We start from the raw sequence: 57,671 nt of genomic DNA on the forward strand, positions 1-57,671 counted from the left end.
CACCGGTCGCGATGAGGGCGGTCCGGCCCCGGCGCGTCAGTCGGATCGTTCTCCGTGGCGGAGTGGGCGGAGTGTAGTTCTGCATGCGGGCACGTTAACCCGCATATCGTCCTAAACTCGACATATCTTCATCTTGTTGGCTCCAGTTGGGCGTCCCTGCGGACCAGGGCGGCGTAACGCCCGTCTCGTGCCAACAGCTCCTCGTGCGTGCCCCGTTCGGCCGTGTGCCCACGGTCGAGGACCACGATCTGGTCGGCGCCCCTAATGGTGGACAGCCGGTGCGCGATGGTGATGGTCGTCCGGTTGGCCGACAGCGCGTCGATGGCCTCCTGGACGGCTCGCTCGGTGCGGGTGTCCAGGGCGCTGGTCGCTTCGTCGAGGATCAGGACCGGCGGGTCCCGGAGGATGGTGCGGGCGATGGCGAGGCGCTGCTTCTCACCGCCGGAGAACCGGTGTCCGCGCTCCCCCACCACCGTGTCGTACCCGTCGGGCAGGGCCGTGATGTGGTCGTCGATCTGCGCGGCCTTCGCGGCGGCGCGCAGTTCGTCGTCGGTGGCGTCCGGCTTGGCGAACCGCAGGTTGTCGGCGACCGTGGCGTGGAAGAGGTACGTCTCCTGGGAGACGACGCCGATCGCGCGCGCGAGGGTGTCGAAGTCGAGGTCGCGCACATCCACCCCGTCGAGGGTGACACGGCCGCCCGTGACGTCGTACAGACGCGGGACGAGGTGGCTGAGCGTGGATTTCCCGGCGCCGGTCCGGCCGACGACGGCGAGGCTGCTGCCGGCGGGCACGGTGACGTCGATGCCGTCGAGGATCGGGCCGCTCTTGTCGTCGTACCGGAATTCGACGCCCTCGAAGCGCACTTCGCCCTTGACCCGGTCCAGGTGGACCGGACGCTCGGGCTCGGTGATGTCGATGGGCAGGTCGAGGTACTCGAAGATGCGCTGGAACAGGGCGAGCGAGGCCTGGATCTGGACGCCGGTGGACAGCAGGCTGACGGCCGGGCGGAACAGGCCCTGCTGGAGTGAGACGAACGCCACCAGGGTGCCGATGGAGACCGAGGGGCCGCCGAGCTGCAGGGCCATTCCCGCGGCCCAGTAGATGACGGCCGGCATGGCGGACATGACGATGCCGATGACGGCCATCCGCCAGCGTCCGGCCATGTTCGACCGGACCTCCAGGTCGACGAGGCTCTCGGACTCCTCCGCGAAGGAGCGGGTGAGGGATTCGGAGCGGCCCATCGTGCGGCCGAGCACGATGCCGCTCACGGAGAGCGACTCGGTGACGGTGGCGGCCATGACCGCCATCTGCTTCTGGCGCTGGGTGGTGATCTTCTTGCGTTCGTTGCCGACGCGACGGCTGATCCACACGAACACCGGCAGCAGGAGCAGCGAGACGACGGTCAGCCGCCAGTCGAGGGCGACCATCGCGACGATCGTGGCGACGACGCTGGTGAGGTTGGAGACCAGGGAGGTGGCGGTCGAGGTGACCGTCGCCTGCATCCCGCCGATGTCGTTCGCGATGCGCGACTGGACCTCGCCGGTACGCGTCCTGGTGAAGAAGGCGAGCGACATGCGCTGCAGCCGGTCGTAGACGGCCGTGCGCAGGTCGTGCATGACGCGCTGGCCGACCGTGGTGGAGATCAGGGTCTGCAGGACACCGAAGACACCGCCCAGCACGGCGCTGAGGATCATGCCCAGCGCGAGCAGGCCCAGCAGGCCGGTGCGGCCCTGCGGGATCGCGGTGTCCAGGATCTCCTTGAGCAGGAAGGGCGTGGCGACCGAGACCAGGGACGCGGCGCCGACCAGCAGGCCGACGACGGCCAGCCGGCCGCGATAAGGACGGAAGAGTGCGAGGATGCGGCGCACCTGCCGGGGCTGTCCTGCCTCGACAAGTGGCGGCGTCCAGTCGATGTCGTCGCGGGGCATGGGCTCCTACGGGATGTGAGAGGACTGAGGACGGTTCGAAGACTGCCGGAGCATAGCTCATTGTTACCTATACTCACAATGAACATAGTCCTGATATTGTTCCCGCCATGGACACCCCCGACGCCGACGGCCTGCTCGCCGAGCAGCTGCTGCGGTTGACCCGCCGTGTGCACCGCATCCAGAAGCGCCGTCTTCAGTCGCGGGGGCTCGGCATCACCCCGGCCCAGTCCCGGCTGCTGCGCACCCTCGCCCACTACGGCTCGCCGCCGCGCATGGCCGATCTGGCCGAACGGCTTGAGGTGGTGCCGCGGGCCGTGACCACCCTGGTCGACGGCCTGGAGGCGAGCGGCAAGGTACGACGCGTGCCGGACCCCACCAACCGGCGGGTCATCCGCATCGAGCTGACGGAGGACGGGGGGCGGGTGCTGCGGGAGCTGCACGGCGCACGCCGGGAGGCCGCGGAGGACATCCTGGCGCCCCTCACGGGCCAACAGCGCGCGGTGCTGGGCGGACTGCTGGACACGCTGGTCGACGGTACCTCCGCCCCTCCCGACGGGGTCGAGCCGGCCGACGGTACCTCCGCCCCGCCCCACGGGGTCGACATCGTCCGGGGACCGGGGCGCGCCTGCTGAGAGCCCGTCGCCCCGCGTGTCCCCCACTGCTAGCCACTGCGAGCCACTGCGAGCCACTGCGAGAAGGCGTCCTGACGACGTCGGTCCGGACGTGCACGGAAGTCCAAAGGTCCGGTGCCGGAAGTCCAACCACCTGGCCACTTCCGCCCCTTGTCCCCCGGTCCGCCTCCTAGGAGGGTGACAGCGCGGCGAACCCGCGCCCCCACCGAGGAGGTCCGATGCACGACGAGAACGCGACACCGGAACCCGACGAGAAGGACCCCGAAAGCCACTCCCGACGCTCGGTCCTGCGCACCGCGGGCGTCACGGGTACGGGCCTGGGGCTGGGGCTGGGGCTCGGTGCGTTCGCGGGTGGCGGCGGCACGGCGCACGCCGCCGGATCCGCCGCGCCGGCGGAAGCCACCGCGGACAGCGAACCGGCCGCACCCGCCGCGCAGGGCAGAACCATGATCGGCGTGCCGTTCGAGCGGCGCGGGACCGCGCGGGTCGGGATCATCGGGCTCGGCAACCGCGGCGGCGGCATGATCGACCTGTTCCTCGCCCTCGACGGCGTCCGGGTCGTCGCACTGTGCGATCCGGTCAAGGACAAGACCGCGAGAGCCGCGGCCAAGGTGGTGGCCGCGGGACAGCCCGCCCCGGCGACGTACACGAAGGGCGAGCACGACTTCGTCGCTCTCTGCGCACGCGGTGACCTCGACTTCGTGTACGTGGCGACGCCCTGGGACCTGCATTTCGAGATGGCGCGCACGGCGATGCTGAGCGGCAAGCACGTCGGTGTGGAGTGTCCGATCGCGATGCGGCTCGACGAGCTCTGGGAACTGGTCGACCTCTCCGAACGCACCCGCAGACACTGCATGCAGCTGGAGAACTGCTGCTACGGCCGCAACGAGATGCGGGTCCTGCGCATGGCGCACGCGGGGAAGTTCGGCCGGCTGCTGCACGGCGCCGGGGCCTACAACCACGATCTGCGCGGCCTGATGTTCGACCCGGACTACTACGAAGGTCCCTGGCGGCGGCTGTGGCACACCCGGCTGCGCGGCGACCTCTACCCGAATCACGGTTTCGGCCCCGTCGCCAACTACATGGACGTCAACCGCGGTGACCGCGTCACCCACATCTCCAGCTTCGGCACACCCTCGCTGGGCCTCGCCGAGTACCGCGCGGAACACATGCCGCCGGGCGACCCGAGCTGGAAGGAGACGTACATCGAGAGCGACCGGACCATCAGCCTCGTACAGACCGCCAAGGGGCGGGTGATCCGGCTCGAACACGATGTGTCGACGCCACACCCGTACTCGCGCATCAACAGCCTCGGCGGCACGAAGGGGGTCTTCGAGGACTATCCGGAGCGGATCTATATAGAGCCCGACCACACAGACGACGTCTGGGGCGACTTCTCGGCGTACGCGGAGTGGGACCACTGGCTGTGGAAGGAGCACTCCGACCCGCCCGGCGGACACGGCGGGATGGACTACATCATGCTGTTCCGTCTGATGCAGTCCATCCGGCTCGGGCTCGTACCGGACTTCGATGTCTACGACGCCGCCACCTGGACCGCTCCAGTGCCGCTGAGTCACGCCTCGATCAAGGCGCACGGGGCACCGCAGGCGATCCCGGACTTCACCCGCGGTCTGTGGAGGAAGGAGCGGCCGGGCATCGACTCGCCGGAGCCGCAGGACGACTGACGGCAGGACGGGCAGCCGCAGGACGGTCAGCGGCAGGACGGTCAGCGGTAGGACGGGTGCGGCCTGTGCGGCTGGTGAGCACGCCCTGCACGGTCGTCAGGCGTCGGTCGTCGCACCCGTCCGAGCCGTACAGCCGGTAGCGCTCGCTCGTGGCGGCAACGGCGTGCCGCTGGTCGCGCGGCACGTTCGCGGTGCAGGTCGCGTCGCCCGTGTAGTCGTCGTCGAGCCGGGACCACGCGGTGCGCCGGCCACCGCGGGCCTCCACGACGGACGCCCGGTCGCCCGGCCGCTCAGCCGCCCAGGGAGAGCACGGTCCGCAGCCGTTCACCGGCACCGAGCGTCGTGGTGCGGTCCGTGCGGTCCGTGCGGTCCGTGCGGTCCGTGCGGGTCGTCACGGCGGGCCCGCGCCCGTCCACGGTGACCTTCTCGTCGTCGGTCCAGGTCCCAGGAGCTACGCCGACTGAGGTCCGCCGCCCGACTCGATGGACGGACCGGTGCTCGCCCTCCGGTAGCAGGACGCGGACGGTACGGAGCGGTACTTCACCGACTGCCGAACTGAGGCCAGCGGTGCTGAGGCCGGTGGTGAGGGGCCGGTGGTGAGGGGCCGGTGGTGGTGGGCCGGCGGTGAGGGCCGGTGGTGAGGGGCAGTCAGGCCTTGAGGTCCGCCTTGTCGCCCATCACCACGACCGGGTGCCGGTCCGGGTCGAGGGTGCGCAGCAAGTATTTCATGCCCGACTCGGACAGGCTCACGCAGGCCGACGTGCCGCTGCCGTGGTCCATGTGCAGCCAGATGCTGCCGCCCTTGGACTGGCCCTGGGGGCGGGTCGGGTCGTTCGGCGAGGTGCCCTTGACGCGGTTGTAGTCGATGGCGATGACGTAGTCGAAGTCGTTCCAGTGCGACTTGGCCCAGTAATGCGGGGCCTGGAAGCCTGAGGACTGCGTGTACGGGAGCTTGGCGCCGGGGTCGGCGAGGACACCGCCCGAGTCGCTGAGTGTGAACACCCCTACGGGGCTGCGCTTGTCGCCCTCGTTGTGATCGGTCGTCCAGCCTTTCTTGCCGTTGTGCCCTTCCCAGCTGCGGGTCTTTTCCCAGGTGGAGCCGGACTTGGTGTAGAGGACGATCGTGGAGTCCGCCGAGTCCTTGCCCTGTCCGTAGACCGCGACGACCTGCCGGGAGTTCGCGGGGATCTGCTTCTGCAGCTTGTTCCCCACGTCGGGGATGCGCTTGAGGTCGACCGTGCGCGCCTGCTCGGGCCGGGACCCTTCGCCCGCTTGCCCGTTGCTCTTCTTCCCGCTTCCGCCGTCCGAACCGCCGCAGGCCGCCAGTGGCATGACCAGGGCGCCCAGGACCGCGGCCACGGCCGTCGTGCGCATCCCTCCGCGTATGTGCATACCGTCCATCGTCGCACCACGAGCGGACGACCGTGCCCACCCCCTCGGCTTACCGGTCATATCCGGGCGGTCCGGGCCGAATCTTTGCCTCACGACGGAAAAGCGTTTGCCTGCGGACGCACTGCGACGCGAACCTTGCACGGTTTGTTGTCTCTCCACCTCCGTACTACGAGCTTTTTTGGGACGTCATGCAGATTCAAGACCTTCCGTATCCCGACCCGGGTGTGCCGGACGCGCGCTCGGGGCCCCGATTCCTGGTATGGCTCGGCCGGAATCAGCTCGGTGGACAGATGAAGGCCCTGGTCTGGGGGCTGCTGCACTTCCTGTCCGTGTCCGCACTGCCCTTCTGCGTCGGCTTCGCCGTCCAGGCCGTCGTGGACCACTCCGGTGCGCGACTGGGCCTCGCGGGCGGGCTGCTCGCCGTGTGCGGCTTCGGTATCGCGCTGGGCGACACCATGCTGCACCGGGCCGCGGTCACCAACTGGATCACCGCGGCCGCGCGCGTCCAGCAGCTGCTGGCCCGCAGGACCGCTCTGCTTGGCTCCGCGCTGACCCGACGCGTCGCGGCCGGTGAGATCGTGTCGGTTTCCACGGGTGACGTCGAGAAGATCGGCTGGTTCGTGGAAGCCGTGTCGCGGTTCACCGCGGCCGCGGTGACCGTCGTGCTCGTCTGCGTCGCCCTCGTCGTCTACCAGCCGGCACTCGGCGTCGTCGTCGCCGTGGGCCTGCCCGTCCTGGCGCTGTCGGTGCTGCCGCTGCTGCCCCGGGCCACCCGCCGCGCCGACTTCCAGCGCGAGAAGGCGGGACGCGCCACCGAGCTGGCCTCGGACACCGTCGCCGGCCTGCGCGTGCTGCGCGGGATCGGCGGCGAGGAACTGTTCCTGGACCGCTACCGCCGTGCCTCGCAGGAGGTCCGGCACGCCGCCGTGCGCAGCGCCCGCATGTGGGCGCTGATCCACGCGATCCAGGTCTTCCTGCCCGGCCTGCTGCTGATCGTCGTCGTCTGGCACGGCGTGAACCTGGCCCGCGAGGGCCGGATCACCGTCGGTGAGATGGTCACCGTCTACAGCGCGGTCATGATCCTCACCTATCCGCTGCGGCACTTCACCGAGATCGCGATGGCGTACTCCTTCTCCCGGCCGTCCGCGAGGCGCGCGGCGCGGGTGCTGTCGCTCGAACGGGCCACGGACGGCGAGGGATCGCGCGAGGCCGTCGTGCCGACCGGGGACCTGTACGACCCCGCGACCGGTCTGCTCGCGCCCGCGGGACGGCTCACCGCCGTGGTGTGCGGTGACCCGGACGCCGCGGGTGAACTGGCCGAACGGCTCGGCGGTCATACGGCGGAGTCCTCGGATCTGCCGTCGGCGCTGGTAGGAGGGGTACCGCTCGACGAACTGCCCCTCGGCTCCGCCCGCAGTGCCGTCCTCGTGCAGGACAAGGATCCGGTCCTGCTCTCCGGAACGCTGCGCGAACTGCTCGATGTGCCCTCGTCGGGGGACGTCCGCCCGGAGGAGGCACTGTCCGCGGCCCAGTGCGGCGACGTCCTCGACGCGCTCGCCCAGGGGTCGCTGGACGCCGCTGATCCGATGGACGCCCGGATCACCGAACGCGGCCGGTCCCTGTCCGGCGGCCAGCGCCAGCGTCTCGCACTGGCCCGGTCGCTGGTCACGGCTCCGGGCGTACTGGTCCTTGACGAACCGACGTCCGCGGTCGACTCGCACACCGAGGCGCGGATCGCCGACGGTATCCGCTCCCTCCGGGAGGGACGCACGACCGTGGTCTTCACCTCGTCGCCACTGCTCCTGGACCACGCGGACCGGGTCGTGCTCGTCCACGAGGGCGAAGTGGCGGCCGTCGGCGTGCACCGCGAACTGCTGCACAGCGACGCGCGATACCGCGCCGTGGTGACCCGTGAGACCGACGACGAGGCCGCCGAACAGGAACTGAACCAGCTGCAGGAACTGGAAGAGATCGAGGAGACGGCATGATCGGCGTAGCGCCACCGGCCTACGATCCGGCGGCCCCGACGACCGCGGAGACCCTTCCCGTCGGCGCCCCCGCGACCGTACGCGCCTACGTGGCCGAACTGTTCCAACGACATCGCCGGACCTTCCTGGTGCTCGTCACCGTCAACACGGTCGCCGTCGTCTCCTCGATGGTGGGCCCTTATCTGCTGGGCTCCCTGGTCCAGCACGTCTCCGAAGGCGCGACCGCCGCGCGCGAACTGCACCTGGAGCGCACCGTCGCGCTGTTCGCCCTCGCCCTGGTCGTCCAGGCCGTGTTTGTGCACCAGGTACAACTGCGGGGGGCCATGCTCGGCGAGCGGATGCTGGCCGACCTGCGCGAGGACTTCCTCGTACGGGCCGTAGGGCTGCCGCCCGGCGTCCTGGAGCGGGCCGGTACGGGCGATCTGCTCTCCCGGATCACCACCGACATCGACCGGCTGGCCAACGCCATGCGTGAGGCCGTGCCCCAGCTGGCCATCGCCGTGGTGTGGGTGGCGCTGCTGCTCGGCGGCCTGGTCGTGACCGCGCCGCCACTCGCGCCCGCGGTGCTGGTCGCCGTCCCGATCCTGCTGGTCGGCTGCCGCTGGTACTTCAAGCGCGCGGCGTCCGGCTACCGCTCCGAGGCCGCCGGCTACGCGGCCGTGGCCGCCGTGCTCGCCGAGACCGTGGACGCCGGGCGCACCGTCGAGGCGCACCGCCTGGGCGAGCGCCGTATCGACCTGTCGGACCAGCGGGTCAAGGAGTGGACCGCCTGGGAGCGGTACACCCTCTGGCTGCGGTCGGTGCTCTTCCCGGTCATCAACGCCACCCACACCACGGTCCTCAGCTCGGTCCTGATGATCGGCGGGTACTTCGTCCTGCAGGGCTGGATCGACGTCGGCCAACTGACGACGGGCGCCCTGATCGCACAGATGCTCGTCGACCCGGTGGGCCTGATCCTGCGCTGGTACGACGAGCTGCAGGTGGCCCATGTGTCGCTGGCACGGCTGGTGGGCGTCCGGGAGATCGAGCCGGACGCGGGCGACGGGACCCTGGCCCCCGACGGACGTGACGTGCACGCGGACAAGGTGCGCTTCGGCTACCGGGCGGGCGTCGACGTGCTGCGCGAGGTCTCGCTGGAGGTCGCGCCCGGCACCCGGCTGGCCCTGGTCGGCCCGTCCGGCGCGGGCAAGTCCACGCTGGGCAGGCTGCTCGCCGGGATCTACGCGCCCCGCACGGGCCAGGTCACACTGGGCGGCGCCGAACTGTCCCGGATGTCCGCGGAACAGGTCCGCTCCCATGTGGCCCTCGTCAACCAGGAGCACCACGTGTTCGTGGGCGCCCTGCGCGACAACCTGCTGCTCGCCCGCACGGGTGCCACCGACGCCGAGTTGTGGGCCGCCCTCGGCGCGGTCGACGCCGACGGGTGGGCGCGGGCGCTTGACGACGGTCTCGACACCGAGGTCGGCTCGGGCGGTGTCGCGCTCACACCGGCCCAGGCCCAGCAGATCGCGCTCGCACGCCTGGTGCTCGCGGACCCGCACACGCTGGTCCTGGACGAGGCCACCTCGCTCCTCGACCCGCGGGCGGCCCGGCACCTGGAGCGCTCCCTGGCCCGGGTCCTCGACGGCCGCACCGTGGTCGCCATCGCCCACCGGCTGCACACCGCCCACGACGCGGACGTCATCGCCGTCGTCGAGAACGGGCGCATCAGCGAACTCGGCAGTCACGACCAGCTGGTCGCCGCGGACGGCGCGTACGCGGCGCTGTGGCGGTCCTGGCACGGGTGAACGACCGCCCGGGCGGGCTTCCCGGGGGCGGTCCGTCCGTGGGCGGGCCACCCCGGCTTGCGGGCCGACGTCGGCCGGGCCCGGCCGACGGCCGGACACCGCCGGCCCGGATCCGAGCGGACCAAGATCGGGCGGGCCGAAATCGGGCGACCCGAGCCCGGTGTGAGGCCCGCTCGTGGCGGGGCCCGGCCCTCGCGGCGTGGCGCCCGTCGCCCGGCCATCCCCCGCACTGCCATGAAAGGGCCGACGCGCCCGGCTGGGCTCCGTGCCGTTGCGCGGTGTCGCGGGTGGGTGGAAGTGTGGAGGTCGGCACCGGCTCGGGGAGCGCCCGGGAACCGCCTGGTTCCACGTGTTCCGTACGGGCGAGGCCTGGGCCGAGCGGTCCGCGTACCCGCCGCCGAACGCGGTGACAGCAGGCCGGCCCGCACCACCTGGAGGTACCCGTGGACAGCGCCGACGGTTGGGGAGACGATGTCTACCAGCCCGACGGATCCGAGGTTCAGGACGACGCCGGACTGCTCGACGCCGAGGACACACTCGAAACCGACGGGGTGAGCGACCCTCTGGACCGCGGCTGGTCACCTCCGGAACGCCCCTGGGCGGTGGAACGCAAAGACGTGACAGCGGCCGAGCGCCACCGCGGCGAAACCCTCGACGAACGTCTCGCGGAAGAGCTTCCGGACATAGCGGCACCCGAAGGCGACGGCATCGGAGACTGCCCCGACTCGGACGGCGAACCCCTGGACAACGAAGTGGGCGCCGTCCGCTCCGGACGTCTCGTGGCCCCTGGAGAAGGAGCGCACGAGGACGGGGAGAGCGGGCTGATCGCCACCGACGTGGGCATGGACGGAGCGGCTGCCTCCGCGGAGGAGGCAGCCATGCACATCGTCGACGAGGACTCCCTGTCCGGCTGACCGCGTCTCCGCCGCCGCCCTGTCCGCGCACCCCTCCCCCAAGCAAGGAGCACTCATGCAGCAGGACAAGCACCCCGACTACCACTCCGTCGTCTTCCGTGACCGCGCTGCCGGGTACGCCTTCCTGACCCGGTCCACCGCCGCCAGCGACCGGACCATCGAGTGGGACGACGGCCGGACGTACCCCGTAGTGGATGTGGAGATCTCCTCGGAGAGCCACCCCTTCTACACGGGCACGGCCAGGACCGTGGACACCGAGGGACGGATCGCCCGCTTCGAGAAGCGGTACGGCGGCGGCCAGGACAAGGCCCCGGGCGGGGGCGACGCGTCCTGACCGGGCCGGAGAGGGTGCCTCCCGGCGGCGGGTGACAGCCGCACCCTGTCCACAGACCGCGCCACTCGTCCCAGTGGCGCGGTCGACCGGATGCGTCGGCTTCAGATGAAGTTGAGCGCGGCCGCGCCGCCCACTCCGCCCAGCACCATGAACGCCGGCATCAGCACCTTCAGCTCCACCCAGCTGCCCGCCCTGAACCGCAGCACCTTGGGCGGCCCGATCGGGTACCAGCGCTTGCGGCCGATCGGGATCGGCCACAGGATCGGGCAGCCCGACACCGTCAGCGCGTCCCCGATGTCGTGCACCAGCGCACCCAGAACGATCGGCAGTCCGAGCCACAGGTACTCCTGGCCCGGCGCGGTGAAGAGCCAGTCGGCTCCGTTGCCCGGCTTGTCCAGCACTCCCGCGACGATCCACGCACTCGTCGCGGCCAGCAGCCAGACCAGGACGTCGGCGCTCGAACCACGCGTCGCCCGCCAGAGCAGCCCCTCGATGGCAAGCACCATGTGCACGAACAGAAGAGCCAGCACCGCCCAGCGGCCTCCCGTGATCGCGGCGACCGACGCCCCGGCACCGATCAGCACCGCCCACAGCCAGGTGTGTGTCAGCGTCCGGTGCCCACCCGAGCGCCGCGGGTCGCCGGCCTTCCTCGTCCCCTTGTAGACGGCGTACGAGAGCTTGTCGACGATCTCGCACAGGCCTCGTGAGACCGGTCCGAAGGCCCGCGAGATGGTGGCGGCCTTGTGGTCCAGATCCGGGGCGAGGGCGGCGCCCGCGCAGATCAGCGCCCCGGTCAGGAGCACCGGCCAAGGCATCGTGTGGCCGGCGGCGGCCGCCGCCGCTCCGACGCCCAGCCAGGCCGCCGCCCCGGACAGTGAGTGTGCTGGTCCCATCATGGCCGTGCCCCGCCCCATTCCTCTTGTGCTGACCGCCAGTTGTCCCAGTGAACTGACATCCGGTCGGCGACACAGCGTAGCGTTCGTGATCTTCGGCCTCGCATCCGATTCCCTCATCGGGTGGGATGACAGGCAAGATGGGTGTGTGACCCTTATCGATCAGCTGCCGCAGTCCGCAGATCCCGACGCCCTCTACGAAGCCTTCGAGTCGTGGGCCAAGGAACGCGGTCTCACGCTCTATCCCCACCAGGAGGAGGCGCTGATCGAGGTGGTCTCGGGTGCGAACGTGATCGTGTCGACCCCCACCGGGTCCGGCAAGAGCATGATCGCGGCAGGTGCGCACTTCGCGGCACTCGCCCGTGACGAGGTCACCTTCTACACCGCGCCGATCAAGGCGCTCGTCTCGGAGAAGTTCTTCGAGCTGTGCAAGATGTTCGGCACCGAGAACGTCGGCATGCTGACCGGCGACGCGTCCGTGAACTCCGACGCCCCGGTCATCTGCTGCACCGCCGAGGTTCTTGCCTCGATCGCGCTGCGCGACGGCAAGCGTGCCGACGTCGGCCAGGTCGTGATGGACGAGTTCCACTTCTACGCCGAGGCCGACCGCGGCTGGGCCTGGCAGATCCCGATCCTCGAACTGCCGCAGGCCCAGTTCATCCTGATGTCGGCGACGCTCGGCGACGTCGCCATGTTCGAAGAGGATCTGACCCGGCGGACCGGCCGTCCCACCTCGGTGGTCCGCTCGGCGACCCGTCCCGTTCCTCTCTCCTACGAGTACAAGCTGACTCCGCTCACCGAGACGCTCACCGAGCTCCTGGAGACGCGGCAGGCGCCCGTCTACATCGTGCACTTCACCCAGGCGCAGGCCGTGGAGCGGGCACAGGCGCTGATGAGCATCAACATGTGCACGCGCGATGAGAAGGACCAGATCGCCGCACTGATCGGCAACTTCCGGTTCACCACCAAGTTCGGCCGCAACCTCTCCCGCTACGTACGGCACGGCATCGGCGTGCACCACGCCGGCATGCTGCCCAAGTACCGCCGCCTGGTCGAGAAGCTGGCGCAGGCCGGTCTTCTGAAGGTCATCTGCGGCACGGACACCCTCGGTGTCGGCGTCAACGTACCCATCCGCACCGTGCTGTTCACCGCTCTGGCGAAGTACGACGGCACGCGCGTACGGACCCTGCGCGCGCGGGAGTTCCACCAGATCGCGGGCCGGGCCGGGCGGGCCGGCTTCGACACGGCGGGCTTCGTCGTGGCGCAGGCCCCCGAGCACGTCGTGGAGAACGAGAAGGCCCTTGCCAAGGCCGGCGACGACCCGAAGAAGCGTCGCAAGGTGGTGCGCAAGAAGGCCCCGGAAGGATTTGTGGGCTGGACGGACAGCACGTTCGAGAAGCTGATCTCGTCCGATCCGGAGCCTCTGACCTCGCGTTTCCGCGTCACTCACACGATGCTGCTGTCCGTGATCGCACGGCCCGGCAACGCCTTCGCCGCGATGCGTCATCTGCTGGAGGACAACCACGAGCCGCGCAAGCAGCAACTGCGGCACATCAGGCGGGCGATCGCCATCTACCGGTCGCTCCTCGACGGCGGAGTCGTGGAGAAACTCGACACACCGGACGCAGAAGGGCGCATCGTGCGCCTCACCGTCGACCTGCAGCAGAACTTCGCTCTCAACCAGCCGCTGTCGACCTTCGCTCTTGCCGCGTTCGACCTCCTGGACCCGGAATCGCCGTCGTACGCCCTGGACATGGTGTCCGTCGTGGAGTCCACGCTGGACGACCCGCGGCAGATTCTCGCCGCTCAGCAGAACAAGGCCCGCGGAGAGGCCGTGGGGGCGATGAAGGCGGACGGTGTCGAGTACGAGGAGCGCATGGAGCGGCTTCAGGACGTGTCGTACCCCAAGCCGCTGGAAGAGTTGCTCTTCCACGGGTACGACACCTACCGCAAGAGCCACCCGTGGGTGGGCGACCATCCGCTCTCCCCGAAGTCCGTCATCCGCGACATGTACGAACGGGCCATGACTTTCACCGAGTTCGTGTCCCACTACGAGCTCGCCCGGACCGAGGGCATTGTGCTCCGCTACCTGGCGAGCGCCTACAAGGCCCTTGACCACACCGTCCCGGACGACCTGAAGTCGGAGGACCTGGAGGACCTGATCGCCTGGCTCGGCGAGATGGTGCGTCAGGTCGACTCCAGCCTCCTCGACGAGTGGGAGCAACTCGCCAACCCCGAGGTGATGACGGCCGAGGAGGCCCAGGAGAGGGCCGACCAGGTCAAGCCGGTCACCGCCAACGGGCGCGCCTTCCGGGTCCTCGTCCGCAACGCCATGTTCCGCCGTGTCGAACTCGCGGCCCTCGACAACGTCGCCGCACTCGGAGAGCTCGACTCCGAGGCGGGCTGGGACGCCGATGCCTGGGGCGAAGCCATGGACGACTACTGGGACGAGTACGACGACCTCGGCACCGGCCCCGACGCACGCGGTCCCAAGCTCCTGCTCATCGACGAGCAGCCGGAGAACGGTCTGTGGCGGGTCCGGCAGACGTTCGCCGACCCGAACGGCGATCACGACTGGGGCATCAGCGCGGAGATCGACCTCGTGGCCTCTGATGCCGAGGGGCGTGCCATCGTCAAGGTCACCGCCGTCGGCCAGCTGTGAGCACAGGAGAACGCGACACATGACGAACCCAGCGGAACGACTCGTCGATCTGCTCGACCTGGAGCAGATCGAGGTCAACATCTTCCGTGGCCGCAGCCCGCAGGAATCCCTGCAGCGCGTCTTCGGCGGGCAGGTGGCGGGCCAGGCCCTCGTCGCCGCCGGCCGCACCACGGACTCGGAACGGCCCGTGCACTCACTGCACGCGTACTTCCTGCGTCCGGGCCGGCCGGGCGTGCCCATCGTGTACCAGGTGGAGCGGGTACGGGACGGGCGGTCGTTCACCACGCGCCGCGTCACCGCTGTGCAGCAGGGCCGCACGATCTTCAATCTGACCGCCTCCTTTCACAAGCCTGAAGAAGGGAGCTTCGAGCACCAGCTGCCGCCGGCCCGCGAGGTCCCGGACCCCGAGTCGCTCCCGAGCGTCACTCAGGAGATCAAGGAACATCTGGGCGCGCTCCCCGAGACGCTGGAGCGCATGGCCCGGCGCCAGCCCTTCGACATCCGCTACGCGGACCGGTTGCGCTGGACACCCGAGGAGATCGAGCACGCCGAGCCGCGCAGCGCCGTATGGATGCGCGCCGTCGGACCCCTGGGTGACGATCCGTTGGTCCACACCTGCGCGCTCACCTATGCGAGCGACATGACTCTCCTGGACGCCGTCCGTATCCCGGTGGAACCGCTCTGGGGCCGGCGCGGTTTCGACATGGCCTCCCTGGACCACGCCATGTGGTTCCACCGGCCGTTCCGCGCCGACGACTGGTTCCTGTACGACCAGGAGTCCCCGATCGCGACGGGTGGCCGAGGGCTGGCCCGGGGGCGGATCTACGACCAGGAGGGACGCCTGCTCGTCTCCGTCGTCCAGGAAGGGCTGTTCCGCAAGCTGGAAGGCTGACCGCGCATCGTGCGGGGTCAGAGGGTTCTGCGCCGCAGCCGGCCGAGGAGGCGCCCGGGGCGTTCCGGTTCATCGATCGCGGGTCGCACCTCGGCGCGTCGTCGTGCCTCTGCCCGAGATCGTGCGGCAGTCAACTGCCGCACTTCGGCGGGGTGTCGCCCAGCGGCCGACCGTCGTGCCACGGCCGGGCTTGGCGCTGCGGCCGGATGGAGTGCTCCGGCCGGATGCCGTCCCTCGACCGGACGCCGTTCGACCACATGATGCCGCACTTCGGCCGGACGCCGCCGCTCCCCCGGACGCCGTTGCCCTGCCGGACGTCGCACTCCGGCCGGGTGCCGCAGCTCGGTGGCCGGGCGCAGCTCGACGGGCTGCCGGTGGTCGACCGGCCTGTGGTGTCCCCCGACAGGCGTCGGTCGTTCCTGCCCCGCCTCCGCAGGCCCGGTCTCCGTCGTCGGCCGGGGGGCGGCCCGGCGGTCGCGGGCCTCCTCCAGTCCGTTGGCCAGGTCGGCCCGGAGCCAGCTGATCTCGTCCGGATCGGTCGCTGTCGTGATCCGGGCCGTGATGTGGGCGGCGGGCGTGTCGGGCGCACCGTGGGTGATCTGTTCGGGCCGGTACCGGCCCAGGTAGGCCCGCTCGTAGGGATCGGGGACGATCTCGGCGACCTGAACGGGGTCGAGCAGCGATGCCACGGCTGCGGCACGTGCCCACGGATCCTCGTTCTGCCGAAGCAGGAACCCGAGGTGACGACCTCGCCAGTTCCGGGCCCTCAGGTCCAGTCCTGCCTTCAGTTGGTCGCGCAGCCCCTCGGGCACCCGACCGTTCAGCAGCCGCGCATGCTTCTTGTCGTCGGCGAACTGCCGCAGTTCCTCGGCCGGATACAGCCACACCACGGCGCGGTACCGGTTCAGATAGAACTTCACGGGCACTACGAGGCCGAGGCGGGCGAAGCGCTCGAACCGGGCGGTCGTGACGTCCATGATGGCCGCGCCCTCCGAGGTGCCGACTGCTTTGGCACGTTCCCGCAGCGTCTCGGGGAAGCCTTCTGCGGCCCGCACCCTGTCGATCTCCGCGCGGGTGACGCGATGGCCTCCGCCGCCTTCGTCAGGCACTGTGCGGATGCGTCCGAGCCGTACGGCGAGGTCGAACTCGCCCCGCTTCAGCCCCAGCTCTCGCGCGGCCCGGCTCTGCGCGAGTGTTGCGGGCGGTGTCGAGGCCGGTGTCGCTGTCGGTGGCGATGCCTGGTCGACGGCCGCGCTCGTGCCGGCGGCGGATGTGTCCCGGGCAGTGACGGACCCGTCCGAGGAACCGGCAGGCCCACTCGGACCGGACATGACGGACTGCGTGATGGTGTTGCCGGACATGATGGTTCTCCCCCGTGCAGCGGTGTGCGCTGTGCGTGCGCTTGCTTCGAGAAAAACCGTAGCCGGTTCACCGCGCCTCACGCCCGAGCCTGTGGATAACTTCGATCGCGGTGACGTCTGTGCAGGTCAGATGTCCATGGGGGGTGAGTGTTCCGGATGTCGGGCATCGACGTGAAGATGCTCGCCGACGCGATTGACGAGCAGAGTCATCTCGTACGCGACCTGGCCGATGTCGGCCTCGGCCGCACTGAGCACGCACAGACAGCTGCCGGTGCCGGCCGCCGTGACGAAGAGCACCGCGTCATCGAATTCGATCATGGTCTGGCGGACCCGGCCCGCGCCGAAGTGCCTGCCCGAGCCCTTGGCGAGGCTGTGCAGGCCGGATGAGACGGCGGCGAGGTGTTCGGCGTCCTCCCGCCGCAAACCTGTGCTCGCCCCGGTCACCAGCCCGTCGTTGGACAGCACGAGTGCGTGGCGTATGTGCTCGACACGCTGGGTCAGGTCGTCGAGCAGCCAGTCAAGTCCCCGGTTCTCCGCCATGATCCGTCTCCCCGTGATGTGTGGCTCCCCCGGGCCGGAGGATCCGATCGACCAGCCTTCCCCACCGTCGCCGTCCGGGCAAGGAGGATAGGGGCATGGCACACAAGATGACCGATGAGGAATGGCGGGCGTTCGTCTCGCACGGAACCCGCACCGGCAAGTTGTCGACCGTCCGGGCCGACGGGCGCCCGCATGTGGCACCGATCTGGTTCGTACTCGACGGCGACGACCTGGTGTTCAACACGGGGAAGGACACCGTCAAGGGGCGGAATCTGGCTCGGGACGGCCGGGTGGCCCTGTGCGTGGACGACGACCGGCCTCCGTTCGCGTACGTCGTCGTACAGGGGCAGGCCCGGATCTCGGAGGACCTCGACGACGTCCGGCTCTGGGCGGGACGGATCGGCAGCCGGTACATGGGCGAGGAGCGCGCCGAGGAGTTCGCGGCCCGGAACGGCGTACCCGGCGAACTCGTCGTACGCGTGAGGATCGAGAAGGTTCTCGCGGAGGGCTCGGTCTCCGACTGATGCCCGGGACAGGTTGAGTGGGCGCGGCCGGCGCGCCGGGCCGGCCGCGCGTCAGCCGACCGAGTCGAGGAGCGGGGCAGATCTTGGCTCGCGCGGTGCGGGGCCGCAGACTCCAGTGTCCTCGCGCGGGTGGGCGCGTCGCTCGGTTCCGTGTCGTCGGTTTCCTCGGAGCCTGAGTCTTCGTCGGCGGGCGGTCCGGCATGCGCGCGACGGCTCCGTACTTGGGCCGTCGACGGCTGCGCACCGTCTGTCGGGGTCCTTCGGCATGTACGCGTGGCCTTCTCGCTGCGGGAGAACGATCGCATCGCGCTCGAACGTGTGCGCCGCCTCGTGTTTCCCGTCGCCGCTCGATCGTGTCGCCACCGCGCGATGCGAGATCATGCGGTGCATGAGCGACGACCAGACGCATGTCCAGGAGTTCTTCTCGGCCCGCGCGGCCGGCTGGGACGACCGGTTCCCCGACGACGGCCCAGCGTACGCGGAGGCGGTCTTGGAGCTGGGGCTGCGGGAGGGCGGTCACGTGCTCGACGCGGGTTGCGGCACGGGACGGGCTCTACCCGCCCTCAGAAACGCCGTGGGGCCCTCCGGGGCGGTCCTCGGTGCGGATCTGACGCCGGCCATGCTGGAGGCGGCGGTACGGGCAGGCCGCGACCGGGCGGGCCAGTTGCTCCTCGCCGACGTGTCACGGTTGCCGCTGCGCGCGGAGTCGCTCCATGCCGTCTTCGCGGCCGGGCTCATCGCGCATCTTCCGAACCCCACCGAGACCTTGGGCGAGTTGGCGCGGGTCGTACGGCCCGGCGGGGTCCTGGCGCTCTTCCACCCGATCGGCAGGGCCGCTCTCGCCGCGCGCCAGGGACGGCGGATCACCCCGGACGACCTGCGTGCGGAGGCCAACCTCGGCCCGCTCCTGTCCGCCTCCGGCTGGCGCATGACGTCGTACGTGGACGAGGACGCCCGATTCCTCGCACTGGCCGTGCGCCAATCCTGAAACGCCGCCCGGGACCGCCCTGTTCGCATCCATGGCGGCACGCTCGACGAGGACGTTCGGTAAGGGTTCACGACACCGCCCCCTTCTGATGTCGAAGTTTCAACTCTACGTTGAACAAGCACGGATGGGCGATGACCGAAGAATCAGTACGCGGGGGAAGGTGGCCCGAATGTCCGGCACGACGGCTCGACTCCGGAAGCTGTTTACACGCGCACGACCGGCTGAGTCCGGGCACCCCGCGCCATTGGCCGGGTCTCGTCCGAAGAAGCAGACGCACAATCTGTTCGAAGCCGCGGCGGCCTATGTGGCGGCAGGCGTCGAGGACGATCAGGACGGGGTCGACGAGGCCGCGGCCTGGGTGTCACCGGAGGCTCTTTCGTTCGGTGTGAACGAGTTGGCGTGCCGGGCCGTCATCGCGCTCGCACGAGAACGTGATGAGTCGCCCACCGCGGTGGCCCGGACGCTCCTCGGCCTGCCGGTCGCCTGACAGCGACGGGGGTCGGGTCGGGCCGGAGGAAGCATGCGGCGGCGGGTCGGTCACCGCCCCTCCCTTATGCCTCCCCCGACGCCGCGATCCGTGTCGCCCCGAACTGGCGGTGGACCCGAGCCGGTGCGAAAGCGGAATCGGCGCGACCGCAGGTGCTCGTCTCGCCCATGTCCTGGTGGATGGGCGCAGTTCCTCGCGTGTTCCGGCCCCGTGACAACGGCCGCGGCGCGCATTAGGGTGCGCCGACGGATGTAGCGAGGGGAGGCTGGGATGGCCGGGACGGACGATGAGGCCGTCGCCACCGGGGACGACGACGCACTGTATGTGCTGACGGCGGTGCTCTTGACGCCTGCGCAGTTCCCCAGCGTGCTGGGCGACGACTACCCGGAGGCCTGCGCGGCACTCGGCCTCGTACCCCTCGCCGACGGGTACGGGCTGGTACTGGGGCAGGACGGCGACGGCGCGCGGTGGACCGTCGTCATCGACGACGTCTCTCTGGTGGCCGTCGCCATCGCTTCCTGGGACTGCGGCATGGAGTACGACCTGTCGCCGGACGATCGCTCGATGGTGGCCGCGCTGCCCGGATGGCCGCTCGCCGTGGCGGTCGCGGCGCCCGGTGTGCCCGCCCCGCACGATCCCGCACCCGGAATCGCGGAGCAGGCGCCGCTGTGTCCGCCGGACGCGTCCACCTGGGGCGCGGCCCAGCGGCGCCTCGGTGCGGACGAGATCGCGCTGCAGTGGGCCGCCTGGCGTGAACAGATCGACGAGACCGAATTCACTGCTTCGACGGACGAGAAGCCGGCTCCGAGCGACGGGACCGCCCAGACCGGCGGGGACCGTAAGGACCAAGACGGTGCCGACGGGGACGGCGGGCGGGCACCGCTCAGCGGCGTCCAGCGCGTTCTCTCCGAAGCGCACTCGTACGTGGACACTCCTCCGCCGCTCGGCCGTGTGCGCTCGTCCTTCGCTCCGGGGGACGCGCGGACGCTGCGCGCCGACGGTCCCGGTTGGTCGTTGGTGGCGCGGACCGACGACATCGCCTTCGTGCTGCTCGACGAGAAGCCCGGCGAGATCCTTCCGGTCGGCCGCGGGCCCGCATTGCCCGGCCTTCTGGAGGCTCTGGACAAGATGGCCGTACGCCCGAACTGAACCCGGCAGGCCGAAGTCGCAGGCCGACAGTGCCGACACCGCCACCCGTGGGCCACGCCATTGGCAGGCCCACGAGCGGCGACGAGATCAGCTCCTGTGCTCGGAAAAGGATCGTAAAAGGGAACTGTCCAGGAAGAGATGCCCGTAGAGGAACTGATTGAGCAAGTGATGCCTCAGCGGCCGAGCTCCTTGCGGCCGACGCGGCGCAGCCTGCGCCGCTGTGAGGGGTCCAGCGTCAGATACGCCGCCGCGGGAACTCCCAGGACGATCAGTAGGGCAACCCACCAGGGCAGCCAGAAGAGCAGGATGATGCCGACCGCGACACCGCCTGCGGCTATCTTCGCGTTCCTTGACATGTGCGTAGCCTCCTTAGCGGCCACTGCCGCTCTCTGTCCTGAGAACGGACCCGCGCTCCCGGCGGTTCCGGACCGCGACCCTGATACGACCCTGAGGTGCGCCCCCTACTCGGCCCTGAGGGGTTCTCCGACCTCGTACATGTACCTCAGGGCCTGACGGTAGGAGTCCACGAGCCCCGTCTCGGCGTAAGGGATACCCAACTCCCGGCAGTGAGCGCGCACCAGGGGCTGGACGAGCCTGAGATGCGGGCGGGGCATGCTCGGGAACAGATGGTGCTCGATCTGGTAGTTGAGACCGCCGAGGAACCAGTCCGTCAAGGGCCCTCCGCGGACGTTGCGCGAGGTGAGCACCTGACGGCGGAGGTGCCCCCATCCCTCGCCGTCGGGGTCGGGCATCTCCATGCCCTTGTGGTTCGGCGCGAAGGCCATGCCCAGGTGCAGCCCGAAGAGCGCCTGGTGGATCGCGGCGAAGACCAGGGCGGTGCCCAGCGGCATCGTGCTCAGCAGCAGGGTCGCGTACGCGGCAAGGTGCGCGATCAGCAGGGCGGCCTCGACCGGACGTTCACGGGGAGGCCGCCGACGCAGGTCCTGGAAGCCGTGGATCTTCAGAGCGACGCCTTCCAGGAGCGTGAGCGGAAAGAAGAGCCACGCCTGATAGCGGGTGAGCCATCGTCGGAAGCCGGTGCGGTCCAGTGTCTGCCCGCTGGTGAAGACCAGCACGTCGGCTTTGACGTCGGGATCCTTGTCGATGTGGTTGGGGTTGGCGTGGTGTCTGTTGTGTTTGTCGTTCCACCAGCCGTAGCTCAGACCCAGCAGCAGATTCGCGTGGACGAGTCCGATCGCTCGGCCCGTCGAACGGTCGCCGGTGATCTGCGAGTGGCCCGCGTCGTGGCCTATGAAGGCGGTGCGGGCGCACAGTACGGCGAGCAGCGGGGCCAGGAGCAGTACCCACCAGGAGTGGCCGATCAGGACGATGCCCGCGACGACGGCTGCCAGGGCGAGCCCGTTGCCGGCGATGGTGAGCGCGTACCAGCCCTGTCGACGGTTCAGGAGTCCCTGCCCTTTGACCGTGCGCAGGAGTGTGGTGAACTCGCTGGCGGCGGCCCTGGAAGGCGGCTCCACCACGGCTGTGGCGCTTTCGGGCATGAGTGGACTCCGAATCTCTGAGGGAAGCAGGCCAGGGGGCAACAGACCGGCCCGACCTGTAGAAACGTACGGATCAGCGACCGTCGGCGACCATGGCGCCACCACCCGGGTGCGGGCGGGGGAAAGCTGGACCGCGGGGTGGACCTGACACCACCCCGGCACGAGAAGTGACCGGCACCACAGGGCAGACACTTGGCTCGCCCTTCGCCGCGCTGTACCCTCGGCGACCTCCACACCGGTAGTCAAAATTGAGGAACACACTCATCCCTGTGCAGAGAATTCCTGCCCCCACCCCCTCCGAGATTTCCGAACTGGCGCGCTGCCGCGCTGTCTTCGTCCCCGCCGACCCGGCCCGCACGGGCAGCGTCGCCTTCTGGCTGCCCGACGGCGAGGAGCCCTTTGCCATCGGTGCCGGCACCGGTCACGGATCCGACTCCGCTCACGGGCCCGATTCCGACTCCGGTTCGGGCTTCGGCCACGGCTCCGTGGAGGAGCTGTCCGTCGTCCTTCCCTGCGAGGACGGGGTCGAGTTGGTGCAGGTATCGGCCGTAGTACTGCCGGTGCGGGCTGCGCTCCCGGTCCTCACGCGCGCGCGTGCCGCCGCGCGGGCTCACGGGGCGACCGCCTTCTGGGGCGCCGCGGCCGTACTGGCACTGCAACTCGCCGCGCGCGGACTGCTGCTGCCCGGCCTGAGCTCCGGTGACCACGACGCATGGCGCGCGGGCCCCCTGGGCTCGCGGGACCTGGAGCGGATCCGTGAGCTGGCCGCCGCGATGCCGCCGCACGCCCACGCGGTGCCCGTCGAGGAGACCGAACCGCTGCGGCTGCCCGATCCGGAGTGGCTGCTGCGCGCCTTCCTCGACGCCGTCGCCGACGCCCTCCCCCGCTCCCCCGCGGCGGCACTCGCCGCGGGCGGCCCGGCCTTCGCCGCCGCCGAACCGCAGGAAGTGCCCGAGCATCGCGCGTGGGCGGCCGACGTCGCGGCGGGACACGACGCCGGCGTACGGATCTCGCTGCGCGTCGAGGTACCGGGCCTCGCGTCGGCCGTGTCGGACGAGGACCGGTTGCCGTTCCGCGCGGTGCTGCAACTGCACAGTGTCAGCGACCCGGCCCTGCTGGCGGACGCGGCCGAGGTGTGGAGCGGGTCGAGTCCGGCCTTCGGCCCGCGCGCGCGGATGGACGCCCTGCTCGCGCTGCGCCGCGCCGCCCGGGCCTGGGCCCCGCTCGCGCCTCTGCTGTCAGCGACCGTGCCCGACTCGATCGAACTCGCCGACGAGGAGGTCACCGAACTTCTGGGCGAGGGGGCACGATCGCTCGCCGCGGCCGGTGTGGAGGTGCACTGGCCCAGGGAACTGGCACACAAGCTGACGGCCCGCGCGGTCATCGGCCCCCCGGACGACGTGCGGGCCGGTGGCGGGCCGGCCTCGGACACGCCCTCGTTCCTGTCGGCCGACGCACTTCTGACGTTCTCCTGGTGGTTCGCCCTAAGTGACCAGCAGTTGACGCGTGCGGAACTGGACCGGCTCGCCGAGGCGAACCGCCCCATCGTGCGGCTGCGTGACCAGTGGGTCCTCATCGATCCGCAAGAGGTACGCCGCGCCCATACCCAGCAGGACCGCAAACTGACACCCGTAGACGCGCTGAGCGCCGTCCTCACGGGCTCCACGGAGGTCGACGGCCACCGGGTCGACGTACGGCCCACCGGGTGGCTGGCGACGCTGCGGGACCATCTGTCGGACCCGGAGGGGCAGGAGCCGGTCGGACAGCCGCCCGCGCTGGCCGCGACCCTGCGCGACTACCAGCTCCGCGGGGTCAACTGGCTGGCCCGGATGACGTCCTTGGGGCTGGGCGGCTGTCTCGCGGACGACATGGGCCTCGGCAAGACGATCACGCTCATCGCGCTGCATCTGCACCGGCAGACCGACGAGTCCGCGGCGGGTCCCACCCTCGTCGTCTGCCCGACGTCCCTCATGGGCAACTGGCAGCGCGAGATCGAAAGGTTCGCTCCCGGCACTCCCGTCCGCCGCTTCCACGGGGCCCGGCGGAGCCTGGAGGGCCTGGCCGACGGCGAGTTCGTCCTCACGACCTACGGCACCATGCGCCTCGACACGGCACGCCTGGCAGACGCTTCCTGGGGCATGGTCGTCGCGGACGAGGCACAGCACGTGAAGAACCCTTACTCCGACACGGCCCGGCAGCTGCGGAAGATCGACGCACGCGCGCGTGTGGCGCTCACCGGCACTCCGGTCGAGAACAACCTCTCCGAGCTGTGGGCGATCCTCGACTGGACGACACCGGGCCTGCTGGGCAGGCTCGGCACGTTCCGCAACCAGTACGCGAAGGCCGTCGAGGGAGGGCAGGATCCGGGGGCGGCGGACCGGCTCGCCCAGCTCGTGCGGCCGTTCCTCCTGCGTCGCCGCAAATCCGATCCCGGCATCGCACCGGAGCTCCCGCCGAAGACGGAGACCGACCGTGCCGTGTCCCTCTCCAAGGAACAGGCGGGTCTCTACGAGGCCGTGGTCCGCGAGACCCTCGCGGAGATCTCGGGCGCCGACAGCATGGCGCGGCGCGGACTGATCGTGAAGCTGCTCACCGGGCTGAAGCAGATCTGCAATCACCCGGCGCAGTACCTCAAGGAGGACCGGCCGAAGATCGCCGGGCGCTCCGGAAAGCTGGAGCTGCTGGACGAACTGCTCGACACCATCCTCTCCGAGGGAGCATGCGTTCTGGTCTTCACGCAGTACGTGCGTATGGCCCGCCTGATCGAGCGCCATCTGCACGCGCGCGGTGTGCACACGCAGTTCCTGCACGGAGGTACACCCGTCCCCGAGCGCGAAGCCATGGTCGAGCGCTTCCAGGAGGGCGAAGTGCCCGTCTTCCTGTTGTCGTTGAAGGCCGCGGGCACGGGCCTGAACCTGACGCGGGCCGAGCATGTCGTGCACTACGACCGCTGGTGGAACCCGGCCGTCGAGGCCCAGGCCACCGACCGCGCGTACCGCATCGGCCAGACGCGGCCGGTGCAGGTGCACCGGTTGATCGCCGAGGGGACGATCGAGGACCGCATCGCGGACATGCTGCTGCGCAAGCGGGAGCTGGCGGACGCGGTGCTCGGGTCCGGGGAGGCGGCCCTCACCGAACTCACCGACGCGCAACTGGCCGACCTGGTGGAACTGCGAGGGGGCGTGCGATGAACGATCCGTACGAGAACACTCCGGAGCGCGTTTTCGCCGCCCTGCCGCCCGCACAGGGCCGGGGCTTCGCCCAGAGTTGGTGGGGGCAGGCCTGGCTCAAGGCGCTGGAGGACGCCACGCTGGACACGCAGCAGCTGAAGTCGGGCCGTCGGCTCGCGCGCGCGGGAGCCGTGGGTGCCGTGTCGGTCCGCCCCGGACGCGTCACCGCGGTGGTCAAGGACCGCGACCACACGGCTCATCGCGCGGACGTCCTGCTCCAGGAGCTGTCCGAGGAGCAGTGGGACCGGTTCCTGGGCATGGCGGTCGAACGGGTGGGGCACATCGCCGCACTGCTCGACCGCGAGATGCCGCCGCATCTGGTCGAGGACGCTGCTACCGCCGGTGTCGAACTCCTGCCGGGCCTGGGCGATCTGGAGGCGGAGTGCGACTGTGACGCGTGGGACCACTGCGGTCACACCGCCGCGCTCTGCTACCAAGTGGCGCGACTGCTCGACCAGGATCCTTTCGTGCTGCTTCTCCTGCGTGGCCGCGGTGAGCGAGAACTGCTCGACGAGCTGCAGCTGCGCAGCGTCCCTCCCCAGGCCGGGACCGTCGCGGTGCGGCAGGAGACGTACGCGGGCGTGGACGCCGCCGAGGCCTATGCCGCAGGGGAGATTTTGCCGCCGCTGCCCGCGGCGCCTGCCGTGCCCGCGGAACCGGGCCTGCCGCCATCGCTGGACACGGAGATCGACCCCGCTCCCGGGGTCGATCCGTCCGCCCTGGAGTTCCTGGCGGCGCAGGCCGCCCGTGAGGCGCACCGGCTGCTTGTCGACGCGCTCAGGGCGGGCCACGAACAGCGCGTCGTGGAGGCCGGACTGACATCTGCGCAGGATGCCGTACGGCTGGCCTCGGGCAGGCCCGAGGTCTCGGTGACCGCTCGGCTCGCCGAAGGGTCGGGGCGCGACCGCGAAGGCCTGGCGCTCGCGGTCCGCTCCTGGGAGTACGGGGGTGCGGCCGCGCTCGACGTACTTGAGACGGACCGGCCGGCCGAAGCGGAAACGCTCGCACGCGCGCGTGCGGCCCTGGAGTCGGCCTGGGAGGAGCACGAACGGCCCGTCCTGCGCGCGTCCCGCAGCCGCTGGACAGTCGTCGGCGGACAGTCCCAGCTCCGGCTGGGGCCGGACGGCCGCTGGTGGCCGTACCGCAAGGAACGGGGCCGCTGGGCTCCCGTCGGCCCGGCCTCCCAGGACCCGGCGACGGCACTGGCCCTGGCCGACGGGCGGGAGTGACACCTGGCCGAGGGGCGGGGAGTGGCACCGGGGGCGCGGGACAGGCGGGGCGGGGCACAGGACCGCGGGACAGGCAGGACATGGCCCGCGTTCACCGGATGAGCGCTGGACGCCCGGCGTTCATCCAGCAGCCGTACGGCGTTCGACGCGAGGGCGAAATCTGGCGACAGTCATCGAACTTGTGCACCAGGAGGCCCCATGTCCCCGTACGCCGCAGGCCGGCGCCGTGTCCACCGTTCCGTCGCCACGGGCGTGCCGCTCGCCGTGCTGGCCGCTCTCGTGGTGGCAGGTCCCGCGGTCGGCGCGCCCTCGGGAGACGCGCGGGTCACGGGCTCCGCGATGCTCGGCGACATCCCTCTCGGCACGTTCAGCAACGGGCTGCTGCCGGGCACGGTGGCCGACGACCGGGGTGTGGACCTCGGTGGCATCGGGAGCGACATCTACCCCGCAGGCCGCGAGGGAGAGTTCTGGACCGTCACCGACCGTGGTCCCAACGGCCAGATCAAGGTGGACGGTGTGAAGCGCCGTACGTTTCCCGTGCCCGGCTTCGACCCCGCGATCGTGAAGATCCGGGTGTCCGGTGACTCGGTGAAGGTACTGGACGCGATTCCGATCACCACCGGTTCGGGCAAGCCCGTCACCGGCCTGCCCAATCAGCGGGCACGCGACGAGGCTCCGTACTCCTACGACGCGAAGACGCCGCTCTCGTACAACCCGAACGGTCTGGACGCCGAAGGGATCGTGCGCTCCAAGGACGGTAGTTTCTGGCTCGTCGACGAATACGGGCCCTCGTTGGTCCACGTCTCCGCGCGCGGGAAAATACTCACCCGGTACGTCCCGAAGGGCCTGAACCTGACTGGCGCCGGCTATCCGGTGGTCGAGGCGCTGCCCACGGTCCTGCTGCACCGGAAGATCAACCGCGGCTTCGAGGGGCTCGCCCAGCTCCCGGGCGGCGACCTGGTGCTGGCCGTGCAGAGCCCGTTGTCCCTGCCGGACACGGATGCGGGCGAGGAGTCTTTGACCGCGCGCCTGCTGCGCTTCTCACCGAAGAAGCGGGCCGTCACCGCCGAGTACGCGTACCGGTTCGACCCGGTGGGCACGGTCGACCCGGGCGAGGACGACACCTCCGAGCTCAAGATCTCGTCCGTGGTGGCGGTGGGCCGCGACGAGCTGCTGGTGGAGGAGCGCACCGACAAGGCCGCCCGGCTGCAGGTCGTGAAGCTGAGCCGCGGTGCGGACATCCTCGGGGACAGGTGGGACGACAGCACGACGTCGCCGTCCCTTGAGCAGTTGGAGGACCCCGCCGCGTCCGGTGTCCCGGTGCTGCGCAAGCGGCTTGTCGTCGACCTCGGGAAGGTGAAGGGGGTCCCCGGGAAGATCGAAGGTGTCGCGCGCGTGGACCATGACACGCTCGCGCTGATCAACGACAACGACTTCGGGATGACGGACGGGACAGAGGCCTTCGACGCCCAGGGACGCCTGGTGGACAGCAGGATCGAGACCACCGTGACGTACGTACGCCTGCCGCACGGGATCTGAACGGACGGCTCCGCTCGGCGTTCTCGCCCTCCACGCGCGCGTGAAGCACTCCGGGGTTCTACGCGCCACGCGCGCGTGGCTCACCTCAGTGGCTTGGTCAGCTTGCGGTTCCCCTCTGCGTCGTCGGCGGCCAGACTGCACGCGACATTGTCGATGCCGATCTTGAATCCCGCGGGGTCGGGGTACTGCACCAGCGTCCCGCGGACGGTGCCGGCGGGCTGCTTGGCCGCCTTGCTGTCCAAGGGGTCCTGGCAGAGGCCCGATGCCGCTTTCTTGAGGGCGGCATCGGTCGTGTACGCGCCTTCCAGTTCGGTCACCGTCACGACCTCGGCGTCGTGCTTCCGGTCGCACGGACGCTTCACCGCCTGGCCCGGACGACTGTCGTCGACGTCGAAGCAGTCACCGGTCCGCAGCATGTAGTACGGCACTTCGTCGCTCGCGAGGGACGGGAGGAGCGACTCCACACCGCTGGGCAGTTCGGACGGCACACCGGAGGGCAGGGACGGCAGTTCGCTCGGCAGCTGCGACGGAATGCTCAGTGAGGGCGACGGCAGCCGCCCCTTGGTGGAACTGCTCTCCGTCGGCGGCTTCTTGTCCGACGAGCCGTCACCACCGGTGACCGCCAGGACGACCGCGGACACCGCGCCGATACCCAAAAGCACGGCCAGCAGGACACGGAGCGTCCTGCGACGCCCACCGGAATCGCCCGGCGATCCGGGTGGAGGCGATGACGGTGGAGGCGGCTGCCGGCCTCCCCCTCCCCCGCCGTTCCACGGCGGACCGCCGTCTCCGGGCGGTGGGCCGTACCCGTCGGGAGGAGGACCGAAGCCTCCGGGCGGGGGACCGTACCCGCCACCACCGTAGGGCGGCGTGTTGTCCGGCGGCCGAGGAGGCTCGGGCGGTAAGGGCGGCGTGGCCATACCATCAAGAGTCGCCTCGAACCGGTCACGAAGCGACCCCTGCGCGGAACTTCATACGGAACTTGCTGCGTAACCTGTCACGGACTCATGGCGTGGAACGCATGCTTCCGGACGCTTCCGCGCAGCGGCCGTTCGTCGGCCTTGTACGCGATCAGCCGCGAGCACCCAGCAGGTGGTCCATGGCCAGCTGGTCGAGACGCTCGAACGCCATCCCGCGCGCGGCGGCCGCCTCGGCGTCGAAGCCCTCGAAGGAGGCACGGTCCGCGAGGAGCGCCTGGAGGCCGTCCGCGGCGGTGGGCTGCGCCAGTTCGTCCAGGCGCGAGGTCCGCAGGGCTTCCTGGACCTCCGGGTCGGCCCGGAAAGCCGCGGTCCGCTCCTTCAGGATCAGGTAGTTGCGCATGCAGCCCGCGGCCGAGTCCCACACGCCGTCGTAGTCCTCGGTGCGCGGCGGCTTGAAGTCGAAGTGCCTCGGGCCCGCGTAACCGGCTGTCTCCAGGAGGTCCACCAGCCAGAAGGCCGAGCGCAGGTCGCCCGCTCCGAAGCGCAGGTCCTGGTCGTACTTGATGCCGGACTGGCCGTTGAGGTCGATGTGGAAGAGCTTGTCCGCCCACAGGGCCTGGGCGATGCCGTGCGTGAAGTTCAGCCCGGCCATCTGCTCGTGGCCCACTTCGGGGTTGACGCCGTACAGCTCCGGCCGTTCCAGGCGCTCGATGAAGGCCAGTGCGTGACCGACCGTCGGCAGGAGGATGTCCCCACGGGGCTCGTTCGGCTTGGGCTCGATCGCGAAGCGCAGATCGTAGCCCTGGGAGGTCACGTACTCGCCGAGGAGGTCGAAGGCCTCCTTGATACGGTCCAGCGCGACCCGTACGTCCTTCGCGGCGCCGGACTCGGCGCCCTCACGGCCACCCCACGCCACGTAGATCTGCGCGCCCAGCTCGACCGCCAGGTCGATGTTTCGGATCGTCTTGCGCAGCGCGTAGCGACGCACGTCCCGGTCGTTGGCGGTGAAGGCGCCGTCCTTGAAGACGGGATGTGTGAACAGGTTCGTGGTGGCCATCGGCACGGTCATACCGGTCGCGTCGAGAGCCTGCCGGAAGCGCTTGATGTGCGACTCGCGCTCGGTCTCCGAGGACCCGAAGGGGATCAGGTCGTCGTCATGGAAGGTCACTCCGTGGGCGCCGAGTTCCGACAGGCGCTGCACCGACTCGACCGGATCCAGGGCGGCCCGGGTGGCATCGCCGAACGGGTCCCTTCCCTGCCAGCCGACGGTCCACAGGCCGAAGGTGAACCTGTCCTCGGGGGTGGGCTGGTAGTTCATGCCGCGGCTCCTTGTTTGCTCCGACTATTTCGTCATGGCGCTTAACAAATTAGTATGCGGAGGCATCCCTGGGAAGAGACAAGATGTCCCGGAAGAGGGGCAGCGGGCGGAATCTGGGCTGTGCCGCCCTGGACGAAACCCGAAAACACCAGGTCAGACCCCGCGGAGCCGCGGAAGAGGGAGAGCTCGATGTCAGCAGCCGAGGGTCCGCTCGTCGTCGGCGTGGACACGTCCACCCAATCCACCAAGGCCCTGGTGGTGGACGTGCCCACCGGCAAGGTGGTGGCGAGCGGTCAGGCGCCGCACACCGTGTCCTCCGGAGCGGGCCGCGAGAGCGACCCGCGCCAGTGGTGGGACGCGCTGCGCGAGGCGCTGCGTCAGTGCGGGGACGCGGCACGTGAAGCCGCGGCGGTCTCCGTCGCGGGCCAGCAGCACGGTCTCGTCACACTCGACGCCCAGGGCGCTCCGGTGCGCCCCGCGCTCCTGTGGAACGACGTACGGTCGGCGCCACAGGCCCGCCGTCTCGTGGAGGAGCTGGGCGGGCCGAAGGCGTGGGCCGAGCGCACCGGCAGCGTGCCGGGTCCGTCCATCACCGTCACCAAATGGGCGTGGCTCGCCGAGCACGAGCCCGAGTCCGTCCGTGCCACCGCGGCCGTGCGGCTGCCCCACGACTACCTCACCGAGCTCCTCACCGGGCTGGGCACGACCGACCGGGGCGACGCCTCCGGTACGGGCTGGTGGGCGTCCGGGACGGAGGCGTACGACGAGGAGGTCCTCGGCCACGTGGGGCTCGATCCCGCCCTGCTGCCCCGGGTGGTCCGGCCCGGCGAGGTCGTCGGAACCGTCCGCGACTCCGCCGATCTGCCGTTCTCGAAGGGCACGCTGGTCGCTCCCGGCACCGGTGACAACGCCGCCGCCGCGCTGGGCCTGGGGCTGCGCCCGGGCGCCGCGGTCCTCAGCCTCGGCACGTCCGGCACCGTGTACGCGGTGTCGAGGCGGCGGACCGCCGACCCCACCGGAACCGTGGCGGGTTTCGCCGACGCGCGGGGCGACTGGCTGCCGCTGGCCTGCACCCTCAACTGCACCCTCGCGGTGGACCGTGTGGCCGCCCTCCTCGGTATAGACCGCGAGGCCGTCGAACCAGGTACGAGCGTGACGCTGCTCCCCTACCTGGACGGAGAGCGGACCCCTGCGCTGCCCCACGCCTCGGGCCTATTGCACGGGCTGCGGCACGACACGACAGCGGGACAGCTGCTCCAGGCCGCCTACGACGGTGCGGTTCACTCGCTGCTCGGCGCTCTCGATCTGGTGCTCGACGAGGACGCGGACCGTTCGGCGCCGCTCCTGCTCATCGGCGGGGGCGCCCGGGGCAGGGCCTGGCAGCAGACCGTACGACGGCTGTCGGGGCGCCCCGTGCAGGTACCCGAAGCCAGGGAGCTGGTCGCCCTCGGAGCCGCCGCACAGGCCGCGGGAGTGCTGACCGGCGAGGATCCGGCGGCGGTGGCCCGGCGCTGGAACACGGCACGCGGACCGGTCCTCGAAGCCGGGGAACGGGACGAGGCGGCGCTCGCGCGGATCGCCGGGGTAATCTCCGACGCGGCCCCGTTGCTGGAGCGGGAGGCCGATCAGCGCTGACGGCTTCGCCTCCGGGGAGCGTGAGCCGGTTGCCGCCGGCTCCCCGGGGCGCCAGCACGGACAGGACAGCCCTCAGGGGACCGGCCGGACGAGGACCGACTCAGGCACATGACCGCACCGCTCCACGAGGCCCACCCGAGCAGTCCCGGCCGACGGCTGCCGGATACGCAACAGGGCATGCGCCGGCGCAACCTCTCACGGGTGCTGCACACACTGAACGCCGACGGGCCGCTGTCCCGTGCCGCCGTCGCCTCGCGCATCGGCCTGACGCGGGCGGCCGTCTCGACCCTCGTGGACGAGCTGATCCGCTCCGGACTCCTCGACGAGCTGGGCCCCGAGCGGCCGGGGCGGGTGGGGCGGCCCGGTTCGGCGCTGGCCCTGAGCGGACGCGGCCCGGCGGGGATCGGTGCGGAGATCGGCGTCGACCACCTCGCCGTGTGCGCGGTCGATCTGCGTGGCAAGGTGCGCGCGCGGGTCGTGCGGCACGGCACCAACCGCGGCCGTGCGCCCGAGCCCGTACTGAGTGAACTGACCGCGCTCATACGTCGGATCGTCGCCGAGGCGGACCAGGAGGGGCTCTGGCCGGCGGGTCTGGCCGTCGCCGTGCCCGGTCTGGTGGCGCGCGACGCCCGGACCGTGGTGCGCGCCCCGAACCTCGGCTGGCTCGACACGGACCTCGCTCCCCTGCTGCCGGACGTACTGCCGCTGACTGTCGACAACGAGGCGAACTTCGGCGGGCTGGCCGAACTCTGGCTCAACGCGGAGGCACCGCGCGACTTTCTGCACGTCTCAGCGGAGATCGGCATCGGCGGAGCCGTGGTCGTGGACGGGCGGCTGCTGCGCGGGACGCGCGGCTTCGCGGGCGAGTTGGGACATGTGCCGGTACGCCCTGAGGGACCCGCGTGCGCCTGCGGCGGTCGCGGCTGTCTGGAGCAGTACGCCGGTGAGGAGGCCGTGCTGCGCGCGGCCGGTCTGGAACCGGGACAGGACCGGGTCGGTCTGCTGGCCGAACACGCCGCGGGAGGCGACAAGAACGTACGGCGGGCACTGCGCGACGCCGGTACCGCACTGGGCATCGCGCTGACGGGTGCGGTCAATCTGCTGGACCCGGAGGCCGTCGTGCTGGGCGGGGCGCTCTCCGGGCTGGCGCCCTGGTTGCTGCCCTCGCTGGAGCGGGAGCTGGCTCGCAGGACGGCGGGTCCCGCCTGCTCGGTGTCGGTCTCCCGGCTCGGCCCGGAAGGCCCGCTGATGGGCGCCGCGCACTCCGTCGTGCGAGCCGTGCTCGACGATCCGGCGGCGGTGGGTGGCAGGGCGTAGGCCTGCAAGCAATCACCCTTACGAGTGGCCGATTTGTCCACAGTCACGGCGCTGTCCACGGACCTGGGCGGGCCTCTCCTCCTCAACCGGCGCGGCCCGTACCGTGTTTCACGTGAGGACAGCGCGACTACGAGTCCGTGCACGAAACCGGCGCAGCCCTGACTCGTTGAGCCTTGTCCCCACTGTCTGAACCGCACCCACCGTCTGAACCGCATCCGACGTCGTCTGAAGTGCATCCGCCGTCTGAAGTGCATCCGCCGTCTGTTCCAACCGCCGTCCCGAGGCTCGTACGTGTCCCGCCCCGCCGAGCGCGTCGTCCCTCCGAGAGGAATCCTGTGGACCGAGCCAAGTACCTGCCAGCCACCCTGCCCAGCCGGCGTCGCCTGCTCCAGAGTGCGGCCCTCGCCACGCTCTCCACCGCGCTGCTCCCCACCATGCGGGCGGGCGCGGCACCGCGGGGCCTCGACTACCCGCAGTCCGAGTGGTCCCCGGCGAGCACGTCCAACTACACCGTGGCCGATCGCCCGACAAGCCACCCCGTCGACTTCGTCATCATCCACGTGACACAGGCGACGTACTCGAACACCCTCGCCATCTTCCAGAACCCGAAGAAGCAGGTGTCCGCGCACTATGTCGTCAGGTCCGCCGACGGCCACATCGCGCAGATGGTGCGCGAGCGCGACATCGCCTGGCACGCGGGGAACTGGGACTACAACACCCGCAGCATCGGCATCGAGCACGAGGGCTGGGTGGACAAGCCGGAGTACTTCACCAACGCCCTGTACGAGGAGTCGGCGAAACTCACCGCGGCCATCTGTACCAAATACGCGATCCCCAAGGACCGCTCACACATCCTCGCCCACTACGAAGTGCCGGGCAGCGACCACACCGACCCCGGCCCGAACTGGGACTGGACGCGCTACATCAGACTCGTCAACTCCGCCTGAGGGGAAAGCTTGAGGGAAGAGCCTGAGGGGAGGGAGGCGTCCACGTGTCCCACCGAGCGTTGTGCGCGGCCGTTCGCACTGACCGCGCTGCTTGTCCGCGTCCGCCGCCCGAGTGACGATGTCACCAGCCGCATCACGTCCAGTCCCATCGCTTTACGGGAGGCCGGGTTGACCGATCCATGGGTGGCCTTGAATGCGGGCGCCGACCCTGTCGAGCGGGTTCGCGTGTTGCGCCGCGCCCACGAGACGTTCACCGAGGCGGGTACGGTCTCGCGACCGGTGCGGTCCGTGGTCGCCGACTCGTGGCGGCGTTCGGCGCGGGCCGGGGTCGGACCGGACGGCTCCGCGCGGGTGGAACTCACCGACGGAGACCTCGGCTCGTACCGGGCGGATCACCCGCTGGCCCCGGTGATGCCGCTGTTCCGTGAGCTCATGGGCACGTTCGCGTCGGACGGCGAGCACCTCCTCGCGGTCTGCGACGCGCAGGGCAGACTTCTGTGGGTGGAGGGCCATCCCGGCACCCGACAGAAGGCGGACGGTATGAACTTCGTGCCGGGCGCGCGGTGGGCGGAGTCCGCCATGGGCACGAACGCCCCGGGTACGGCGGTCGCGCTCGACCGACCGGTGCAGGTGTTCGCGGCGGAGCACTTCAGCCGGCGCGTCCAGCCGTGGACGTGCGCGGCGGCTCCGGTGCACGATCCGCGCACGGGACGGCTGCTCGGTGCCGTCGACATCACCGGCGGGGACGGGCTGGCGCATCCGCACAGTCTGGGGTTCGTGCAGGCCGTGGCGCGCGCAGCCGAGTCCCAACTGGCGCTGCTCACCCCGATACCGGCCGCCACCGACACCCTGCAGCTGACCGCTCTGGGCCGGGACGAGGCCCTCCTCGTGTCGGGCGGCCGCAAACTGCGCCTGAGCCGCCGGCACAGCGAGCTCCTGGTGCTGCTGTCCCTGCATCCGGAGGGCCTGACGGGCGACGAGCTGCTGTGCTCGCTCTACGAGGACGAGTCGGTGACACCGGTGACGCTGCGCGCAGAACTGGCGCGCCTGCGTCGGCTGCTCGGGGCCGGGGTCCTCGGTTCACGGCCCTACCGGCTCGCGGTTCCGGTCGAGTCCGATGTCGCGGTCGTGGAGCGCAGACTCGCCGCCGGCGCGATCACGGCGGCTGTGTCGCGGTACGCCGGGCCGTTGCTGCCCGGTTCCCAGGCCCCGGCGGTGGTGCGGCTGCGCCGACGGCTTGCGGACGGACTGCGCGCGGCCCTCGTTTCCGGCGGTGACCCCGACCTGCTGGCGTGCTGGGTCCAGGCGTCGTGGGGTGAGGACGACCTCGATGTGTGGAGGGCGCTTACCGCCGTGCGTCCGACGGCTCCGGTACGGGCGCGGCTGGCAGAACTGGAGGCAGAGCAGTCCGCGTAGCCATGGCGGGCACGGCATCGACGAGCACGACTACGACCAGGACCACGACCACGACCACGACCACGACCACGGCTACAGCTACAGCTACAGCTACAGCTACAGCTACGACCACACGACAACGACCGTTACCGCATCCCCATCTCGGCCCCTGCTGTCCTCCGCCCCGCCCCCGCCGCGCGGCGCCCGCCACCCGCCGCGCAACGTAACTGCAACCTCTTCGTCCCTACGCTCGCCGCGAGAGCTGTCCAACGGCGGGCGGCCCTTCCTCGGGAGGCAGAGCACATGACCCGTTACGCAGCGCCCGGCACCGAAGGCGCGATCGTCTCCTACCAGTCGCGGTACGACCACTTCATCGGCGGCGAGTACGTGGAGCCCGCTCGTGGGCAGTACTTCGAGAACCCGAGTCCGGTGAACGGGCAGCCGTTCACGGAGGTCGCGCGGGGCACGGCCGAGGACGTGGAGCGGGCCCTGGACGCGGCGCACGCCGCCGCACCCGCCTGGGGCCGCACGTCGGTGACCGCGCGGGCCGACATCCTCCTCAAGGTCGCCGACCGGATGGAGGCGAACCTGGAGAAGCTCGCCGTCGCGGAGAGCTGGGAGAACGGCAAGCCGGTGCGGGAGACCCTGGCCGCCGACATCCCCCTCGCCATCGACCACTTCCGCTACTTCGCGGGGGCGATCCGTGCGCAGGAGGGGTCGCTCGGCGAAATCGACGACGACACGGTGGCGTACCACTTCCATGAGCCGCTGGGCGTCGTGGCGCAGATCATTCCGTGGAACTTCCCGATACTGATGGCCGTGTGGAAGCTGGCGCCGGCGCTCGCAGCGGGCAACGCCGTCGTGATCAAGCCCGCCGAGCAGACGCCGGCGTCCCTCCACTACTTGATGAGCCTGATCTCGGACCTGCTGCCGCCGGGCGTCGTGAACATCGTCAACGGCTTCGGTGTCGAGGCGGGCAAGCCGCTGGCGTCCAGCGCGCGGGTGGCGAAGGTCGCGTTCACCGGCGAGACCACCACGGGGCGGCTGATCATGCAGTACGCCTCGGAGAACATCAAGCCGGTCACGCTCGAACTGGGCGGCAAGTCGCCGAACATCTTCTTCGACGACGTATGGGCGCAGGACGACGACTTCCGGGACAAGGCGCTCGAAGGTTTCACGATGTTCGCGCTGAACCAGGGCGAGGTGTGCACCTGTCCGTCCAGGGCGCTCGTCCAGCAGGGCCACTACAGCGAGTTCCTGGACGCGGCGGTCGCCCGTACAGAGCTGATCAAACCAGGTCATCCGCTCGACACCGAGACGATGATCGGCGCTCAGGCCTCCAACGACCAGTTGGAGAAGATCCTCTCCTACCTGGACATCGGCCAGCAGGAGGGCGCCAAGGTACTCACGGGCGGCCACCGTATCGAGTACGACGGGGAGTTGGCGGGCGGGTACTACGTACAGCCGACGATCTTCCAGGGCGACAACAGGATGCGGATCTTCCAGGAGGAGATCTTCGGCCCCGTCGTGTCCGTCACGTCGTTCACGGACTTCGACGACGCCATCAAGCTCGCCAACGACACGTTGTACGGACTCGGTGCCGGGGTGTGGACGCGGGACATGAACACGGCGTATCGCGCGGGGCGTTCGATCCAGGCGGGCCGGGTCTGGACGAACTGCTACCACGCGTACCCGGCGCACGCGGCGTTCGGCGGCTACAAGCAGTCGGGCATCGGCCGCGAGAACCACAAGATGATGCTGGAGCACTACCAGCAGACCAAGAATCTGCTGGTGTCGTACTCGCCGAAGAAGCTCGGCTTCTTTTAAACGCATGGAGGAAAGGCGCCTGAACTGGGCTTTCACCCGTCAGGCGCCTCTCGACCCGCTTGCGGCTGGATGGGAACTGGCCGCGTCGCGCTCGCCGCACGAAGCTTGCGCGAGTGCACCTCGCGCGCCTCGTGCACCTCACCGTCGTCGGTCCACATTGCAACGATCAGGATGCTGTGCGAGCGCATCCTGCAAGAACTCATCGAGGTCGAGGCGACCGAAGCCATCGGTGCCGCCCGAGGTGAGCACTCCGAGACGCGCACCACGTGGCGCAACGAGCACCGCGAGCGGCTGCTGACCACCCGGGTGGGCGACCTCGACCTCGACCTCGACCTGAAGATCGTGATCCTCACAGTGCGGACCGGGTCGCTCTTTCTTCGTTGCTGGAGCGGCGCCGGCCCATCTACCGGGCCCTGTTCGCCGAGCTGACATCGCGAGATCCTCGGAGTGATGGTCGGCGACAGCGCGTCGAAGCCGTTCTGGACGGAGTTCCTGCGCTCGCTGCGAGCCCACGGCCTGGATAACGTCCAACTCAACTGGTCATGTCATCTCCGACAGCCACAGCGGGCTAATGGCCGCGATCCGCCACGTGTTCCTCGGTTCGGCCTGGCAAAGGTGCCGGGTTCATTTCGTCCGAGACCTCTTCGGCGTGATCGAGAAGGGTTCGGGACAGAGGGTCGCGGCAACCTTGTTGCTTCTCGCCGGCCGACTTCGGTCAGCCGATGACGTCTCCGGGCGTCGCCTCCTGTGCGGGGGACAGCAGTCGGACCAGACCGCTCTCCGTGTAGGAGCCGAGCAGCAGAAGCTCACTGGTGCGTTCGGCGATCCGCTTGTCCGGCAGGTTGATCACCCACGGCTCCGAAGTCGACCTGGATCCCTTAGGCCGGCTTGCGTGCTTCCAGGAATTTCTGGACGTGCAGGATCCGCCCCACCCGGAGGTCGGCGGAGAAGAATTGATCGGCGGGGATCCGATCCTTGCGGTCTGTCATGACGTTCCGTCGTTCCGAACGTTCAGTACGTTCTCGCGGCTGGTCAGTACGTGGTCGATCAGGCCGTATTCAGCCGCCTGTTCGGCCGTGAGGATCTTGTCCCGCTCTATGTCCTTCTCTATCTGCTCCACCGGCCGGCCGGAGTGACGGGCCAGGACGGTCTCCACCAGCGTGCGCACACGCTGGATCTCGCGGGCCTGGATCTCCAGATCGGAAATCTGTCCGCGCTCTCCCCCGCTGTGGGGTTGGTGCAGCAGTACGCGTGCCCCTGGCAGTGCGGCGCGTTTTCCGGGAGTGCCGGCGGCCAGGAGGATGGCAGCGGCGGAGGCGGCCTGACCGAGGCAGACTGTCTGGATGTCGGGCTTCACGAACTGCATCGTGTCGTAGATCGCTGTCATGGCGGTGTGGGAGCCGCCCGGCGAGTTTATGTAGAAGGCGATGTCCCGATCCGGGTCCATGGATTCGAGACAGAGGAACTGCGCCATGACGTCGTTGGCGGATGTGTCGTCGATCTCCGCTCCGAGGAACACGATGCGCTCCTCGAAGAGCTTGGAGTACGGGTCGTACTCACGCGTTCCCTGTGCCGTGCGTTCGACGAAGCGGGGCACTATGTACCGGGCCTGCGGTGGCGTACCGCCGAATGCAGCGGCCGGACGATCATGCAGGGCCATGGTCTCGGTTCCTTCTGATGTCGGGTGTGACTGCGGTGGCCGACGCGGTCGGCCCGGATCGGTCCCTGATGGGTGAAAGGGTCCTTGCCGAGCCGTTGTCCGTTCAGGACACGAGCGTGCCACCGGCCCCCGAGACACCGGACGCAGACTTCATCACCGAGTCGATGAGCCCGTACTCCGCGGCTTCCTGGGCCGTGAACCACTTGTCGCGGTCCGAGTCCCTGGTGATCGTGTCGATGTCCTGTCCGGAATGCTGGGCGATCAGCGCCGCCATCTCCTGCTTGGTGCGCAGCAGTTGTTCGGCGTAGATTTTGATGTCAGTGGCCGAGCCACCGAGTCCGGCCGACGGCTGGTGCATAAGGATCTTGGTGTTGGGCAGGGCGTACCGCTTGCCCTTTGCGCCGGCGGTCAGCAGGAACTGGCCCATGGATGCGCAGAAGCCCATGGCGATCGTCACCACGTCGTTCTTGATGTAGTGCATGGTGTCGTACACGGCCATTCCCGCAGTGACCGAACCACCAGGAGAGTTGATGTAGAGGTAGATGTCTTCACTGGATTCCGCGGCGAGCATCAGTAACTGTGCCGTGAGCTTGTTCGCGATGTCGTCATCGACTTCCTTGCCGAGGAAGACGATGCGGTCGCCCAGGAGTCGGCTGAATACCTGGTCACCCATTGCCATGCCACTGATGCCGCTCTCGCCCCGCGGCATCCGTGAGGAAGAAGAATATTCGCGCGCTAAGGTCACTGAAACCCCCAGAGATAATGGAGGCGGTGCTTGTGGCAGCCGCCCGGCGTCTTTCCCTTTCCTAAGTATCCGCTGTCGCAACATGCCGAATATGACGGCCTTTTGGTTAACTGCGGATACCGTCTCGACGCTAACACGGCAGTCGTGACGTGTCCTCGATTCGACAGCTACTTCGCTGACAGCAGAGGACCGTCAGGCGGCGGACTCGGCGGTGTCCCGGAATCGAGTGATGGCTGAAATGTGTTGTGCTCCTTTCCGTGGCTCGTGCGTGTAACCAGTGGTGGATGCGCAGGTCATCACCGTGCCGCCCCGCCTGATGACGTTGACGGAGGCTCCGAAGGTGTCTCGGCCGGGGTGTTCCAGCACGATGTCGACGTCCTCGCCACCGGTGAGCTCGCGGATGCGGCTGCGGCTGCGGCTGCCGCTGCCGAACCGTAGCCACGCACGCGGGTTCTGCGTCCCGTCCACGTTTCAGAACCGGTAGTCCTCGGCGCTGCGGTCGATCACCGCGTCCGCGCCCACCGTGCGGCACAGATTCGCCTTCGCCCGGTCGGACACCACGCACACCGGTCGGGCGCCGCAGGCCAGGGCGAGTTGGGCCGCGTACGAGCCCAGCTCCCGGCCACCCCCCTCCCCCGGACCAGTACGTTGTCGCCCTGTTTCAGGTCGGCGCCGCTGCGGCTGACCGGTTGACGGCAGGCGGCAGGCGGCAGGCGGTAGGCGGTGAAGTGTGCCAGTTCCGACCCGGATGCCTCCTGCGATGTCAAGTGCCGCACCGTGGGCACCAGTTGGTGGGACTTGACGAGAGCGATCTCGATCGGGACACCGGGTTGCGCAGCCGCCGGTGCTCGGCCCCGTCAGCGGTGCCCATGTACTGGGCATTGGTGATCTTCATCAGGGGCCGACCTTCGAGGACTTCACCGCGCTGCAGGGCTCCCCGGTCGCCGCTGTCCGTCGAGAAGCTCGGGTCCTCGAAGATCTGCTGGGCGACGGCGTGGCGGCTGACCGCCCGGACGCGCACACCGATCCCGTCGACCGGTACTACGGCTCCGGCCGCAAGCAGCCGCGCGGCCTCCGCCCCGGCGTCCCTGGCGTCGGCGGCGAACGGAGCGAGGGCACGCAGCGGTTGGGACAGATCCATCATCCACTCCTTCGAAGAGTGCGCAGACCCGTCCGGCCGACCGACCCGCGGGCACGCGTACGCCCGCCCGCGGGTCGGCCCTCAGCCGTCATGGGGTGCGGTCAGCCCAGTGGGGGCCAGGTGAGAACCGCTTCGTTCTGGCTGGTGAGCTTGGACAGCGGCACGAACCGAAAGTAGAGGTCACGCGCCAGGGCGGGGCGGAAGCCCTCCAGCTGCTCGGTCTCGCTCAGCGCACGGGCCGCGGCGACCAGTCCCTCGGTCCGCGGTCTGCGCTCGTCCTCGTAGCCGCGCAGCGCCGCGACCGGGTCCGCTGTCGCGCGCAGATGCTGGGCGAGGACGACGGCGTCCTCGATGGCCAGCGCCGCCCCCTGGCCCAGGCTCACGAGCATCGGGTGGGCCGCGTCGCCGAGCAGGGTCGTGCGTCCGGTGCCCCACCGCTGGAGGAACGGGCGGTCCTGGGCGGTGATGTGGACGATCGATTCCTCGGGGGTGGTGCGGATCGCCTCCCGCACCTCGTCGGCCCAGCCCGCGAAGAGGCCCGCGAGCCCCTCCTTGCCGCGCCGCAGGTGTCCGGAGGCGCCCGGGGGCACGTTCTTCGTCGCCCACCAGTAGGCGCGACCGTGCCCGATGTCGGCAAGACCGAAGCGCTGGCCCCTCCCCCAGTAGTGCGCCGCGTAGCCCTTGCTCATCCGCGGGTGGGTGAAAGGCACCGTGGCGAGCCAGCACGCGTAGTTGCCGGGCCGCGGTTCGTCGGCGCCCGCCACCTGCCTGCGGATCGCCGAGTTGAAGCCGTCCGCCCCGATCAGGACGTCGCCCGAGGCGGTCCTGCCGTCCTCGAAGGTGACCTCGACCCCGTCCTCGCCGCTGACGAACTCCGCTGCCGCGGCACCGAGTTCGATGACGTTCCCGTCCCCGAGGGCGTCCAGCAGCGTCTGCTGGAGATCGGCCCGGTGAACGGCGTAGTTCGACGCCCCCAGCCGTTCCGAGATCTCCCTGAACGGAAGCGCCCTGATCGGACGGCCCCGCCGGGTGAGGAACTTGAGCTCGTCGAACACCGCACCACGCTTCTCCAGGCCCGGGGCGATGTCGATGTCGAGGCTGCGCAGCGCCAGGACCGCGTTGCACATCAGCGACACCGCCGTGGTACCCGGCCGCAGCTCGGGAGCCCGCTCGAAGACCTGTACCTCGACGCCCACACCGCGCAGCGCCGCGGCGGCCGCGAGGCCGCCGACACCCGCTCCGATGATGAGGGCCTTGCGCCGGGGGGACTGCGTCATTTCCCACTCCTCTCCGGCAGTCGTCGGCCCGGTCGGCCGGCCACCGCCTGTGCCACCTTCTCGGCAACGACGTTCACGTGCGGTTCGTCCAGGAGCACCAGGTGGTCACCGGGGACGTCGACCACCTGGAGCCGGCCCGTTATCAGGTCGCCCCAGCCGTTGGTGGGGTCCTCATGCAGGCTCTGTGCTGCTCCGTGCATCGGCTGGAGGATCTCCGGCAGCTCCGAGGTCGCGCGCAGCAGCACCACGTCCTCGTCGCCCGGTTCGGGCTGGTAGCTGAGGATCGCCCGCCAGTGCGCCTTGAACATCCGGAACAGGCGCCGCACGGTGGTGCGCGAGCTGCCTGCGGGCAGGACGCCTGCCTGCGTGGCGTGTCCGACGATGAAGTCGAACTTCGCCTCCTCCGCCAGACCGTCCGGCAGCGGGACCACCGGTGCGGTGCCACCGCGCTCCATCCACAGCAGCTCCCAGAAGAACCACTCCAGCAGCGAGTGGTCGGCGATGTCGGGCCGCTCCCCCCGCTTGACAGCGATCGGGTCGATCAGCACGGTGGCGTGCAGGGCGCCCGGGTCACTGCGGCGCAGCCGGCGCGCCATCTCGAAGGCGATGAACCCGCCGAAGGACCATCCTCCGATCACGTACGGCCCTTCGGGGCACGCCCGCCGCACGGCCTCCAGGTAGCCCGCCGCCATCTCAGGGATCGAAGTGAGCGGCTCCGTGCCCGGCACGGTCCCCCACGCCTGAAGCGCGTAGACCGGCTGGTCCTGCGGTAGGTGACGGGCGAGACGTACGTAGCACAGCACGTGGCCGCCCAGCGGATGGACCAGGATCAGCGGCGGTTTGTCCCCCTCGGTGCGGATCGGCACGACCGGGTCGAACCGGGCCGCCGCGTCACCGCCCCGCAGGCGTTGGGCCAGCCCGGCGACGGTCGGGGCGGCGACGAACGCCGAGAGCGGAACGCCGACGCCGTAGCGCTTCTCGATCGTCATCACCAGCCGCATCGCGGTCAGTGAGGTGCCCCCGATGTCGAAGAAGTTGTCCCGCACGCCCACCGCGGGCAGTTCCAGCAGCTCCGCCAGGATGCCCACCAGCACCCTCTCGTACTCGTCGGCGGGTTCGGTGGCGTCCGACGACGGCGCGGCCAGCGGCATGCGGCGCAGCAGCGCGTCGTCCCGCTTGCCGCTGGGCGTCAGAGGCAGGCTCGCCAGCCACTCCAGGTGCGAGGGCATCATGTAGTCCGGCAGCACCGCCCGCAACCGGCTGCGCACCTCGTCCAGGTCCACGGCCTCGGGGTCGCCGACGAGGAACGCCGCGAGGAACGCGTCGCCGCCCTCCCGGCGCCGCGACACCACCGCCGCCTCGCGGATACCGGACGCGGACTGCTCCTCGGCGAGCTTGGCGATGGCCAGTTCGACCTCGGCCGGCTCGACGCGGAAGCCACGCACCTTCACCTGGGAGTCGGCGCGGCCCAGCCATGCGAGGTTGCCGTCCGGCATGACCCTGGCGAGGTCGCCCGTGCGGTAGAGGCGGGCGCCCGGCTTTCCGGACGGGTGCGGTACGAACCGCTGCTCGGTCAGGTCGGGCCGGTTGCGGTAGCCGTGGGCCAGGCACACCCCGCCGACGTAGATCTCTCCCTTGGCGCCCACCGGGACCGGCCGCATGAGGCCGTCGAGCAGGTGCAGCTCGATGCCGTCCACGGGGACACCGACGGGCGGCAGGTCGGGGAAGCGGGCCGGGTCACCGGTCATGGTGTGGTGGGTCAGCAGGTGGGTCTCGGTCGGCCCGTACTGGTTCTCCAGTACGGTGTCCGGCCGCGCGGCACAGAACTGGCGGATCTCGTCGGTGATCCTCAGCTGCTCACCGGAGGAGATGACCACCCGCAGGGCACTCGGGCGGATGCCCAGCGCCTGGGACGTCTCCGCGAGCTGCTGGAGCGCCACGTAGGGCATGAAGACGCGTTCCACCTCCTCACGGTCCAGGAGCCGCAGCAGGGCCGGCATGTCCCGCCGCTCGTCCTCGGCGAGCAGTTGCAGGGTGCCGCCGCCGCACAGCGTGGAGAAGATCTCCTGGAACGCCACGTCGAAGCTCAGGGGTGCGAACTGAAGGGTCTTGCCGCCCGCCGCGCCGCTGGCCGAGGGCACCTGCCACCGCATGTAGTTGGCGAGGACCCGGTGCGGGAGTTCGACGCCCTTGGGCTCGCCGCTGGACCCGGAGGTGAACAGCAGGTAGGCGACGGTCTCACCGGTGATCTCCGGCAGTTCCGCGACACCTGCCGGATCGGGTTCCGTCGCCAGCAGCTCATCCACGTACAGCAGTCGGGAGGGGTCGTCGAAGAGCGGTACGTGCGTCTCGTTGGTGACGATCCACAGCGGGTCGGCCTGGGCGATCATCGCCGCGAGCCTGGCACGCGGGTAGCCGGCGTCGAGGGGGACGCAGGTGGCTCCGGCCTTCCCGACCCCCAGTACGGTGGCCAGTGTCTCGGGCGAACGGTCCATGGCGATGCCGATGGCGGTGCCGGTGCGCACTCCGGCTTCGATCAGGGCGTGGGCTATCCGGTTCGCGGCGGCGTCGAGCTGGGCGTACGTCCAGCGGCGCGCGCCGCAGCTGACGGCCACCGCCTCGGGTGTGCGGGCGACGTGCTCGCCGATCAGACGGATGACGTGCGCGGGCGCGTCGGCCCCGCTGCCCGCGCCGGGGACGGTCCGCGGCGCGGCCTGCGCAAGCCCGTCGCTCAGGAAGGCGAAGTCCACGTCCTCTTCGGGGTGCTCGATGATCCGCAGGAGGACGGCCACGTACGTCTGTCCGATGCTCTCCACCTGGGAGCGCGAGAACGTGCGTCCGTCGCAGTCGATCCGCAGCCACAGGCGTTCGTCCACCGGGTCGACCACCGCGTTGACCAGGAGCTTGAAGTTCGTCTCCTCCCAGGTCCTGAAGTCGGTCAGTTTCATGCCGGTGCCCTCGAACAGCGAGGTGAGCACGTGCGGATGGACGTAGTTGAAGGCGGTGTCGAAGACGGTGTTCCCGCCGCGGTCCTCCTGGATCGCGCTCAGCGGATAGCGGCGGTGGGGATGGCTGGCCCGCTCCTGTTCGTACACCTCGCGCGCCGAGTCCAGCCAGGAACGCGGCTGGACGTTCAGCCGCAGCGGCAACGTCTCCAGGAACAGTCCGGTGATCCGTTCGGCGTCGGCCTGCTCCGGCCGTCCGCCGGTGACAAGCCCGGTCGTGATGTCGTGCGTGTCGGAGAACAGCCGCAGCGTCAGGCAGTGCGCCGCGAGCAGCAGGGACTTGACCGGCAGGTTGTGGGTGCGTGCCAGACGGCCCACCTGGTCGGCCAGGCCGTCCGGAAGCTCCAGCCGGTGCACGATGAGCCCCGTGTCGCCCACGGGCTCGTACGGCCTGAGACCGTCGATCTGGGCCAGTTCGGCACCGTCGAGCAGCCGCTGCCAGTACCGCTTGCTCTCCTCGGAGGCCAGGGCCCTGCGCTCCTCGCGCACGTACAGGGCCGGCGAGGGCAGTGCCTGCGCCGGGACGGCGGCGACGGGCTGCCCGGCGTGGTGGAGGAAGTCCTGGAGCAGTTCGCGCACCAGCGTGGCCACGCTCCAGCCGTCCAGGATCGCGTGGTGGAAGCTGAACACCAGCTCCAGGGAGTCGCGCAGGACGTGCATGCGGAACAGGTACAGCGGCGGCCGGTCCAGACCGTACTCGTGGTACCGCCGTTCCTGGACGTGCCGGTCCAGCTCGTCCTGCGCCTCCTGCTCGCCCAGACCGCGCAGGTCCGCTATCTGCAGCCCGCCGTCGGCCTCCCGGTACACGAGCTGGAGCGGCTCGGAGTAGCCGCCGAGGTCGAAGGCGGAGCGCAGCACCGGGTGCCGCCGGACCAGCTCGTCGAACGCGCGACGCAGCGCCTGCTCGTCCCACGGCGACTTCAGCGAGTAGCGGAAGACGTCGTGGTAGACGGCCGACCCCTCGTGCTCCCCGCTGTGGTACAGCAGGCCCAGGTGCAGCCGGGTGGCCGGGTAGGCGTCCTCAAGGCCGGTCAGCCGTGCCCGGTCGATCCCCGGGACCAGGGCGAACGGTTCCAGCGGTGTGTCCGTGGCCTCCTGAGACACGGTCGTCGCGACCACGGCGAGCGCGGCGACCGTGGGGTTGCGGACCATGTCGGCCAGGGTGAAGTGGACGCCCGCACGCCGTGCCTCCGCCTGGATGCGGAGCATCAGGATCGAGTCCCCGCCCAGGGAGTAGTAGTCCTGGTCGGTCCCGATCGCGTCGGTCCCCAGGACGGCCGCCCAGGCCGCCGCCACCTTGACCTCGGTCTCGGTGGACGGCGCCCGCGCCCCGGCGCCCGTCTCCACCGCGGGGGCGGGCAGCTGCCGCCGGTCGGCCTTGCCGTTCGCCGTGAGCGGTATCCGGTCGATCCGCACGAAGTACGCGGGGACCATGAATCGAGGCAGGGTTTCGAGGAGATGGGCGCGCAACCGGGCCGCCCCCACTTCTTCGTCGGCCACGTAGTAGCCCACCAGGTGCACGCCGCGGCCCGGCTCGGTCCGGTCCACGACGAGGGCGTCCCGGACGCCCGGACAGTCCACCAGGCGATCGCGCACCTCGCCCGGTTCGACCCGGTTGCCGCGGATCTTGACCTGGTCGTCAAGTCGCCCCAGGTACTCCAAGGTGCCGTCCGACAGCCAGCGCGCCCGGTCCCCGGTCCGGTACATGCGCCCGCCCGGCGTGAACGGGTCCGCCACGAACACGGCGGCGTCCAGCTCGGACCGGTCCAGGTAGCCGCGCGCCACGCCGACGCCCGCGATGCACAGCTCGCCGGCCATACCCGCGGGCTGCAGGTGCCCGTGCGCGCCGACCACGTACAACCGGATGTTGTCGATCGGCCGCCCGATCGGTACCCGGCCCACTTCGCCGTCCGTGCCGCCGGGGCATACGTAATGGGTGACGTCGACCGTGGCCTCGGTCGGGCCGTAGAGGTTGACCAGCAGGGGAGTCGCGGCGCCGGCGTCGGCGAACACCTGGTTGAACCGCGCCACCTGAGCGGGCGTCAGGGCTTCTCCGCTGCAGAACACCTGGCGCAGGGAAGCGGCGTCCGCCACCCGGGCCGGGTTCTCCTCGATCCGGTCGAGGAACGGGCCGAGCATCGACGGCACGAAGTGGGCCACGGTCACGCGGTGCGCCCGCACCGTACGGAGGATGGCTTCCGGGTCGCGTTCCCCCCGGGGCGGCAGCAGCGCCAGGCCGGCCCCGGTGATCGCCCACCAGAACAGCTCCCACACCGAGACGTCGAAGGTGGCCGGCGTCTTCTGCAGCAGGACGTCCCGCTCGCCGACCGGGTAGCAGCGCTGCATCCACTCCAGCCGGTTCACCACGGAGCGGTGCTCGACCCGCACGCCCTTGGGCCGTCCTGTGGACCCGGAGGTGTAGATGACGTACGCGAGGTCGTGCGGCCCGCCCAGAGCGACGGGTCCGGCGGGTGCGGCGGACGCGGCGGGCGCGACGGGTGCGACGGGTGCGGCGGGTGCGGCGGGCGCGGCGGGCGCGGTCGCCTCAAGGCGCCGTACGGACACGGCGTCATCCACCGGGGCGGCGGGCACGGTGCTGCCCAGCAGCACCGCGGCGGCCCCGCTGTCGGCGAGCACGAACCGGACGCGCTCCTCGGGATGGTCCGGGTCGACCGGGACGTACGCGGCGCCTGCCTTGAGGACGCCCAGGACCGCGGCGACGAGCTGCGGGCCGCGCTCGGCCAGCACGGCGACCCGGTCGCCCGTGCGCACGCCGTCCTCGCGCAACTGGTGCGCGATGTGGTTGGCCCACCCGTCGAGGCGGGCGAAGGTCAGCGACTGGGCGGGGTCGTCGACGACGACGGCCATCCGGTCGGGAGTCCTTGCCGCCTGCCGCTCGAAGAGCGCGTGGACGGTCGCGTCCTCGCTGAACGTGTTCACCGGGCCGGTGCCCGTCGCGAGCAGGGCGGCACGTTCGGCTTCGCCGACCATGGGGATCTGCGACAGCGTCAGGGCCGCCCCCGCGAGCGCGCCCTTGAGGATCGCCTCGATGTGGCCGGCCACCGACTCCACGGGGAAGTCGGCGTCGAACACGTCGAGGGCGTAGTCCATGTCGACCAGGACGTCGCCGACGTCGTCCAGTTCGTTGACGACCACCGCCAGCACGTCGTCGTCGTGGGCACGCGCCTGCACGACGGTCTCGTACTCCACGCCCTGGACCGCAAGTGGACTGGGCCAGCGCAGATAGGCGATGGTGGTGTCGAACAGCCGCTTGGGGCCGCTCTCCTGCAGCGGTACGCAGCGCAGCAGGTCGCCCAGGGAGAAGCGTTCGTGGGGCTTGAGTTCCCGGGTCGATGCCTGCACCTCGGCGACGAGCTCACTCATCGTACGGTCCTCGCCGGCTGCCACCCGCAGCGGCAGGGTGTTCGCGAAGTGGCCCACGGTCTGCTTCTGCGGAGCGGTGGGCCGGTTCAGCAGTGGTACGCCCAGGACGACTTCGTCGCTGCCGTGCACCCGCGACAGGTAGACGGCGAAGGCACCCGCGACGAACGCGAAGACCGAATGGCCGCGTCCACGGATGCTCTCGATGACACCGCGTTCGATCATGAAGCTGTGGCGGGCGCTGCTCCGGGAGCCGGCCGGGGCCGAGCGGCGGAAGAGGGCCGGGGAGACACCCCGCAACTGCTGCTGGAAATAGGCCCGGTCATCCGCGTAGTCGTCCGAGGCACGGTAACGGCGCTCGTCCTCCGCGAATTCCAGGTACGACGGCACGGACGGCTCTTCGAACCGCCCGGTCCTTCGTATCCGGTCGTATTCGGCGCGGACTTGGGACATGAAGAGGTTCAGGCCCCAGGCGTCAGCGACGATGTGGTGCACCTTGACGTAGGAATGAAGGACTCCCTCGCCTTCCTTGAGGATCGCGAGCGTGAACAGCCGGCTGCGTTCCACCTCGAAAGGCACGTCGAACGCGTCTTTGATCCACACCTCGCAGGAATCCCGCGGCGATGGGGTGTCGGAAAGATCGATCGTCGGGATGTCGTAAGCCTCATCCTCGACCCACTGGCGCGGAGTTCCCTCCTCCGGGTCGATCCGGATCCGGAACGCATCGTTGCGGTCGACCGCACGGCGCAGGCACGCCTTGAGGAGGTCGACGTCCACGTCACCGGTGAACCGGTCGGTGATGAAGCAGTTGAACTGCGGGAGATCTGGAAAGATAGAGTTCGCAGCCCAAATATCCTGCTGGTAGGCCGTGAGGGAGTTACGCTCCCGTCGATTCACGATCGCTCCATTTTCCTCGGCTCTTGCCTTCATTTCCTGAGCTGTTCGGGTGTCTCCTCCGATGCCCCACGCTCGCCGCGGCCGACGCCTTGCACCCGTATCAGCCGCCGCTCTCCGCGGCGATGGTGCTGCCGTGGTACCAGGGGTTTCCTGCAGCCTCTGATATGAGGTTGCGCGACTTCGTCTCCCGCGCCCTGCCCAGATCGAGGGTGAGGTACTGGACGAACTCCAGAGCGGTGAAGTACTGCCGGATGAAAGTCGACTGGTCGAGTACGATCTCGGTGACGGTGACCTTTTCGTTCTGCGGGATCGGTGCAGTCAGTAACGACACCAGATCCTTCCGCTTGGCCCGGGTGTATTCGCCCTCTTCCGTGTCGGCGAAGACGAGGATGCTGTGCCTGCGCTCGGGGTCGGTGAGCGTGGCCACCTCGCTGTGGCAGAACTCGTGGAAATAGTTGCGCGTCGCCGGCACCATGGCGATCTCGTTGAAGTGCATCTTGGCCAACTTCAGCAGGCTCTCGTGCCACTTGGGTGAACCGAGCATGATGACGTTGGCGTTCTCGCTGCGCGAGGCGGCGTCCGCGGCCAGGGCACGCAACTCCGGGGTGAAGTCGGTCCGCAGGTTTTCGGCCAGGGAACGGACCTCGGGCCCGTAGTCCTTGTCCAGCAGACCGAGCTGCAGGAACATGTCGACCAGGATCGAGAAGTACTGGCCTACGTGGAACAGCGGGTACTCGCGGTCCGGCTTGCTCAGCGTCCAGCGCGCGATGGACACGCCGTGCTCCTCGCCCAGCTCGCCGAGCCGGCCGCCCGAGGTGAGCAGCAGCACCCGGTCGTGCATGGGGCGCAGCGCGTGGAAGGCACGGACCGGCTCGTTGGAGTGGCCGCTGTACGAACTCAGGATGATGAGCGTGTGCTCGTCCTCGATCACCGCGCGCGGAACGAGGTACTCGAAGTCGTAGTCGTTGAAGACATACACTTCGAGGTCGCTGCGGATCGAGTTGAAGAACACCTTTATCACGTCCGACACGATGGCCGAGCAGCCCATTCCGCTGAAGACGATGCGCGTGAAGTGACCGTCCTTCAGTCTCTTTGAAAGGTCGGAAGAGATGCCGGATAAATCATACTCATCGAACTTCGTGAACCCTGTGTGGTACTCCTGCTCCAGGAACTCCTGGTAGCGCTCAAGGCGTGATCGCATAGTATTCCTCTTCCTAGGAAGTTGATGGAGTGCTGGCGATTCCAGCAGGAGCGCAGGAGCGCAGGAGCGCGCGTGCGCCCCGGTCGTACACCGAGTGCTTCACCACATGAACTGACCGCCGTCCACGATCAGTTTCTGCCCCGTGATGTACGTGGCCCCCTCGCCCACCAGGAATTCCAGCGCGTCCGCCATCTCGTCGGTGGCACCTATCCGGCGCTGCGGTATCTCATTCAGCAACGCATCCATGTACTCCGGCTTGGCCAAGCGGTAGCGTGTACGCATTTCTTCCGTGTCGATCATTCCCGGAATGAGGCAGTTCACGCGGATACTCGGAGCGAGTTCCATGGCCAGGCACTTGGTGAGATGAAGCATCCCGGCTTTACTCGCACAGTAGTTGGCGCCGTTCATCCGGGGTCGGATCGCCGTGGTCGCACCGATGTTGACAATGGAACCGCCGCCGGCCTCCAGCATGACCGGGGCGAAGGCTCGTGTCATATAGAACGGGCCGGACAGATTGGTGTCCAGTACCTGGCGCCAGTCGGAGTCGGAAATTTCAAGCACCGGACCGTCGATATTGAGACCGGCATTGTTCACCAGGACCTGCGGGACTCCGTGCTCGGTCCGTACGAGTTCAGCGAGTTCGGCGACTTCGTCCGGGTCGGACACATTCGACCGTACGACGGACAGCCCCTTCTCCACCTCTCGCAGAGCGAGATTCGCACACTCTTCGTCACTGCGATACGTGGCGAGCACCCGGAATCCCATCCGGGTCAGACGGTGACTGAAAGCGAGACCGATTCCTTTGGTTCCGCCGGTAACGATGGCAAGCCGGTCAGGTGCATTCACTCAAACTCCCTTTCTTGGATGCGGCGCCGAGGACACGAACAGGGCTCGCCACCCCGCCCCGACACCGAGGAAGCGGGAAGGCGGGTGGGGTGACGACAGGGCTGCCGGTGATGCGGTCCGGATCGGGTGTGGGCAGCGCGGTGCGGGCCGCGCACAGCGCCGTTGCGCGGAGCCGCACGGAGCCACACGGAGCCGCACGGATGCGTGCAACTCGCACACACGCGTGCAGCGTGGAGGGAAGGGACGGGCCTGCAGGTTGGCGCACGGCGCCCGGGTGAGGGATGCGGGAACGCATGGGTGCACGGACATGAGGACCCGAAGGGTGCGTCACACGGGCGCAGGGCCCGTCGAGGCGATCTTGCCGCGTCCTGACGGGTGGCCACCCCGTGTCAGACGGTCGGAGTTGCCCGCCTGACGGATCGGCGGGGCGGCATGGAACGGACCGGACTCACCGGGCGATGGGCTTGCGGGCACGCAGGATGACGTCGAAGCGGCCTGGGTACTGGCGGTCCATCGGCTCGAAGCCCGCTTCGGTGTACCACTGCTCGAATTCCTGCGCCGTGTAGATACGACCCTCGGGTGACGCGACCGCCTGGACGTACCCCGCCATGAACGCGGCGTGGGCAGGCCCGGTCTCGTCGTCGTCCTGGGCACACGCGACGATCACCATGTGACCGCCCGGCTCCAGCGCGCGGTACGTCTTCGCGAAGAGGTCGCGGACCTGATCGGGCGACCAGATCTCAAGGAAACGGGAGTAGACGACGCAGTCGTGGGACGAGGGGAACTCGTCCTTCCAGATGTCGGTCCCGACCGCGTTGATGCGCTCGGAGAGGCCCGCCTCGGCGATGCGGGCGGCGGCCATCTCCGCCACGTTGGGCAGTTCGAGGAGGGTTGCCTGAAGATGCGGCCAGCGCTGCGCGAACCCGATGGAGTTGGTCCCGGTGCCTCCGCCTACGTCGAGCACCTTCTTGTACGACGAGAAGTCCACGGCGTTGACGAGGTCCTCGACCACCGAGCGACTCTGGTGTTCCATCATGGCCGTGAAGACCCGCTCCAAATTCTTGTCCTCACCGAGGAGCTCATAGAGCGTGGTCGCCGGGGAGTCGGCGAGGAGTTCGCGATGCAGCCCCTCGTTCTCGTTGTTCACCAGCGACTCGTGGAGCCAGCCCATCGGCTGGTACAGCATTTCGTGGGTGTAGCGGACTATCACCGGCATGAACGCGTCCTGATCGCCGGCCAGCAGGTCGGTGGCCGCGGTGTTGTGGTAGCCGTTGCCCTCCTTGCGTGCGAGGTCGAACGCACAGCACCCGAGGAGCAGCACATGTCCGGCACGTTCCTGCAGCCCGAGCTCGGCGGTGATCTCTTCAAGGCTGCTGCCCGGCCGGTTCTTGAGCAGGGTGAAGAGTTCAAGACGCAGAGCGGCGTGCATGAACGGGAACCTGAAGCTGGTGTACACCAGATTCCACAGCTCGTCCAAGGCCGTATCCGAAGATTCCTTCATAGTTTGCCCTCCACGTTTCCAGCAGGTCGCGAGCAAGCGCTTCCGGCTATGGAATAGTCACATTCCACAGCGTGCAGTTCTCTTCGGTTGATGCTCAATGCGAAATAGACATACCTCGCACCCTCAGCACCCGAAGTCGGGTCCTCGAAGTTGCGCGGTGGGGCGTGGTCACGTCAGGGCGACGGCTGGTCGTCCTGACGGCTTCCGACCCCGGCCCGCCGGGCCCGGAAGCCATGCCGCGACGGCGGCGTACGACGGTCGATCGGCAGCGTGCACCGCATAACTTTCGAGGACCCGAAGTCGGAACACAGGTCACGCGATGCTGCAGCCGTTCGCCCCAGCTCGGCGCTACGCAGACGGGGTCCGCCCCGTGGAACGACATCGACATGAATGGAAGGTTTCACCACGACCGTTCACGTAGTTGACGCTCACAACCACAGACTTAACTTCACCTGCAGCAATCACACAAGAGTTCGCAGGACTCCCACCTGCACCGGTGGCGCGAATCGCGCGATGCGCGACCACGAACTCCCTTGTTCAGCGAGGTCCGACGGTCGGCAACGGAACAAATTCCGATTCGATTCTGTCTGAAAATATCTTACGCCCGAAGATCCGAGGTCGTGTTGAGGTCGTGTCCTGCAGAACGGTGTGGCGACATGATCTTACTGATCGCCTTCCTACGACTCACCGGAGTACTCGCCCGTTGTTTTCGCGCGAGAGGCACTTCTTTCCGTGCAGCCGAAAAAGGCCCTGGACAAGCCGCATCGTTGCAGGTCAGAAGCATTTCTCGCGTCATGAAAACCCGAGGTTGACATGGAAATCGGGTAGTTGTGCGGGTGGGGGTGCGACATTAGAGTGAGCGGCCGTGCTCGGAGTGGTCGGCGGGGGCCGGTAACCCGGGCCTGAGGGAGAGGAATTCCGTCGTGACCGAGACCGAGAAAGCCACCGCCGATCCCGCGATACCCAACAGATCCGCGATACCCAACGGAACAGACCGGCCCGACAGCCTCAGCGGGATCGAGGTGCTCGCCTCACTCAGCCCCGACTTCGACGCCGACCCGTACGCCGCCTACCGCCGGCTGCGCGAGCGCGGTCCGGTGCACCAGGTGGTGGGGCCCGACAGGGGGGTGGTGTGGGTCGTGGTCGGGTACGAGGCCGCGCGCGAGGCCTTCACCTCCCCACTGCTGAGCCGGGACTGGCAGCGCGAGTACCGGCAGCCCGACTGGAGCCCGCCGTACGCCCTGAACATGCTCGGCAACGCCAACATGCTGATGAGCGACCCGCCCCACCACACCCGGTTACGGAAGCTGGTGGCGCAGGAGTTCACGGCGCGGCGGGTCGAGAGGATGCGAGGGCGCGTCCAGGAGATCACCGACGAGCTGCTGGACCGCATGACGGCGGACGGAGCACGCCGCGCCGACCTCATCGAGGCGTTCGCCTCCCCGCTCCCCATGATCGTCATCTCCGAACTGCTCGGCGTCCCCGGCCTGGACCGCGCCTCCTTCCACGCCTGGTCCAACGAGACCCTCGCACCCACCAGCCCCGAGGCGGAGAAGAAGGCGTACGAGCAGGTCATGCCGTATCTCACCGGGCTCATCGCCGCCAAGCGCGAGAGCCCGGGGGAGGATCTGCTCAGCGCCCTCGTCCACACGGTCGACGAGGGCGGCGACCGGCTCACCGAGGACGAGCTGGTCTCGTTGGCCTTCCTGCTGCTCGTCGCCGGGCACGAGACGACGGTCAACACGATCGGCAACGCGGTGCGCGCGCTCCTCGCGCACCCCGAGCAACTGGCGGCCGTACGGGCCGATCCGGCCGGACTGGCGGTGGGGCTGGTGGAGGAGACGCTGCGCTACGACGGGCCGGTGGCGACCACCACGCCGCGCATCGCCCTGGAGGAGACCGAGATCGGCGGCGTACGGGTGCCGCGCGGTGCCATCGTGCTGATCGCCATGGCCGGCGCGGACCGTGACCCGGCGCGCTTCCCCGATCCGGAACGCTTCGACGTATGGCGCGAGGGAGCCCGGGGCCATCTCTCCTTCGGACACGGGATCCACTTCTGCCTGGGCGCCCCCCTCGCCCGCCTTGAGGGCGAGTTGGCGCTGCGCGCGCTGCTGGAGCGCTGCCCGGACCTGGCGGCGGACGGGGAGCCCGGGGAGTGGCTCCCGGGAATGCTGATCCGGGGGAGGCGGAGCCTGCCGGTGCGGTGGTGACCCGCCCGCCGCGGGCGGGCTGACGGGCGGGTGAGCGGTCGCGGCACGCCGTTCGCGCAGGTCAGCGGGGACTGTCAGCGGCGGGTCCACACCGTCCGCAGTGCTGCGACAGAGGCGTCACGCACCGGACAGGAGAGAGGCGGTCGTCATGACCGCGACCTGCTGCCGGCAAGCACCAGGAAGGGGCTCTTCCTTGCCCACCGGCGCGACGGGGCAAGGGAGTTCGAGGAGCCGCTCTTCCCCGACCAGGCCGTGTACGCCGAGGCCATCCACGCGCGGCACCCGGGCGGGCCCCGGCTGCTCGCCTCCGGGACAGCGCGCACTGGGGCCCGGCGTCTTCCACTCCGCCGACCTCGGCGCCGGCCGGCAGGAGCCCGAGCGGCCCGCCGTGCGCTTCCCGCAGGGCACCGGGGACTCGCGCGAGCGGATGTGACAGCTGAGATCCCGGCGACGACTACGACTACGACTACGACGACTACATGATCACGAGTTCCGCACAGAAGAAGCGCTCGTCCCGGCGTTTCCTTGTCCGCTCAGCCGGCCGTGCGTCAACACCGATACGCGTGCGACACGGACCATCCGACCGGCCCACAGGCGATGGTCGGCAAGCGAAGACTGCACCTCAGGCGCACGCCAAGATTCCGTTGGCGTCGGCGCGTGGACGCCGGGAGCAGTTGTGTAGTCACTACAGTCCGTTTGCATGACGACGGTAACGACACGCACGGTCACCTATCCGGCCGACGGCCTGACCATGGTCGGTCACCTTGCGCTCCCGGCGGGTAGCGGCCGTCGCCCTACGGTTCTGCTCGGGCCCGAGGGACCAGGGCTGAACGACTTCCAACGGCGCCGGGCCGACGCACTGGCCGAACTCGGCTACGTCACCCTGGCCTTCGACATCAATGGAGGGCGCTGGTTCACCGACCCCGAGGAGATGCTGGCGCGCATCACCCCACTGCTCCGCGACCCCCTGCGTATGCGGGACATCGGCCACGCGGCACTCGACGTCCTGCGCGCCGAACCACGCACCGACCCCGACCGGATCGCCGCCGTCGGATACGGCACCGGAGGTGCGATCGCGCTGGAACTCGGCCGTGACGGCGTCGACCTGCGTGCGATCGGCACGGTCAACGCAGTCACCACCGGCCGACCGGGCGAGGCGAAGCGCATCCGGTGCCCGGTGTGGGCCGGGGTCGGGTCGGAGGACCCGATCATGCCGCCGGCGCAGCGCGAGGCGTTCGTCGCCGAGATACAGGGCGCGGGTGTCGACTGGCGTCTCGTGCTGTACGGGGGCGCGGTGCACGCCTTCCACCACCCTCCCGTCGACCAGGTGGTGGTCCCCGGAGTCGGCCACCACCCGCGGCACGCCCAGCGCGCTTGGCGCGACGTCGTGGGCCTGCTCGCCGAGTGCCTGCCCGTGGCGGAGTGAGACCGCGGAACGGAGCCGTGCGGCTGCCTCACTGCTCGTCTCGCGCGGAGCTCGGCGGTGATCCTCGGGCTCCGTAGGTGCCGTCCGACTCCGAGACGCACCACCCGTATCCGGGCGGCCAGCCGTGCGTCGGCGGCCTGCCGGGCTGCCCGGTCCGCGGCTGTCCGCCGCCAGCAGAAGAAGTGCGAGCGGCTGACGCCGAGGATGCTGCACAGCCGCTTCACGCCGTAGCGGCGCTGGAGGTCGGCGACTCACTGGAAGCGGTTCACCGGCGCGTCTCCCCGGCGAGATACTTCGCGGCCTTCCGCAGGATCTCGCGTAACTCCTCAAGCTCGCGGCCTTTCATCCGCAGGGCCGCGTTCTCCGCTTGCAGCGGGGGCGGCGGCTGGGCCGGTTCCTGCGCCCGGCGTCCCCGTGGACGACTCGCTCCGGCAGCACTCGCCCAGTTCCGCAGAGTCTCCGGGTTGATCCCGAGGTCGACCTCAGGCCGTTTCGTGTCGATCGGCGCGCGCTTGAGCCATCAGGAGCAGCAGCCATGCCGACATCGCTACAACGAAGATCGCGATGAGCGGCGACAGGCTGCCTCGCTTGAGGAAGAAGATAAACAGCTCTGGTCCGTTCGTCAGCGCCACCAGGCCCAACAGGGTCAAGGCACCGATGGCGACCATTCCGAACAGCCGCTGTGCCCAGTGGCGAGCTACGGATCGGGCTCTCACGTGGTACCGATGGTTCATCTTCGTGCCTCCGCCCGCTCGATGAGTCAGATCCTGTCAGCCACGCGCGGTCGCGGCTACAGGCCCTTACCGTGCAGTCATGGCCCCTGTTCCGTTATTCCGTGGGGCAAGTTCCCCGCTGTCGCAGAGCATCAACCGGCTCTCTGGTGGCTGCAGTTCACAGCCAACATCGGACGAGCCTCCAACACGATCGACGCGTACCGGCGTACCGGCGTACCGGCGGTCGGTCGGGCGGGGATCACCTGCGGTTCTGTGCAGCGGAAGGCACGCCCCCTCCTGCTGGTCCGACGCCGAAGGAACTGGGCACCGCACGCGCCTTCATCACCCTCACCGACCTGCGCAGGAAGCCACCCGACCGCCCGGATCGACCGTCACCACGCGCTCACTGCAGTGCGCCTTCCAAAGCGCCCTGATGATCGGAGACCCACTGATACGCCCTCTGGACTTCCCTCACCACCCCGGCATCACGGAGCCGGACCATAGCGACGTCACCCGCATCGGCCTCAGCTTCGATGCCACACCAGCACCGGTCCTGCCACCACAGGACCGTGGACACAAGACGTTGCCGCTCCGACAACTCGTAACTGTCAGCAATAAGCCTCATGTGCCGAGCCGCCTCCCCAACCTCGACC

Annotated in this window: 42 protein-coding genes and 4 pseudogenes (1 of these 46 only partly in view); 24 read left to right on the forward strand and 22 right to left on the reverse strand. The window is 69.6% G+C overall.

Annotation, left to right across the window (positions count from 1 at the left end):
- Together mltG and ACIOKD_RS30525 are read right to left on the reverse strand one after the other, a co-directional pair.
- A protein-coding gene (gene mltG / locus ACIOKD_RS30520) for an endolytic transglycosylase MltG (RefSeq protein ID WP_402090382.1) crosses the window boundary here: on the reverse strand, window positions 1-85 show its 5' end (the start). Its footprint begins 761 nt before the window's first position; 85 of the gene's 846 nt are visible here — the first part of the coding sequence; its start codon is at window positions 83-85; its stop codon lies off the left edge, out of view.
- 43 nt (window positions 86-128) lie between these two features.
- Window positions 129-1,928, reverse strand: coding sequence for an ABC transporter ATP-binding protein (locus tag ACIOKD_RS30525; RefSeq protein WP_402090384.1), 1,800 nt, complete (start codon window positions 1,926-1,928; stop codon window positions 129-131).
- Window positions 1,929-2,035: 107 nt separating this feature from the next.
- On the opposite strand from ACIOKD_RS30525, the gene ACIOKD_RS30530 reads away from it, so the two are divergent.
- Window positions 2,036-2,560: a MarR family winged helix-turn-helix transcriptional regulator gene (locus ACIOKD_RS30530; protein WP_402090385.1), complete on the forward strand. Its 525-nt coding sequence runs from the start codon at window positions 2,036-2,038 to the stop codon at window positions 2,558-2,560.
- Between the two features lie 218 nt (window positions 2,561-2,778).
- Window positions 2,779-4,245 carry a Gfo/Idh/MocA family protein gene (locus tag ACIOKD_RS30535; protein WP_402090387.1) on the forward strand — a complete coding sequence of 489 codons (1,467 nt, stop codon included), beginning with the start codon at window positions 2,779-2,781 and terminating at the stop codon, window positions 4,243-4,245.
- 73 nt (window positions 4,246-4,318) lie between these two features.
- On the opposite strand, the pseudogene ACIOKD_RS30540 reads toward ACIOKD_RS30535, so the two are convergent.
- Together ACIOKD_RS30540 and ACIOKD_RS30545 are read right to left on the reverse strand one after the other, a co-directional pair.
- Window positions 4,319-4,853: pseudogene (locus tag ACIOKD_RS30540) on the reverse strand (peptide-N4-asparagine amidase); the annotation flags it as partial.
- A 40-nt stretch (window positions 4,854-4,893) separates the two neighbouring features.
- Window positions 4,894-5,637 (reverse strand): hypothetical protein, encoded by a 744-nt coding sequence (locus tag ACIOKD_RS30545; RefSeq protein ID WP_402090389.1) that lies wholly within the window; start codon window positions 5,635-5,637, stop codon window positions 4,894-4,896.
- A 188-nt stretch (window positions 5,638-5,825) separates the two neighbouring features.
- Between ACIOKD_RS30545 and ACIOKD_RS30550 the strand changes: the two genes are divergently transcribed.
- The 4 genes from ACIOKD_RS30550 to ACIOKD_RS30565 all read left to right on the forward strand — a co-directional run bounded on the left by ACIOKD_RS30550 (window position 5,826) and on the right by ACIOKD_RS30565 (window position 10,660).
- Window positions 5,826-7,625 carry an ABC transporter transmembrane domain-containing protein gene (locus tag ACIOKD_RS30550; RefSeq protein ID WP_402090390.1) on the forward strand — a complete coding sequence of 600 codons (1,800 nt, stop codon included), beginning with the start codon at window positions 5,826-5,828 and terminating at the stop codon, window positions 7,623-7,625.
- Window positions 7,622-9,412, forward strand: coding sequence for an ABC transporter ATP-binding protein (locus ACIOKD_RS30555; protein ID WP_402090392.1), 1,791 nt, complete (start codon window positions 7,622-7,624; stop codon window positions 9,410-9,412). Before ACIOKD_RS30550 ends, ACIOKD_RS30555 begins: the two co-directional genes overlap by 4 nt.
- A gap of 443 nt (window positions 9,413-9,855) precedes the next feature.
- A complete protein-coding gene (locus ACIOKD_RS30560) occupies window positions 9,856-10,326 on the forward strand; it encodes a DUF5709 domain-containing protein (protein ID WP_402090394.1) in 471 nt (156 codons plus the stop codon).
- Window positions 10,327-10,381: 55 nt separating this feature from the next.
- Complete coding sequence (locus ACIOKD_RS30565; RefSeq protein ID WP_402090396.1) at window positions 10,382-10,660, forward strand: type B 50S ribosomal protein L31; 279 nt, start codon at window positions 10,382-10,384, stop codon at window positions 10,658-10,660.
- Between the two features lie 101 nt (window positions 10,661-10,761).
- Here ACIOKD_RS30565 and ACIOKD_RS30570 read toward each other — a convergent pair whose 3' ends face one another.
- Window positions 10,762-11,556, reverse strand: a complete 795-nt coding sequence (locus ACIOKD_RS30570) for a metal-dependent hydrolase (protein ID WP_402090398.1) — start codon at window positions 11,554-11,556, stop codon at window positions 10,762-10,764.
- Between the two features lie 145 nt (window positions 11,557-11,701).
- On the opposite strand from ACIOKD_RS30570, the gene ACIOKD_RS30575 reads away from it, so the two are divergent.
- Both ACIOKD_RS30575 and ACIOKD_RS30580 read left to right on the forward strand, forming a co-directional pair.
- Window positions 11,702-14,215 (forward strand): DUF3516 domain-containing protein, encoded by a 2,514-nt coding sequence (locus tag ACIOKD_RS30575; RefSeq protein ID WP_402090400.1) that lies wholly within the window; start codon window positions 11,702-11,704, stop codon window positions 14,213-14,215.
- A 19-nt stretch (window positions 14,216-14,234) separates the two neighbouring features.
- Window positions 14,235-15,107, forward strand: a complete 873-nt coding sequence (locus ACIOKD_RS30580; protein WP_402090402.1) for an acyl-CoA thioesterase — start codon at window positions 14,235-14,237, stop codon at window positions 15,105-15,107.
- A gap of 404 nt (window positions 15,108-15,511) precedes the next feature.
- On the opposite strand, the pseudogene ACIOKD_RS30585 reads toward ACIOKD_RS30580, so the two are convergent.
- Window positions 15,512-16,468, reverse strand: a pseudogene (locus ACIOKD_RS30585) (DUF6397 family protein); the annotation flags it as partial.
- A 126-nt stretch (window positions 16,469-16,594) separates the two neighbouring features.
- Window positions 16,595-17,008: a roadblock/LC7 domain-containing protein gene (locus ACIOKD_RS30590; protein ID WP_402090404.1), complete on the reverse strand. Its 414-nt coding sequence runs from the start codon at window positions 17,006-17,008 to the stop codon at window positions 16,595-16,597.
- A gap of 95 nt (window positions 17,009-17,103) precedes the next feature.
- Here ACIOKD_RS30590 and ACIOKD_RS30595 point away from each other — a divergent pair, with 95 nt between their 5' ends.
- The 4 genes from ACIOKD_RS30595 to ACIOKD_RS30610 all read left to right on the forward strand — a co-directional run bounded on the left by ACIOKD_RS30595 (window position 17,104) and on the right by ACIOKD_RS30610 (window position 20,156).
- Entirely contained in the window at window positions 17,104-17,532 is a 429-nt protein-coding gene (locus ACIOKD_RS30595) for a PPOX class F420-dependent oxidoreductase (protein WP_402090406.1), read from the forward strand.
- 388 nt (window positions 17,533-17,920) lie between these two features.
- Complete coding sequence (locus ACIOKD_RS30600; RefSeq protein WP_402090408.1) at window positions 17,921-18,520, forward strand: class I SAM-dependent methyltransferase; 600 nt, start codon at window positions 17,921-17,923, stop codon at window positions 18,518-18,520.
- Window positions 18,521-18,689: 169 nt separating this feature from the next.
- Window positions 18,690-19,007: a hypothetical protein gene (locus ACIOKD_RS30605; RefSeq protein WP_402090410.1), complete on the forward strand. Its 318-nt coding sequence runs from the start codon at window positions 18,690-18,692 to the stop codon at window positions 19,005-19,007.
- 270 nt (window positions 19,008-19,277) lie between these two features.
- Window positions 19,278-20,156 (forward strand): hypothetical protein, encoded by an 879-nt coding sequence (locus tag ACIOKD_RS30610; RefSeq protein ID WP_402090412.1) that lies wholly within the window; start codon window positions 19,278-19,280, stop codon window positions 20,154-20,156.
- A 173-nt stretch (window positions 20,157-20,329) separates the two neighbouring features.
- On the opposite strand, the gene ACIOKD_RS30615 is transcribed toward ACIOKD_RS30610, so the two are convergent.
- Complete coding sequence (locus tag ACIOKD_RS30615) at window positions 20,330-20,512, reverse strand: hypothetical protein (protein WP_402090414.1); 183 nt, start codon at window positions 20,510-20,512, stop codon at window positions 20,330-20,332.
- 105 nt (window positions 20,513-20,617) lie between these two features.
- Window positions 20,618-21,658 (reverse strand): acyl-CoA desaturase, encoded by a 1,041-nt coding sequence (locus tag ACIOKD_RS30620; protein WP_402090416.1) that lies wholly within the window; start codon window positions 21,656-21,658, stop codon window positions 20,618-20,620.
- A gap of 269 nt (window positions 21,659-21,927) precedes the next feature.
- On the opposite strand from ACIOKD_RS30620, the gene ACIOKD_RS30625 reads away from it, so the two are divergent.
- The 3 genes from ACIOKD_RS30625 to ACIOKD_RS30635 all read left to right on the forward strand — a co-directional run bounded on the left by ACIOKD_RS30625 (window position 21,928) and on the right by ACIOKD_RS30635 (window position 27,656).
- Entirely contained in the window at window positions 21,928-24,849 is a 2,922-nt protein-coding gene (locus tag ACIOKD_RS30625; protein WP_402090418.1) for a DEAD/DEAH box helicase, read from the forward strand.
- Window positions 24,846-26,117 carry an SWF or SNF family helicase gene (locus tag ACIOKD_RS30630; RefSeq protein ID WP_402090420.1) on the forward strand — a complete coding sequence of 424 codons (1,272 nt, stop codon included), beginning with the start codon at window positions 24,846-24,848 and terminating at the stop codon, window positions 26,115-26,117. Before ACIOKD_RS30625 ends, ACIOKD_RS30630 begins: the two co-directional genes overlap by 4 nt.
- A gap of 198 nt (window positions 26,118-26,315) precedes the next feature.
- Entirely contained in the window at window positions 26,316-27,656 is a 1,341-nt protein-coding gene (locus ACIOKD_RS30635) for an esterase-like activity of phytase family protein (protein ID WP_402090422.1), read from the forward strand.
- 80 nt (window positions 27,657-27,736) lie between these two features.
- On the opposite strand, the gene ACIOKD_RS30640 is transcribed toward ACIOKD_RS30635, so the two are convergent.
- Window positions 27,737-28,318: a hypothetical protein gene (locus ACIOKD_RS30640; protein WP_402090424.1), complete on the reverse strand. Its 582-nt coding sequence runs from the start codon at window positions 28,316-28,318 to the stop codon at window positions 27,737-27,739.
- Window positions 28,319-28,727: 409 nt separating this feature from the next.
- The gene (xylA, locus tag ACIOKD_RS30645) at window positions 28,728-29,894 is read right to left on the reverse strand and encodes a xylose isomerase (protein WP_402090426.1); all 1,167 of its coding nucleotides are present in this window, start codon (window positions 29,892-29,894) and stop codon (window positions 28,728-28,730) included.
- A gap of 189 nt (window positions 29,895-30,083) precedes the next feature.
- On the opposite strand from xylA, the gene xylB reads away from it, so the two are divergent.
- The 7 genes and pseudogenes from xylB to ACIOKD_RS30680 all read left to right on the forward strand — a co-directional run.
- Window positions 30,084-31,529: a xylulokinase gene (gene xylB / locus ACIOKD_RS30650; RefSeq protein WP_402090428.1), complete on the forward strand. Its 1,446-nt coding sequence runs from the start codon at window positions 30,084-30,086 to the stop codon at window positions 31,527-31,529.
- 108 nt (window positions 31,530-31,637) lie between these two features.
- The gene (locus tag ACIOKD_RS30655; protein ID WP_402090430.1) at window positions 31,638-32,846 is read left to right on the forward strand and encodes an ROK family protein; all 1,209 of its coding nucleotides are present in this window, start codon (window positions 31,638-31,640) and stop codon (window positions 32,844-32,846) included.
- Window positions 32,847-33,181: 335 nt separating this feature from the next.
- Window positions 33,182-33,793, forward strand: coding sequence for an N-acetylmuramoyl-L-alanine amidase (locus ACIOKD_RS30660; RefSeq protein ID WP_402090432.1), 612 nt, complete (start codon window positions 33,182-33,184; stop codon window positions 33,791-33,793).
- Between the two features lie 168 nt (window positions 33,794-33,961).
- Window positions 33,962-35,209: a GAF domain-containing protein gene (locus tag ACIOKD_RS30665; RefSeq protein WP_402090434.1), complete on the forward strand. Its 1,248-nt coding sequence runs from the start codon at window positions 33,962-33,964 to the stop codon at window positions 35,207-35,209.
- A 282-nt stretch (window positions 35,210-35,491) separates the two neighbouring features.
- A complete protein-coding gene (locus ACIOKD_RS30670; RefSeq protein ID WP_402090436.1) occupies window positions 35,492-37,015 on the forward strand; it encodes an aldehyde dehydrogenase family protein in 1,524 nt (507 codons plus the stop codon).
- Window positions 37,016-37,186: 171 nt separating this feature from the next.
- Window positions 37,187-37,444, forward strand: coding sequence for a transposase (locus ACIOKD_RS30675; protein WP_402090438.1), 258 nt, complete (start codon window positions 37,187-37,189; stop codon window positions 37,442-37,444).
- 142 nt (window positions 37,445-37,586) lie between these two features.
- Window positions 37,587-37,646 (forward strand): annotated as a pseudogene (locus ACIOKD_RS30680) (hypothetical protein); the annotation flags it as partial.
- An 84-nt stretch (window positions 37,647-37,730) separates the two neighbouring features.
- Here the strand turns inward: ACIOKD_RS30680 and ACIOKD_RS30685 are convergent.
- The 10 genes and pseudogenes from ACIOKD_RS30685 to ACIOKD_RS30730 form a co-directional block, all read right to left on the reverse strand.
- Window positions 37,731-37,865, reverse strand: a complete 135-nt coding sequence (locus ACIOKD_RS30685) for a hypothetical protein (protein ID WP_402090563.1) — start codon at window positions 37,863-37,865, stop codon at window positions 37,731-37,733.
- A gap of 135 nt (window positions 37,866-38,000) precedes the next feature.
- Window positions 38,001-38,675: an ATP-dependent Clp protease proteolytic subunit gene (locus tag ACIOKD_RS30690; RefSeq protein WP_402090440.1), complete on the reverse strand. Its 675-nt coding sequence runs from the start codon at window positions 38,673-38,675 to the stop codon at window positions 38,001-38,003.
- A 103-nt stretch (window positions 38,676-38,778) separates the two neighbouring features.
- The gene (locus ACIOKD_RS30695) at window positions 38,779-39,384 is read right to left on the reverse strand and encodes an ATP-dependent Clp protease proteolytic subunit (protein WP_402090442.1); all 606 of its coding nucleotides are present in this window, start codon (window positions 39,382-39,384) and stop codon (window positions 38,779-38,781) included.
- Window positions 39,385-39,681: 297 nt separating this feature from the next.
- Window positions 39,682-40,235: pseudogene (locus ACIOKD_RS30700) on the reverse strand (zinc-binding dehydrogenase); the annotation flags it as partial.
- Window positions 40,184-40,564, reverse strand: coding sequence for a hypothetical protein (locus tag ACIOKD_RS30705; protein ID WP_402090444.1), 381 nt, complete (start codon window positions 40,562-40,564; stop codon window positions 40,184-40,186). The gene ACIOKD_RS30705 and the pseudogene ACIOKD_RS30700, both read right to left, overlap by 52 nt.
- Window positions 40,565-40,662: 98 nt before the next feature.
- Window positions 40,663-41,838: an FAD-dependent monooxygenase gene (locus tag ACIOKD_RS30710; protein ID WP_402090446.1), complete on the reverse strand. Its 1,176-nt coding sequence runs from the start codon at window positions 41,836-41,838 to the stop codon at window positions 40,663-40,665.
- Window positions 41,835-49,121: an amino acid adenylation domain-containing protein gene (locus tag ACIOKD_RS30715; RefSeq protein ID WP_402090448.1), complete on the reverse strand. Its 7,287-nt coding sequence runs from the start codon at window positions 49,119-49,121 to the stop codon at window positions 41,835-41,837. Before ACIOKD_RS30715 ends, ACIOKD_RS30710 begins: the two co-directional genes overlap by 4 nt.
- A 100-nt stretch (window positions 49,122-49,221) precedes the next feature.
- Complete coding sequence (locus ACIOKD_RS30720) at window positions 49,222-50,322, reverse strand: SIS domain-containing protein (protein WP_402090450.1); 1,101 nt, start codon at window positions 50,320-50,322, stop codon at window positions 49,222-49,224.
- A gap of 99 nt (window positions 50,323-50,421) precedes the next feature.
- Window positions 50,422-51,168, reverse strand: a complete 747-nt coding sequence (locus ACIOKD_RS30725; RefSeq protein WP_402090452.1) for an SDR family NAD(P)-dependent oxidoreductase — start codon at window positions 51,166-51,168, stop codon at window positions 50,422-50,424.
- 448 nt (window positions 51,169-51,616) lie between these two features.
- The gene (locus tag ACIOKD_RS30730; protein ID WP_402090454.1) at window positions 51,617-52,669 is read right to left on the reverse strand and encodes a methyltransferase; all 1,053 of its coding nucleotides are present in this window, start codon (window positions 52,667-52,669) and stop codon (window positions 51,617-51,619) included.
- Window positions 52,670-53,685: 1,016 nt separating this feature from the next.
- Between ACIOKD_RS30730 and ACIOKD_RS30735 the strand changes: the two genes are divergently transcribed.
- Together ACIOKD_RS30735 and ACIOKD_RS30740 are read left to right on the forward strand one after the other, a co-directional pair.
- A complete protein-coding gene (locus ACIOKD_RS30735; RefSeq protein ID WP_402090557.1) occupies window positions 53,686-54,879 on the forward strand; it encodes a cytochrome P450 in 1,194 nt (397 codons plus the stop codon).
- 700 nt (window positions 54,880-55,579) lie between these two features.
- Window positions 55,580-56,305: a dienelactone hydrolase family protein gene (locus ACIOKD_RS30740; protein WP_402090455.1), complete on the forward strand. Its 726-nt coding sequence runs from the start codon at window positions 55,580-55,582 to the stop codon at window positions 56,303-56,305.
- A gap of 482 nt (window positions 56,306-56,787) precedes the next feature.
- Here the strand turns inward: ACIOKD_RS30740 and ACIOKD_RS30745 are convergent, their stop codons facing one another.
- Window positions 56,788-56,973, reverse strand: coding sequence for a hypothetical protein (locus ACIOKD_RS30745; RefSeq protein ID WP_402090457.1), 186 nt, complete (start codon window positions 56,971-56,973; stop codon window positions 56,788-56,790).
- Window positions 56,974-57,671 lie beyond the last annotated feature (698 nt).

This window comes from Streptomyces sp. NPDC087844 (assembly GCF_044742785.1).
Taxonomy (GTDB): Bacteria; Actinomycetota; Actinomycetes; order Streptomycetales; family Streptomycetaceae; genus Streptomyces.

Coding starts and splice junctions, on each gene's coding strand:
- ACIOKD_RS30525 (WP_402090384.1), bottom strand. CDS start 1,928: ATGCCCCGCGACGACATCGACTGGACGCCGCCACTTGTCGAGGCAGGA.
- ACIOKD_RS30530 (WP_402090385.1), top strand. CDS start 2,036: ATGGACACCCCCGACGCCGACGGCCTGCTCGCCGAGCAGCTGCTGCGG.
- ACIOKD_RS30535 (WP_402090387.1), top strand. CDS start 2,779: ATGCACGACGAGAACGCGACACCGGAACCCGACGAGAAGGACCCCGAA.
- ACIOKD_RS30545 (WP_402090389.1), bottom strand. CDS start 5,637: ATGCACATACGCGGAGGGATGCGCACGACGGCCGTGGCCGCGGTCCTG.
- ACIOKD_RS30550 (WP_402090390.1), top strand. CDS start 5,826: ATGCAGATTCAAGACCTTCCGTATCCCGACCCGGGTGTGCCGGACGCG.
- ACIOKD_RS30555 (WP_402090392.1), top strand. CDS start 7,622: ATGATCGGCGTAGCGCCACCGGCCTACGATCCGGCGGCCCCGACGACC.
- ACIOKD_RS30565 (WP_402090396.1), top strand. CDS start 10,382: ATGCAGCAGGACAAGCACCCCGACTACCACTCCGTCGTCTTCCGTGAC.
- ACIOKD_RS30570 (WP_402090398.1), bottom strand. CDS start 11,556: ATGATGGGACCAGCACACTCACTGTCCGGGGCGGCGGCCTGGCTGGGC.
- ACIOKD_RS30580 (WP_402090402.1), top strand. CDS start 14,235: ATGACGAACCCAGCGGAACGACTCGTCGATCTGCTCGACCTGGAGCAG.
- ACIOKD_RS30590 (WP_402090404.1), bottom strand. CDS start 17,008: ATGGCGGAGAACCGGGGACTTGACTGGCTGCTCGACGACCTGACCCAG.
- ACIOKD_RS30595 (WP_402090406.1), top strand. CDS start 17,104: ATGGCACACAAGATGACCGATGAGGAATGGCGGGCGTTCGTCTCGCAC.
- ACIOKD_RS30600 (WP_402090408.1), top strand. CDS start 17,921: ATGAGCGACGACCAGACGCATGTCCAGGAGTTCTTCTCGGCCCGCGCG.
- ACIOKD_RS30605 (WP_402090410.1), top strand. CDS start 18,690: ATGTCCGGCACGACGGCTCGACTCCGGAAGCTGTTTACACGCGCACGA.
- ACIOKD_RS30610 (WP_402090412.1), top strand. CDS start 19,278: ATGGCCGGGACGGACGATGAGGCCGTCGCCACCGGGGACGACGACGCA.
- ACIOKD_RS30615 (WP_402090414.1), bottom strand. CDS start 20,512: ATGTCAAGGAACGCGAAGATAGCCGCAGGCGGTGTCGCGGTCGGCATC.
- ACIOKD_RS30620 (WP_402090416.1), bottom strand. CDS start 21,658: ATGCCCGAAAGCGCCACAGCCGTGGTGGAGCCGCCTTCCAGGGCCGCC.
- ACIOKD_RS30630 (WP_402090420.1), top strand. CDS start 24,846: ATGAACGATCCGTACGAGAACACTCCGGAGCGCGTTTTCGCCGCCCTG.
- ACIOKD_RS30635 (WP_402090422.1), top strand. CDS start 26,316: ATGTCCCCGTACGCCGCAGGCCGGCGCCGTGTCCACCGTTCCGTCGCC.
- xylA (WP_402090426.1), bottom strand. CDS start 29,894: ATGAACTACCAGCCCACCCCCGAGGACAGGTTCACCTTCGGCCTGTGG.
- xylB (WP_402090428.1), top strand. CDS start 30,084: ATGTCAGCAGCCGAGGGTCCGCTCGTCGTCGGCGTGGACACGTCCACC.
- ACIOKD_RS30655 (WP_402090430.1), top strand. CDS start 31,638: ATGACCGCACCGCTCCACGAGGCCCACCCGAGCAGTCCCGGCCGACGG.
- ACIOKD_RS30670 (WP_402090436.1), top strand. CDS start 35,492: ATGACCCGTTACGCAGCGCCCGGCACCGAAGGCGCGATCGTCTCCTAC.
- ACIOKD_RS30675 (WP_402090438.1), top strand. CDS start 37,187: ATGCTGTGCGAGCGCATCCTGCAAGAACTCATCGAGGTCGAGGCGACC.
- ACIOKD_RS30690 (WP_402090440.1), bottom strand. CDS start 38,675: ATGGCCCTGCATGATCGTCCGGCCGCTGCATTCGGCGGTACGCCACCG.
- ACIOKD_RS30695 (WP_402090442.1), bottom strand. CDS start 39,384: ATGCCGCGGGGCGAGAGCGGCATCAGTGGCATGGCAATGGGTGACCAG.
- ACIOKD_RS30705 (WP_402090444.1), bottom strand. CDS start 40,564: ATGATGGATCTGTCCCAACCGCTGCGTGCCCTCGCTCCGTTCGCCGCC.
- ACIOKD_RS30710 (WP_402090446.1), bottom strand. CDS start 41,838: ATGACGCAGTCCCCCCGGCGCAAGGCCCTCATCATCGGAGCGGGTGTC.
- ACIOKD_RS30720 (WP_402090450.1), bottom strand. CDS start 50,322: ATGCGATCACGCCTTGAGCGCTACCAGGAGTTCCTGGAGCAGGAGTAC.
- ACIOKD_RS30730 (WP_402090454.1), bottom strand. CDS start 52,669: ATGAAGGAATCTTCGGATACGGCCTTGGACGAGCTGTGGAATCTGGTG.
- ACIOKD_RS30740 (WP_402090455.1), top strand. CDS start 55,580: ATGACGACGGTAACGACACGCACGGTCACCTATCCGGCCGACGGCCTG.
- ACIOKD_RS30745 (WP_402090457.1), bottom strand. CDS start 56,973: ATGGTCGCCATCGGTGCCTTGACCCTGTTGGGCCTGGTGGCGCTGACG.